The 41,530-nt window shown below is 60.6% G+C and carries 38 protein-coding genes and 1 other RNA gene; 15 read left to right on the top strand and 24 right to left on the bottom strand.

Translation table 11 applies throughout. From position 1 onward, the window contains the following. Positions 1 to 422 precede the first annotated feature (422 nt). The 11 genes from HHJ19_RS14270 to HHJ19_RS14220 all read left to right on the top strand — a co-directional run bounded on the left by HHJ19_RS14270 (position 423) and on the right by HHJ19_RS14220 (position 12,175). Positions 423 to 1,829, top strand: coding sequence for a TolC family protein (locus tag HHJ19_RS14270; protein ID WP_296908480.1), 1,407 nt, complete (start codon positions 423 to 425; stop codon positions 1,827 to 1,829). After that, complete coding sequence (locus HHJ19_RS14265) at positions 1,826 to 2,797, top strand: HlyD family secretion protein (RefSeq protein WP_296908478.1); 972 nt, start codon at positions 1,826 to 1,828, stop codon at positions 2,795 to 2,797. Before HHJ19_RS14270 ends, HHJ19_RS14265 begins: the two co-directional genes overlap by 4 nt. A gap of 22 nt (positions 2,798 to 2,819) precedes the next feature. Further along, entirely contained in the window at positions 2,820 to 4,004 is a 1,185-nt protein-coding gene (locus tag HHJ19_RS14260) for an ABC transporter permease (protein ID WP_296908477.1), read from the top strand. After that, positions 4,004 to 5,134, top strand: coding sequence for an ABC transporter permease (locus HHJ19_RS14255; RefSeq protein ID WP_296908476.1), 1,131 nt, complete (start codon positions 4,004 to 4,006; stop codon positions 5,132 to 5,134). The genes HHJ19_RS14260 and HHJ19_RS14255 overlap by 1 nt, the downstream gene beginning before the upstream one ends. A 113-nt stretch (positions 5,135 to 5,247) precedes the next feature. Next, positions 5,248 to 6,681, top strand: a complete 1,434-nt coding sequence (locus HHJ19_RS14250) for an aldehyde dehydrogenase family protein (RefSeq protein ID WP_296908490.1) — start codon at positions 5,248 to 5,250, stop codon at positions 6,679 to 6,681. 278 nt (positions 6,682 to 6,959) lie between these two features. Then, the gene (locus HHJ19_RS14245) at positions 6,960 to 7,259 is read left to right on the top strand and encodes a hypothetical protein (protein ID WP_296908474.1); all 300 of its coding nucleotides are present in this window, start codon (positions 6,960 to 6,962) and stop codon (positions 7,257 to 7,259) included. A 46-nt stretch (positions 7,260 to 7,305) separates the two neighbouring features. Further along, positions 7,306 to 8,067 carry an SDR family oxidoreductase gene (locus HHJ19_RS14240; protein ID WP_296908472.1) on the top strand — a complete coding sequence of 254 codons (762 nt, stop codon included), beginning with the start codon at positions 7,306 to 7,308 and terminating at the stop codon, positions 8,065 to 8,067. 256 nt (positions 8,068 to 8,323) lie between these two features. After that, the gene (gene moaA / locus HHJ19_RS14235) at positions 8,324 to 9,454 is read left to right on the top strand and encodes a GTP 3',8-cyclase MoaA (protein ID WP_296908488.1); all 1,131 of its coding nucleotides are present in this window, start codon (positions 8,324 to 8,326) and stop codon (positions 9,452 to 9,454) included. A gap of 143 nt (positions 9,455 to 9,597) precedes the next feature. Then, entirely contained in the window at positions 9,598 to 10,242 is a 645-nt protein-coding gene (mobA, locus tag HHJ19_RS14230; protein WP_296908470.1) for a molybdenum cofactor guanylyltransferase MobA, read from the top strand. Between the two features lie 8 nt (positions 10,243 to 10,250). Then, on the top strand, positions 10,251 to 11,606 hold the full coding sequence (gene glp, locus HHJ19_RS14225; RefSeq protein ID WP_296908467.1) for a gephyrin-like molybdotransferase Glp: 1,356 nt from the start codon (positions 10,251 to 10,253) through the stop codon (positions 11,604 to 11,606). Positions 11,607 to 11,617: 11 nt separating this feature from the next. Continuing rightward, positions 11,618 to 12,175 carry a GNAT family N-acetyltransferase gene (locus tag HHJ19_RS14220; protein ID WP_296908465.1) on the top strand — a complete coding sequence of 186 codons (558 nt, stop codon included), beginning with the start codon at positions 11,618 to 11,620 and terminating at the stop codon, positions 12,173 to 12,175. Positions 12,176 to 12,200: 25 nt separating this feature from the next. On the opposite strand, the gene HHJ19_RS14215 is transcribed toward HHJ19_RS14220, so the two are convergent. The 4 genes from HHJ19_RS14215 to HHJ19_RS14200 form a co-directional block, all read right to left on the bottom strand. Beyond that, the gene (locus HHJ19_RS14215; RefSeq protein WP_296908463.1) at positions 12,201 to 15,371 is read right to left on the bottom strand and encodes an efflux RND transporter permease subunit; all 3,171 of its coding nucleotides are present in this window, start codon (positions 15,369 to 15,371) and stop codon (positions 12,201 to 12,203) included. A 59-nt stretch (positions 15,372 to 15,430) separates the two neighbouring features. Further along, positions 15,431 to 16,774, bottom strand: coding sequence for an efflux RND transporter periplasmic adaptor subunit (locus HHJ19_RS14210; protein WP_296908461.1), 1,344 nt, complete (start codon positions 16,772 to 16,774; stop codon positions 15,431 to 15,433). A 192-nt stretch (positions 16,775 to 16,966) separates the two neighbouring features. After that, a complete protein-coding gene (rnhA, locus tag HHJ19_RS14205) occupies positions 16,967 to 17,443 on the bottom strand; it encodes a ribonuclease HI (RefSeq protein ID WP_296908459.1) in 477 nt (158 codons plus the stop codon). Between the two features lie 61 nt (positions 17,444 to 17,504). After that, on the bottom strand, positions 17,505 to 18,341 hold the full coding sequence (locus HHJ19_RS14200; RefSeq protein ID WP_296908457.1) for a methyltransferase domain-containing protein: 837 nt from the start codon (positions 18,339 to 18,341) through the stop codon (positions 17,505 to 17,507). Between HHJ19_RS14200 and gloB the strand changes: the two genes are divergently transcribed. Continuing rightward, on the top strand, positions 18,261 to 19,085 hold the full coding sequence (gene gloB / locus HHJ19_RS14195) for a hydroxyacylglutathione hydrolase (protein WP_366929412.1): 825 nt from the start codon (positions 18,261 to 18,263) through the stop codon (positions 19,083 to 19,085). The genes HHJ19_RS14200 and gloB overlap by 81 nt on opposite strands. Positions 19,086 to 19,100: 15 nt before the next feature. Beyond that, positions 19,101 to 20,678: a transglycosylase SLT domain-containing protein gene (locus tag HHJ19_RS14190; RefSeq protein WP_296908453.1), complete on the top strand. Its 1,578-nt coding sequence runs from the start codon at positions 19,101 to 19,103 to the stop codon at positions 20,676 to 20,678. Positions 20,679 to 20,723: 45 nt separating this feature from the next. Here HHJ19_RS14190 and HHJ19_RS14185 read toward each other — a convergent pair whose 3' ends face one another. The 13 genes from HHJ19_RS14185 to HHJ19_RS14125 form a co-directional block, all read right to left on the bottom strand. Further along, positions 20,724 to 20,876 carry a DUF3096 domain-containing protein gene (locus HHJ19_RS14185; RefSeq protein ID WP_296908451.1) on the bottom strand — a complete coding sequence of 51 codons (153 nt, stop codon included), beginning with the start codon at positions 20,874 to 20,876 and terminating at the stop codon, positions 20,724 to 20,726. 163 nt (positions 20,877 to 21,039) lie between these two features. Beyond that, positions 21,040 to 21,879, bottom strand: coding sequence for an ABC transporter permease (locus HHJ19_RS14180; protein WP_296908486.1), 840 nt, complete (start codon positions 21,877 to 21,879; stop codon positions 21,040 to 21,042). A 115-nt stretch (positions 21,880 to 21,994) separates the two neighbouring features. Then, positions 21,995 to 22,834 carry an ABC transporter ATP-binding protein gene (locus tag HHJ19_RS14175; RefSeq protein WP_296908449.1) on the bottom strand — a complete coding sequence of 280 codons (840 nt, stop codon included), beginning with the start codon at positions 22,832 to 22,834 and terminating at the stop codon, positions 21,995 to 21,997. A gap of 67 nt (positions 22,835 to 22,901) precedes the next feature. Then, positions 22,902 to 23,951 carry an ABC transporter substrate-binding protein gene (locus HHJ19_RS14170; RefSeq protein WP_296908447.1) on the bottom strand — a complete coding sequence of 350 codons (1,050 nt, stop codon included), beginning with the start codon at positions 23,949 to 23,951 and terminating at the stop codon, positions 22,902 to 22,904. 145 nt (positions 23,952 to 24,096) lie between these two features. Next, a complete protein-coding gene (locus tag HHJ19_RS14165; protein WP_296908446.1) occupies positions 24,097 to 24,510 on the bottom strand; it encodes an MAPEG family protein in 414 nt (137 codons plus the stop codon). A 100-nt stretch (positions 24,511 to 24,610) separates the two neighbouring features. Next, on the bottom strand, positions 24,611 to 25,237 hold the full coding sequence (recR, locus tag HHJ19_RS14160) for a recombination mediator RecR (protein WP_296908444.1): 627 nt from the start codon (positions 25,235 to 25,237) through the stop codon (positions 24,611 to 24,613). Positions 25,238 to 25,262: 25 nt separating this feature from the next. Further along, positions 25,263 to 25,595, bottom strand: a complete 333-nt coding sequence (locus HHJ19_RS14155; protein WP_296908442.1) for a YbaB/EbfC family nucleoid-associated protein — start codon at positions 25,593 to 25,595, stop codon at positions 25,263 to 25,265. Between the two features lie 76 nt (positions 25,596 to 25,671). Continuing rightward, positions 25,672 to 27,552 (bottom strand): DNA polymerase III subunit gamma/tau, encoded by a 1,881-nt coding sequence (gene dnaX / locus HHJ19_RS14150; RefSeq protein ID WP_296908440.1) that lies wholly within the window; start codon positions 27,550 to 27,552, stop codon positions 25,672 to 25,674. Between the two features lie 76 nt (positions 27,553 to 27,628). After that, positions 27,629 to 29,362: a thiosulfohydrolase SoxB gene (soxB, locus tag HHJ19_RS14145; protein WP_296908438.1), complete on the bottom strand. Its 1,734-nt coding sequence runs from the start codon at positions 29,360 to 29,362 to the stop codon at positions 27,629 to 27,631. A 385-nt stretch (positions 29,363 to 29,747) separates the two neighbouring features. Next, on the bottom strand, positions 29,748 to 30,059 hold the full coding sequence (gene soxZ / locus HHJ19_RS14140) for a thiosulfate oxidation carrier complex protein SoxZ (RefSeq protein ID WP_296908436.1): 312 nt from the start codon (positions 30,057 to 30,059) through the stop codon (positions 29,748 to 29,750). Positions 30,060 to 30,112: 53 nt separating this feature from the next. Then, positions 30,113 to 30,568 (bottom strand): thiosulfate oxidation carrier protein SoxY, encoded by a 456-nt coding sequence (soxY, locus tag HHJ19_RS14135; RefSeq protein ID WP_296908484.1) that lies wholly within the window; start codon positions 30,566 to 30,568, stop codon positions 30,113 to 30,115. Positions 30,569 to 30,729: 161 nt separating this feature from the next. Continuing rightward, positions 30,730 to 30,885, bottom strand: a complete 156-nt coding sequence (locus HHJ19_RS14130; protein ID WP_366929411.1) for a c-type cytochrome — start codon at positions 30,883 to 30,885, stop codon at positions 30,730 to 30,732. A 205-nt stretch (positions 30,886 to 31,090) separates the two neighbouring features. Beyond that, entirely contained in the window at positions 31,091 to 31,858 is a 768-nt protein-coding gene (locus tag HHJ19_RS14125) for a ParA family protein (protein WP_296908434.1), read from the bottom strand. Positions 31,859 to 32,116: 258 nt separating this feature from the next. Here HHJ19_RS14125 and ffs point away from each other — a divergent pair. Beyond that, positions 32,117 to 32,213, top strand: an RNA gene (ffs, locus tag HHJ19_RS14120) — signal recognition particle sRNA small type. A gap of 227 nt (positions 32,214 to 32,440) precedes the next feature. Here ffs and HHJ19_RS14115 read toward each other — a convergent pair. The 6 genes from HHJ19_RS14115 to HHJ19_RS14090 all read right to left on the bottom strand — a co-directional run bounded on the left by HHJ19_RS14115 (position 32,441) and on the right by HHJ19_RS14090 (position 39,367). Next, entirely contained in the window at positions 32,441 to 33,403 is a 963-nt protein-coding gene (locus HHJ19_RS14115; RefSeq protein ID WP_296908482.1) for a tripartite tricarboxylate transporter substrate binding protein BugD, read from the bottom strand. A 118-nt stretch (positions 33,404 to 33,521) separates the two neighbouring features. Continuing rightward, positions 33,522 to 34,379, bottom strand: coding sequence for a CoA ester lyase (locus HHJ19_RS14110; protein WP_296908432.1), 858 nt, complete (start codon positions 34,377 to 34,379; stop codon positions 33,522 to 33,524). Positions 34,380 to 34,400: 21 nt separating this feature from the next. Next, on the bottom strand, positions 34,401 to 35,762 hold the full coding sequence (locus tag HHJ19_RS14105) for an MmgE/PrpD family protein (protein WP_296908430.1): 1,362 nt from the start codon (positions 35,760 to 35,762) through the stop codon (positions 34,401 to 34,403). 98 nt (positions 35,763 to 35,860) lie between these two features. Beyond that, positions 35,861 to 37,042 (bottom strand): CaiB/BaiF CoA-transferase family protein, encoded by a 1,182-nt coding sequence (locus tag HHJ19_RS14100; protein WP_296908428.1) that lies wholly within the window; start codon positions 37,040 to 37,042, stop codon positions 35,861 to 35,863. Between the two features lie 15 nt (positions 37,043 to 37,057). Then, the gene (locus HHJ19_RS14095) at positions 37,058 to 38,221 is read right to left on the bottom strand and encodes an acyl-CoA dehydrogenase family protein (protein ID WP_296908426.1); all 1,164 of its coding nucleotides are present in this window, start codon (positions 38,219 to 38,221) and stop codon (positions 37,058 to 37,060) included. Positions 38,222 to 38,362: 141 nt separating this feature from the next. Next, positions 38,363 to 39,367 (bottom strand): tripartite tricarboxylate transporter substrate binding protein, encoded by a 1,005-nt coding sequence (locus HHJ19_RS14090; RefSeq protein WP_296908424.1) that lies wholly within the window; start codon positions 39,365 to 39,367, stop codon positions 38,363 to 38,365. Positions 39,368 to 39,486: 119 nt separating this feature from the next. Between HHJ19_RS14090 and HHJ19_RS14085 the strand changes: the two genes are divergently transcribed. Next, positions 39,487 to 40,431, top strand: coding sequence for a LysR substrate-binding domain-containing protein (locus HHJ19_RS14085; RefSeq protein WP_296908421.1), 945 nt, complete (start codon positions 39,487 to 39,489; stop codon positions 40,429 to 40,431). Positions 40,432 to 41,023: 592 nt separating this feature from the next. Here HHJ19_RS14085 and HHJ19_RS14080 read toward each other — a convergent pair. Next, on the bottom strand, positions 41,024 to 41,530 hold a 507-nt coding region (locus tag HHJ19_RS14080), incomplete at its 5' end, for an MFS transporter (protein WP_296908419.1).

The raw sequence follows: 41,530 nt of genomic DNA, 5'->3' as shown, positions 1-41,530 counted from the left end.
GCGGGTTTTTTCATAATGCTACCTGCCACAAATAAATTTCGTTTCGCTTTCAGATGTCATTTTTTAAATCGCCAGATAACTGCAGCTATAGCCCCTTTTTTTGATGAACTCGGTACTTAAAGAGCGGGGAGCAAAAGAAAAAAAGCAGATGAAGGAATTGATTGTTCGCCAGGCTTAAACGCTAAATTTTTAGACCTTACGAATACGCAACTGCATCGCTTGAGCGACCGTCTTTTTGCATGCTTGCGCCCATTTGCACACGATATTTCAAATGCAGATCAAGCCAAATTCACTTTTTTCCTGCCATCGCCACGGACGAAGTTTTTTTAAAATTCTCCATAGCTTAAGGACGGGCAAAAAAAGGTGAATGGCATACTGCCTTTTGACAACAAAACCCAGTAACTCAACGCAATCCTGGCACCATGAATTCACCCTGCTTCCTGCTGACAGCCACGCTGTGCCTGGTGACCTGCGCGCCGGTCAAGGCCCAGCCGCAGGCCATGACTTTTGAAACCGCCTGGGAGCGCGTCAAGAGCAGCTCTGACCAGCTGGCTGCGGCGCAGGCTGCCGTGGACGGCAAGCGTCTGCAGGCTCAGGCGCTCCAGGGTCTGGGTGGCCCCGTCGTGAGCTTGTCAGCGGCGGCCTATGCCTACAACGCCAATCTTGATGTCAACCTCGATCCGGTCAACCAGCGGCTGACGCAAATCAGCCAGCAGTTGCCGATTCCCCTGCAAAACCTGCCGATTCCGCTGCCCGTGCCGCAGTTCCCTGCCAGCTACACCTTCAACCGGCATGACACTGGCACCACTAAATCCATCTCGGCCGTGTGGCCGATTTACGCGGGCGGTGCCAGTGATGCGGTGAGGGGCTTTGTCGCCGCCCAGGGCAGCGAAGCGCGCGCCGACGCCGACAAGACAGGACATGAACTGGCAACCCTTTTGGTTCAGCGCTATTTCGGCGCGCAACTCGCTGGCAAAGTGGCGGCGCTCCGGCAGGCGGCGCTGGACGACATCCGCGAGCATGATGCCGCCACCGCCAAAATGCTGTCGGCTGGCGTGATCTCCCGGGTGGAGCGGCTGCAGGCGCAGGCGGCGTACGAGGAAGCCAGACGCAACGCCCTCAAGGCGCAGGATGAAGCCGAACTGGCCTCGATTGCGCTGGCCCGCACCGTCAAGTCTGAAACTATCGTCAAGCCCGAAACACCGCTTTTTGTGCTCACCGAGGCGATCGAACCGCTGCCTCATTTTCTGGAGCAGGCCCTGCTGAGGCACCCAGGCCTGGCCCGGGTCAATGCAAAAAAATCACAGGCGGAGCAACTGCACCAGGGTCAGGAAGCGCTTCGAAAACCACAGTTGTTTGCCTTTGGGCAGCGCGAACTGAAAACCGGCCATGCCAACTGGATCGGCGGCCTGGGCGTGCGCTGGACGCTGTTTGATGCGGTGGACCGCAACGCGCTGGCCGCCGCATCAAACAAGCAGATCGAGCAGGCTGAACGCAGCGAAGCGCAGGCGCGCAGCGACATTGGCCTGCTGGTCGAAAAAAACTGGCGCAGCGTGGAACAGACGCGCCAGCAGTTTTTGGCCACCGCCGCCGGCGTGGCGCTTTCGCGTGAAATGTTGCGGCTGCGCACGGCGGCACTGCGTGAAGGCACCGGAACGGCACTGGAACTGATTGACGCCGAGGTCAACCAGGCCAAGGTTGAAACAGAACGCGCGCAGGTCGCCTACGACTACGTGGTGGCGCTGGCCCGCCTGCTAGAGAGCTGCGGGCTATCTGAAGAGTTCGGCCGGTACATAGCGCGCGCCGACATGAAAGTGATGTCACCATGAACAAGAAAAATATCGGCATCGCCGTTGCAGCGGCCGCAGTGGCTGCCTTGCTGGCTGATGGAGTCTGGCGCGCGTCCCTGCCGCCGCCAGCGGTATTCCAGGGCCAGATGGAAGCCCGGGAAACCGATATTGCGCCCAAAGTCACGGCCCGAATTGCCGAAGTGCTGGTGCAAGAAGGCGATCAGATTGCGGCCGGCGCAACGCTGATGCGCACCGACAGCCCCGAAGTTGCCGCCAGGCTGGCGCAAGCCACCGCCGCGCAGCAAGCGGCTCAGGCTGTTGCCGACAAGGCACAAAACGGCGCTCGGCCGCAAGAGCTGGAGATGGCCAGACTGCAATGGCAGCGCGCGCAGGCCGCCGCCGCCCTCGCCCAGACCTCCTTCAGACGCGTTGACGGCCTGGCCAGGGAAGGGCTGGTGGCTGCGCAAAAACGTGACGAAGCCGAAGCCAACTTCACAACTTCGCGCGACCAGGCGGCCACCGCCAGGGCGCAGTACGACATGGCGCGCATCGGCGCCCGCCCCGAGGACAAGGCGGCAGCCAATGCGCAGGCTCGTCAGGTCGCGGGAGTGGTGGCCGAAGCAGAGGCCGCCAAAGCCGAGACCGAACTCAGGAGTCCGGTAGCGGGCGAAGTCGCAAAGGTGCTGGCCAGGGTCGGCGAACTTTCGCCGCAGGGCGTGGCGGTGGTGACCGTGGTCGATCTGAAAGACCAGTGGGTGGTACTCAACGTGCGCGAAGACCACTTGCAGCGCTTCGCCAAAAATACCGAGTTTGATGCCGTGTTGCCCGCACTGGGCAACAAAGCCGTCCGTTTCAAGGTCTTCTACAGCGCCGCACTGCCCGACTTCGCCACCTGGCGCGCCACCCGCGACGGCCAGGGCTTTGACGCGCGCACCTTTGAAGTCCGCGCCAGACCCGCCGCCCCGATTGAGGGCGCGCGTCCAGGCATGAGTGTGCTGGTTCAATGAGCCGCCCGCCGCGCGACTGAAAATGGGATTTGCTCAGGCATTCGCCACCAGCGCGCGCCGGGAAGCCGACTGGCTGAAGCGCAGCCGCTGGGATCTGGCGATGATTTCATGGGTGCCGTTGCTGGCCGTGGCGTTCCTCTGGTGGACCTTCTCGGCCGGCCTGCCCAACCGCTTGCCGATTGGCGTGATGGACCAGGATCACTCTGCCCTTTCGCGCCAGCTGATCCGCTTTCTGCAGGCCACGCCCGGTCTGCAGGTGGTGCGGCCTTATGGCAACACCGCCGAAGTCACACAGGCCATGCGCCGCGCGGAAGTCTATGCGGTCGTCAGCATTCCGCCCGACTTTGCGCGCAGTCTCAAGCAGGGCCGGGCCGCGCAGGTCACGCTGCTGCACAACGCCCAGCTGGGCACGCATTCGAGCCTGATCCAGCGCGATGTACGCAGCGCCGTCGGCACGCTGTCGGCCGGCGTAGAGCTGGCGGCGCGCAACAAGCGAGGCGAGCCGGCGCTGGCCACGCAAGTCTCGATGGAGCCCATCAAGACCAGCCTGGTGACACTGTTCAATCCTTCCCTCAACTACGAGCAGTTCCTGGCCGCCGCGTTGATTCCTGCAATGCTGCACATCCTGGCGATGACCGCTGGGGCCTGGGCCGTGGGCAGGGAACTGCGTGACCGGACCGTGGCCGACTGGCTGGGCCCGCAAACCGGATGGGGCAACACGGCGGCGGCGTTGCTGGGTAAATTACTCTGCCCTTGGCTGGGTTTGGGCACGGTCGGCACGCTGTCCATGCTCTGGTTGACGCTTGGTCGTGGCTGGCATCCGCCGGGCTCGCTTGCCTGGGTCCAACTGGCGTTGTGGACCTTTCTCGCACTGTCGCTGGCGATGGGCGCGTTGGCGTCAAGCGCCACACGTTCGCTGCGCACGGCCTTGTCGACCACAGGCTTTATCACCGCGCCGGCGTTTGCCTTTGGTGGCGTGGCTTTTCCCCTGCAGTCCATGCCGGCGCTGGCGAGAGGCTGGGCCGAACTGCTGCCTTACACCCATTACATCCGCCTGCAGATGGAACAGTTGCAAATGGCCGCACCCCTGGCTTATTCGGCGCCAGTCCTCATAGCGCTTGCATTAACAACGATTGTTTTAGGCGCATTTTGTGTCCCGTTTCTGACCCGCTGTGCCGGCCAGCCTGAAACCTGGGGAGGCCGTTGATGCAGGCGCAAAGCAGCGTCTGGCGGGCCTGGGTGGATACGCTCAAAACCATTGCCGCTGACAAAGGCGTGTTGCTGCTCATCGCGATTGCGCCGGTGATTTACGGGTTTTTCTACCCCTGGCCGTATTCCAAACAAGCCGTCACGCGCGTGCCGGTGGCCGTGGTGGACTACGACCACAGCAACCTGTCGCGCCAGATCACCCGTTTTGCCCAGGCCAGCCCGCGCCTCGAAGTGCGCATGGTCATCGGCGACGAACGCCAGGCCCGGCAAGCCTTGTGGCACGGCGAGATTGAGGGCTACGCCATATTGCCCAGAAACCTCAAGCGTGATGTGCTGCGCGGCAATGCCGCAGTGGTCACCGTGGAAGCCAACGGCAGTTACGCCCTGCTCAACAAGGCGGTGCTGTCCGGCTTTGCCGAAGCGGTCGGCACCGTCTCGGCCGACGTGGAAATCAGAAAACTCCAGGCCAGCGGCCAAAGTGCGCAGCAAGCCCAGGCCAGCCGCAACCCCGTCAACACCCAGATGGTGGCCCTGTTCAACCCAACCGAAGGCTACGGCAGCTACGTGGTGCCTGCGGTAGCCCTGTTAATCATCCAGCAGACGCTGTTGATGGGCGTGGGCATGCTGGTCGGACTATGGGTTGAAACCGGCAAGCACCGCGCCGACGCGGCGACCTGGCTGGGTCGCATCCTCGGGTTTTCGACCGCCGGCTACCTCAGCGGCCTGCTCTACTTTGGCTGGATTTTCTGGGCTCAGGATTTCCCGCGCGGCGCCAACACGGGCGGCGCACTGCTCTTGCTGGCCTTCTACATTCCGGCTATCTGCACGCTGGGCGCCTTGCTGGGCGTATGGTTTGGCAACCGCGAAAGAGCCTTGCAGGTGCTGCTGTTCACGGCTTTGCCCATGGCCTTTGTGTCCGGTTTTTCATGGCCTGCAGAAGCCCTGCCGGCGCTGCTGCAAGCCCTGCGCTGGCTATTTCCGAGCACGGCGGGCATTCAGGCCTCGCTCAGGCTCAACCAGATGGGCGCGCCGGTGACCGATGTCGCAGGCTGCCTGCTGATTTTGGCGGCACTGGCTGCCTCGGCCGGCTGGCTTTTGCTTCGTGTTGCACGCCCGGAAAAATCCTGAATGCTATTTTATTTATGGCGTTTTTCACCCGCTCATAAAACGCCACCGTCATTTTCTTCACTGAAATACCTGTGACTTCATGGATGACGCCGGTTTGACGCAAAATCATGGGCATGCAGTTCAACTACATCGCCAACGCCTCCGTTCCTTCTTCTTCGGGCAAAACCATTCCTGTAGTGGACCCGTCCGACGGCCAGGTCTTCGACGAAATTCAGCGCAGCAACGCCCATGACATCGACGTTGCGGTGCGCAGTGCCCGCGATTGCCTCGAACTGCTCTGGAGCCGGCTGACTGCGGTGGAACGTGGCCGGCTGCTGATGCGCTTGGCCGTCAAGGTCGCCGAACATGCCGAAGAGCTGGCGCTGATCGAGCAGCGCGACTGCGGCAAACCGGGCAAACAGGCCAGGGCCGATGCGGCCGCACTGGCACGTTATTTCGAGTTTTACGCGGGGGCCTGCGACAAGCTGCACGGCGAGACGATTCCCTACCTGGAAGGCTACAGCGTGATGACCTGGCGCGAGCCGCATGGCATCACCGGCCACGTTATTCCCTGGAACTACCCGATGCAGATTTTTGGCCGTAGCGTGGGCGGCGCGCTGGCCGCGGGCAATGTCTGCGTCGTTAAACCGGCGGAAGACGCCTGCCTGTCGCTGCTTCGCGTGGCCGAGCTGGCCACCGAAGTGGGTTTTCCGGCCGGGGCCATCAACATTGTCACCGGCTACGGCCATGAAGTCGGCGACGCGCTGGCGCGCCATCCCGGTATCGACCACATCAGTTTTACCGGCAGTCCCACGGTGGGCACGCTGATCCAGCAGGTCGCCGCCGAGCGCCATTGCCCGGTAACGCTGGAGCTGGGTGGAAAAAGTCCACAAATTGTGTTTGGCGATGCCGATCCGGAGCTGGCACTGCCCGCCATCGTCAACGCCATTGTGCAAAACGCCGGGCAGACCTGCTCGGCCGGCTCGCGCCTGTTGGTGGAGCAATCAATTTACGAGCCGCTACTGGAGCAGCTGGGCCAGGCATTTGAAGCCCTGCGTGTCGGGCCGGCCGCCATGGATCTGGACGTTGGCCCCCTGATCCGGCAAAGCCAGCAGCAGCGCGTCTGGGATTTCCTGAGCGATGCGCAGGTCGCGGGCATTCCCATGGTGGCGCAAGGCCAGATTGTTGACGAAGCGCCGGAAACAGGCTTTTACCAGGCGCCCACGCTGCTGCGCGACGTGCCGGTGACACACCGGCTGGCGCAGGAAGAAGTGTTCGGGCCGGTGCTGTGCGCCATGAGTTTTCGGGACGAAGACCATGCGGTCGAACTGGCCAACGCCACGCAGTTCGGCCTGGTCGCCGGAATCTGGACGCGCGACGGTGCGCGCCAGTTCCGCATGGCCAGGCGCGTAAAAAGCGGCCAGGTCTTCATCAATAACTATGGCGCGGGCGGTGGCGTGGAACTGCCTTTTGGCGGCGTGAAGTCATCGGGTTATGGGCGCGAGAAAGGCTTTGAAGCGCTGTATGGCTTTACCACGCTGAAGACGGTGGCGATCCGGCATGGTTAGGGATTTGCCGGGACCTACGAAAAAGCGTACTATTTATTGGTGAATATCGTTATCGCCGCTCAAGTCCGCGCCAATTTGCATTGGCTGATTGACGACAGCGCTGTCCCGCATCAGCCGGTCATCACCAAGCGCACCCGCCCTTCAGCGCTGCTGACTTCGGCCGCAGACCGGGCCTCGGTTCCGGAAACGCTTTTTCTCAAATCCGTTGCAGAAACGCGTAAGCGGACTGTTGTAGGCTCGAATACGCCGGTGAACAACTGTGAGACGGAGCTGGTCTGGTGAGTCAGTCGCCTTTGCAACTGGTTTACACCACGCAGGCCCGCAAAGACGCCAAAAACCTGACTCTTTCAGGGCTTCAACTTGACGCACTCGATCTGCTGCTGAACGTCCTGTTCCAATTCTTTTCAAACGTCGCTGCCTCTCAAAAAGCCGGGCGGTGCTTGGGGGGAAGGCTTTACAACCAGCGCCTGGATGCCCAGTCCCGTCCGGTCTACAAAATCATTGAGTCATCGCACCACCTCAAGTTTCTGCGCGTGCGGACACGTTACGAGCAAAACCGGGCTCCAGTCCAATATTAATGGTCATAAGCAGCTATCAAATACGTAGCAGGAAAGAAATTCAAAAATGCGACTGAAAAATAAATCAATTATCGTGACCGGTTCCGGCGGCGGCATCGGTGAAGGCATTGCCCGGCGGCTGGCGGCCGAAGGCGCAAACGTCATCGTGAACGACATTAATGCAGCGATGGGAGAAAAGGTAGTGGCCGCCATTGTCAAGGCCGGAGGCACCGCATCCTTCTTCGCCGCTGACGTCACAAAATCGGCTGAAGTCAAGGCGCTGGTTGAGGCTGCAGTGCAGCGCTACGGCAAGCTCGACGTGATGGTCAACAACGCTGGCTGGACACATCGCAATCAGCCCGCTCTGGACGTCAGCGAAGAGGATTTTGACAAGTGCTACGCCATCAACGTCAAGAGCATTTACCTCGCCACCATTCATGCAACGCCGGTGTTTCGCGCGCAGGGCGGCGGCAGTTTCATCAATATTGCGTCGACCGCCGGGGTGCGACCCAGGCCGGGACTGACCTGGTACAACGGCTCCAAGGGCGCGGTCATCACCACCTCCAAGTCGCTGGCGGCCGAACTCGGGCCCGACAACATTCGCGTCAACTGCATCAACCCGGTGTTCAACCCCGACACCGGTTTGTCGGCCGAATTTGCCGGCGGACCGCTGGACGAGGAGCGCAAAGCGCGGTTTCGGGCCAGCATTCCGCTGGGCCGCTTCTCTACGGCGCTGGACGTGGCGAATGCGGCGCTTTACCTGGCCAGCGACGAGGCTGACTTCATCAGCGGCGTGTGCATCGAGGTGGACGGAGCACGCTGTGTGTGAAGGGCCCCCACGCTCGCCCACCGCGTGTGGCTCGCTGCCCCCCGAGGGGGCGCTGCGCCTGCGGCCCGGCCAAGCCGGTTCCGCAGCCCCTGCTGGCTAAAACACAAAGGTCTGATTTTCTTTGGGCTGGCCCAGCGAAAAACCAATGCCCTTGCACAAATCCCGTGGCAATTACATGCGGCGCCTGGGGATAAGGCCGCATTTTTGCCGCCCCGGGCCGGCCAATGGAGTAGATTCCATGATCGAGCATTCATTCATGACAGACACACCCAAAAAAATCATTCCACTGGCGGATATTCGCTATGCCAGCCGCGTGCCGCCGATTCCCGCCGGGCTTTCGGCTCCGACCGGCCTGCTCAGCGACACGCTAGGCCGGCCGCTGCGTGACCTGCGCATCAGCGTAACGGACCGCTGCAACTTCCGCTGCAACTACTGCATGCCGCGCGAGGTATTTGACAAGGACTATGCCTTTTTGCCGCAAAGCTCGCTGCTGAGTTTTGAAGAAATCACCCGGCTGGCGAAGATTTTTGTCGCGCACGGCGTTGAAAAGATTCGGCTCACCGGCGGCGAACCGTTGCTGCGCAAGCACCTCGAAGTGCTCATCGGGATGCTCGCGAAACTGCAAACTCCCGCAGGCAAACCGCTTGACATCACGCTGACCACCAACGGCTCGCTGCTCGCCAAAAAAGCCCGTTCGTTGAAAGACGCCGGGCTGCAGCGCGTGACCGTGAGTCTGGATGCGCTGGACGACAGCATCTTTCGGCGCATGAACGACGCGGATTTTCCGGTGGCTGATGTGCTTCAAGGCCTTGAAGTGGCACGGGAGGTCGGTCTGGCCCCCGTCAAGGTCAACATGGTGGTCAAGCGCGGCACCAACGACGCCGAAATTCTGCCGATGGCCCGCCACTTCCGTAATTCCGGTGTGGTGCTGCGCTTTATCGAATATATGGACGTAGGCGCCACCAACGGCTGGCGCATGGACGAGGTATTGCCCTCGGCGCAGGTCATTGAACGCCTCAATGCCGAGTTTCCTTTGGTGGCGATAAATCCGAACTACAGCGGCGAGACGGCGGGGCGCTGGCGCTATGCCGATGGCGCGGGCGAGATCGGCGTGATCAGCAGCGTGACACAGGCTTTTTGCGGCGAGTGCAACCGGGCACGGCTGTCCACCGAAGGCAAACTGTTTTTGTGCCTGTTTGCCAGTCAGGGCCACGACTTGCGCGCCCTGCTTCGCAGCAATTATGCTGACGAGCAGATTACGGCAGCAATAGGCCCGATCTGGCAGGCGCGAAGCGACCGTTATTCGGAACTGCGCGCCGCCCTGCCGCCAGACGCCAGCCCGGCAGGTGGCACAAAGCGCGTTGAAATGAGTTATATCGGAGGCTGAATATGGCCGCCACGCTTGTCGCATCACGTACTGCGCGGTCCGCCAGAGGCGCTGCTGCGCCAGCGGCCCGGCGAAGCCGGTTCCGCGGCCCTGGCCGCTGAGCCATTGCTCCGCGGTTGATGCAAAATTTTCAGGGAATTTTGATGACTATGAATATGACGACTCCCTTGCATGCCGAAGCCATCACCGGCGTGATTCTGGCTGGCGGCAGAGGTTCGCGCATGGGCGGCGCGGACAAGGGTCTGCAAAACTTCAACGGCGTGCCGCTGGCCCTGCACACGCTGATGCGGCTGTCACCCCAAGTGGGCGAAATCATGGTCAATGCCAACCGCAACCTGGCCGCATACGAATCCTTCGGCGTGCCGGTCTGGCCTGACAGTACCGGGTTGGGCGAATACGCCGGTCCGCTGGCCGGCTTCATGACGGCGCTAGAGCGCTGTGAAACGCCCTACCTGCTCACCGTTCCCTGTGACACGCCGCTGTTTCCTGCCGATCTGGTGGCCCGGATGGCAGCGGCTTTTGCCCGGGAAGACGCCGATTTTGCGGTCGCCGCCGCGCCTGAGGAAGACGGCCAATTGCGGCCGCAGCCGGTGTTTTGCCTGATGCGCATCGGCATGCTGGAAAGCCTGATGCAATTTACGCAAGCGGGCGGCCGCAAAATCGACGCCTGGACGGGACAGCATAAAACCGTCAGTGTGCCCTTCAATGCACCTGGCGACGACGAGCGCGCGTTTTTTAATGCCAACACGCTGGCCGAGCTGCATCAGCTCGAATCCCGGCTCGACTAGTGCTTGCCGTGAAAACACTCCATCAGATTGCTTCCGAACTGCAGGGCTACGACCCGCAAGCCATGTCTGCTGCGGATGTCCAGGCCTTCCTGTCCAAACTGGTGACGCCGGTTCAGGATGCTGTCGAACTGCCCTTGCTCGAGTCACTCGGGCGGATACTGGCGGAGGATGTGATTTCGCCGTTTGATGTGCCGCCGCACGACAACTCGGCGATGGACGGCTATGCGTTTGACGGCGCGCAACTGACACAAAACACCGCGCTTGAGCTTGCTGTGATGGGCACGGCGTTTGCGGGCAAGGCGTGGCAAGGCAGCGGCGGCCCGGTCATCCCCGGCCAGTGCGTCAAGATCATGACGGGCGCCATCATGCCGCAGGGTCTGGACACGGTGGTTCCGCAGGAGTTCGTGACGCTGAAGCTGTCCGGAGAGTCTGGCAGCATCAGCATTCCGGCCGGCCTGCTGCGCGCCGGTGACAACCGCCGCCTGCGTGGCGAAGACCTCGCGCAGGGTAAGGCGGCGCTTCATAAGGGTGAGTTGATAACACCCGCTCGGCTGGGACTGGCGGCTTCTTTAGGCCTTAAAACAGTGAAAACCTGGCGGCCGCTGCGCATCGCCTATTTTTCCACCGGCGACGAGATTTTGTCGCTCGGTGAAGCGCCGCGCGAAGGTGCCGTCTACGACAGCAACCGCTACACCGTCTTTGGAATGCTGAGCCGCCTTGGTTGCCAGATTGTCGACCTGGGCGTCGTCCCCGACGAACCCGCGAAGCTGGAGGCGACATTTACCCATGCGGCGAAGCTTTGCGACGCCATCATCACCTCCGGCGGCGTCAGTGTGGGCGAAGCCGACCACACTAAAGCCCTCATGAAAAAGCTCGGTGATGTGGCTTTCTGGCGTATCGCGATGCGGCCAGGTCGCCCCATGGCCGTGGGTCGAATCTTATCAGTCAAATCAGCCTCAGCTCCATTTAATACGGCCTCAGTTAGCTATAATAAATATAGCAAACACGCTTCCACCATTCTCTTTGGCTTGCCGGGCAATCCGGTGGCCGTCATGGTCACCTTCCTGGCTTTTGTGCGCCCCGCCCTGCTGCAGATGATGGGAGCCAACCCGGAGCCCGTGCTGCTGCTCAAGGCACGCAGCCTTGAGCCCATCCGCAAGAAGCCCGGCCGGACCGAATACCAGCGCGCACGGGTATCGGCCGCGCCTGATGGTTCGCTGCAGGTCAAGACCACCGGCAGCCAGGGCTCGGGCGTGCTGCGTTCGATGGCCGAGGCCAACGGCCTGATGGTGCTGCACCATGCCCAGGGCAATGTAGCCGCAGGCGATGAGGTCAGCGTGATGATGTTCGACGGCGTGGGCTGACCGCGCAAGACATGCAGCCAAAAAACATCATTCACTCCCATTACATTCATCGTCTGGAGACCGCAACCGACACTCTGGTGCAGGCGCTTGCCAGGTTGCTCATCGATTGTGTGGAAGGTGGGGCATCGGTAAGTTTCATGCACCCTCTGCCGGCATCCAGGGCGCTGGCGTTCTGGCGCTTTGTGCTGGATGGTGTCGCCCGCGGCGAGCGCGCGCTGCTGGTGGCGGAGGACGCCACGGGCATCGTGGGAACGGTGCAATTGGTGTTGAGTCAGCCCGAAAACCAGGCGCACTGCGCCGGCCTGTCAAAGATGCTGGTGCATCGCCGGGCGCGACGCCGCGGGCTGGGCGCAGCGCTGGTACAGGCAGCCGAGCACCTCGCGTGTGAATGTGGCAAATCATTGCTGGTGCTCGACACTGCCAGCGGCGAAGCGGAACGGCTCTATGTACGGCTCGGTTGGCAGCGCTGCGGTGTGATTCCCGGCTATGCATTGCTGCCCCAGGGCGGGCTGTGCGACACCACTTTTTTTTATCGGACGCTTCACGCCCCTGAGCCGCCCACTCGATAGCGCCTTAAACCTGCGCGGAACCCTTTTACTTGATAACCGGGAAGCCGTCCGGGTGCGGCACTGCTTGCTCTTTTGCAACCGCCCTGTTAGCCCCCGGCACGCTCTTCCGGGCAAACAGCGTGTACATGGTAGGCACGACAAACACGGTCAGCAAGGTCCCGAGAGACATGCCGCCGACGATGACCCAGCCAATCTGGGTGCGGCTTTCAGCTCCCGCGCCATGCGCCAGCGCCAGCGGCAAGGCACCCAGTACCATGGCGCCGGTCGTCATCAGGATAGGACGCAGCCGCTGGGAAGACGCCTTCACCAGCGCGTCAGTCATCTCCATGCCCTGCACGCGCAACTGGTTGGTGAACTCGACGATCAAAATACCGTGTTTGGTGATCAGCCCGACTAGCGTGATCAGCCCGATCTGTGAATAGACGTTGAGCGAGCCGCCGCTCCACTTCAGCGCCAGCAATGCGCCAATCATCGACAGCGGCACCGACAGCATGATCACCAGCGGGTCGATTAAACTCTCGCACTGCGCGGACAGCACCCGTAAAATAACCCCCAGCGCCACCACAAACACTCTGGCCCGCGCGCCCGGCGAGTCCCGGACCCCGCGCGACGTACCGTTCAGGTCGGTGCTGTAGCCAGTCTTCATTACCTTTGTCGCCGTCTGGTCCATGAACTTCAATGCCTCCCCGAGAGAGTAGTCAGGCGCCAGGCTGGCGGTGATGGACACCGAGCGACGCTGTCCGAAATGGTTCAGTTCGCGCGGCGAGACGCTTTCCTGAACCTTGACCAGACTTGACAGCGGGATCATCGCGTCGACGCCGCCTTTCTGGCCCCTGACATAGATTCGATCAATGTCCTCCGGGGTGGTTCTACCGCTGGCCTCGGTCTGCACGATCACGTCATACTGTTCGGCATCGCGCTTGTAACGCGTCACGTTGCGCCCACCCAGCAGCATTTCAATGGCTTTGGCGACCACCTGGACGCTTACCCCGAGATCGGCCGCCCTATCGCGTTCCACCTCAATGCGCAGTTCGGGTTTGTTCAGCCGCAAATCCACGTCGGGCGACATGATGCCCGGGTTTTTGGCAATCTCGTCGAGCATCTGGCGCACCACTCCATTAAGGTTCTGGTAGCTGTCAGAGGTCTGAATTACGAAATTGAGCGGACGCTCGCGAAAGCCCTGACCGAGGGACGGGGGCGTGATGGGAAAGGCCGTCACGCCGGGCAAGGCATTGAACTTCGGCTGCAGCTCACGCGCCATCTCCATGGTCGAGCGACTGCGCTCATCCCAGTCCACAGTGCGGTAGACCACGCTGGCCTGCGCGACCGTCGGGTTGCCGACGTTGGCGAAGATACGGTCAAACTCCTTGAACGGCTGGCCCATTTTTTCGAGCGCCTGAGCGTAGCGGTTGGTGTACTCCAGTGTCGAGCCGTCAGGCGCGTTGACGCTTGCCAGGATCACTCCGCGGTCTTCCATTGGCGAGAGTTCCTGCTTCATGGTGGGAAACACCAGCACGATGCCGACGGCGCTGAGCGCCATGATGGCAAGCACAATCCAGCGCGCCTGAAACACGAGGGCCTTCAAACGCTGATTGCCGCTTCGGCCCCCGGCGCGCGGCTGGTGGCGCGCGGTCACTATCCAGCGCAGGAAAACGCCGTAGCGCTCGGAAATACCTGTCAGCATGCGCTCCATGGTGCGGTCAAAACGGTTGGGCCTGGGGTTGTGCTTGAGCAACTGGGTGCACAGCATCGGCGTGAGAGTCAGCGCCACAAGCCCCGACACCACCACGGCGCCCGCCAGCGCCAGCGCAAACTCCACGAACAACCGGCCGGTTCGCCCCGGCGTGAAAGCCAGCGGCGCATATACCGCGACCAGCGTGGCCGTCATGGTGACGATGGCAAAACCGATTTCACGCGCACCCTTGATACCGGCTGAAAACGGGTCCATGCCTTCTTCGATATGGCGAAAAATGTTCTCCAGCATGACGATGGCATCGTCCACCACCAGCCCGATGGCCAGCACCAGTGCCAGCAGCGTGAGCGTGTTGATGGTGAAGCCCGCCAGCGCCATCAGGGCAAAAGTGCCGATCAGACTCACCGGGATGGTGATGATGGGAATGATGGACGCGCGCAGCGTGCGCAGGAACACAAAAATGACCAGTGCGACCAGCAAAATAGCTTCAAATATGGTGCGGTAGACGTTCTTCACCGAGCGGTCGATGAAAACCGAGTTGTCATTGGCGATGTCAATCAAAAGATCGGACGGCAGGTCCGCTCTCAGTTTGGGAATGGCTTCCTGCACCCCTTTTGACAAATCAAGAGGGTTGGCGGTGGCCTGGCGGATGACGCCCACCGCGACTGCAGAACGCCCGTTCAGCCGAACTACGGTGCGCTCGTCAGCCGCGCCTTCCTGGACTCTTGCCACGTCGCGCACCTTGACCGAAAACCCGTTGATGTTCTTGATCACAATCTCGCCAAACTGCGCCGGCTTGATCAGATCGGTCTGGGACGTCACGCTGAATTCGCGCTGCTGCGACTCAATCCGGCCGGCTGGCAGCTCGAGATTGCTGCGGCTGATGGCATCTTCGACATCCTGCGTGGTCAGCTTGTAAGACGCTAGCTTGTCGGTGTCCAGCCAGACGCGCATGGCATATTTGCGCTCGCCGAAAATGCGCACATCCGCCACACCCGTCACAGTCTGCAGGCGCGGTTTGATGATACGGTTCACCAAATCGTTGATCTGCAGCGGTGTCATCGACTCACTGGAAAACGCCAGCTGAATCACAGGAAATGCGTCGGCCTCCACCTTGGCAATGACGGGCTCTTCAATCGATTGTGGCAGGCGGTTACGCACGCGCGAAGTGCGGTCGCGTACTTCGGCGGCGGCAGAGTCGGCATCTTTTTCAAGCCTGAAACGCACGCTGATCTGCGCTTGGTCAGCGCGGCTGATCGAGGTGATGACATCCACGCCATCAATGCCGGCAATGGAGTCTTCCAGCGGCTTGGTTACCTGCGACTCGATCACTTCTGCGGAAGCGCCTGCATAACGCACGCTTACTGTGACAACCGGCTCGTCAATCTTGGGATATTCGCGGACGGTAAGGCGGTTAAAGCTGACCGCCCCCACCAGCACGATGAGCAGCGACAGCACTGTGGCAAACACTGGACGGCGTATGGAAACTTCAGCGAGTTGCATCGGGGCTCATCTCGATATGTCAAATACTGATGTCATGGCTGGTCACGCTCGGAAACAGCTCAGGCAGGGTTGCGCTCTGTTGTCGACGCCGGCGCAATGCGATCAGTCCTGGAGGTGCTGCGCACGGGCACCAGACCGGTCGCAGCCTGGGAAATCACTGCGCCGCAGGGGTGGGCGCCCACCAGCGCGGGGGTAGCCGCAGTCTGTAAGGCCGGTGTAGCAACCGGCGCTACGACACCCGCTGACGGGCCGTTGGCGGCCGCGCGCGCTGGTCGGCCGGCGGCGAGGTCAACGACAGTCACTGCGGTGCCGTCTCGCTGCACGCGCTGGTGGCCCGCCGTGACCACGATGTCACCAGGCTTTAGCCCTTCGAGGATTTCCACCTTGCCCGGGCTGCGCAAACCCACCCTGACCTCAACCCGCTGCGTTGTCGGCGCAGCCGACGCGGCGGCGTTCAGCAGCTTGATGACAAACTGTTTTCCACCCTGCGGAATAATCGCTTCCTCCGGAATCACGCGTGCGTCGCCCTTCACGCCAAACACCGTATTGACCCGGGCAAACATGCCTGGGCGCAGCTGCGACTGACGGTTGTCGATACAGCCGCGGATACCGACGGAGCGGCCGTTGACGTCAATCAGCGGGTCAATCGCCTGAATCTGCGCCATGTACTGGCGGCCGGGTAACGCATCGATGTCAAGCATTGCCGTCTGGCCGCGCCTGAGCTTGCCTTGAAAGCGTTCAGGCAGCCGGTAGTCGACAAAAATGGCTTCTATGTCTTCAATATTGACGATGTCGGCGCCGTCCTTCAGGTAGTCACCCACATTGACCTGGCGAATGCCGGCAATGCCGTCAAACGGCGCGACGATTTTCAACCGTGCCGCCGTTGCTCTGGCCAGTGCGAGCTTGGCCTGCGCCACTTCGAGGTTGGCAGCGCTCTCATCCAGAGAACGCTGGCTGATGAAGTTTTGCGCCACCAGCTCCTGATTGCGCTTTTGGTTGGCCAGGGCTATCGAGAGTTCAGCCCGGCTTTGCTGCACTTGCGCCTGCTGCAACTGGTCGTCAAACTGCACCAGGACCTGCCCTTTGCGTACCCGCTGGCCGTCAGTGAAATTCAGTTGGGTAATGCGCCCGCCCACTTCGGGGCGCAACACCACACCCCTTCGCGAACGCAGGCTTCCGACTGCGCGCGTGTCGTCCGTGAGTTGGGCAAGCTCCACCCGCGCCACCTCTACCGAGGGCGGTTTTGCCGGCGTCGCAGCACCCAATGCCGCAGGTGCCGGAGCGCCCGATGAGGCCGTCACAAGACCGTCAGCGGGCTTGGGCTTTTGATACCACCATGCAGCGCCCGACGCCGCCGCAATACCTGCAACCGCGATCAGGGTGTAAATCACTTTTGGGGCCATGAAGGAGGTAGAAAAGTAACTTGTCAGAAAAGGAAATAAACACTCAATGTAGCAGGACAACGCCTTGACCGCTTGGCTTCGCCTGCACTGCCCGGACGCCTGTCCGCAGCTTTACAAAGGATTTATCAGGTGAAGGATGGCATCCTGCGCGGGAAGCCAAGCGCCGGGGGCACGCTTCCGTTCAACGATTGTTCAAAGGCGACCCAAGGCGCGCTCAACACCCTTGTTGGCCAGCGCATCGGCTCGTTCATTGCCCGGGTCGCCGTTGTGCCCCCTGACCCAACGCCAATCGATGGTGTGACCGCTGCTGACCAGCAGCGCATCCAGCCGTTGCCACAAATCAACATTTTTGACCGGCGCCTTGGCGGCCGTGCGCCAGCCCCTGGCCTTCCACCCGTGTATCCACTCGGTGATACCTTTGAGTACGTACTGGCTGTCGAGGTAAAGAGTGATGTTGCAGGGCCTTCTAAGCGCGGCCAGTGCCTCAATCACTGCGGTCATTTCCATGCGGTTGTTGGTGGTACCCAGCTCGCCGCCAAATAGTTCCTTTTCGGTGTCGCCCGTTGCCAGCAGCGCGCCCCAGCCACCGGGGCCAGGGTTTCCTTTGCATGCGCCATCCGTATGAATCACGACGTGTTGGGAAATAGCAGCTGGGTTCGAGTCGGTCATGGATATTTGCAATTCCAGGCATGGCCTGGCGATTAAAGTAGAAAGAAAAAAGACAAAGAAATCAGGCTGGCGGCGGCGCACGGTTCACCGGTTTTCTGCTGGCCACCACGACCGGTGCCGCCACAGGCGCCTTATGTGCTTTCCACGCTGGTTCGAGCAGACGCATACCCCGAACACGCTTGACTGCCACCAGAAAATATACCGCTCCAAATATGGGCCACCAGCGCTCACCGGCTGAGTCCATCCATTCAAATCGGTCCAGCCACTTCTGGTTTTTCAACGCCGGGCGATAACAGCCAAAGCGGGCTGACTCTACCTCAAAATTAAGCAGCCTCAGCCAGTCGCGCAGACGCCAGTAACCAATGAAATCACCGGTTCCGGGCAAAAAAAGCTTGTCGTATCCAAAATGCTGATAAAAGTGGCCGCGGCGCTGGCGCAATCCCCACAAGCTGACGGGATTCAGGCCGCTGATGACCACGCGTCCTTCCGGAACCAGTACGCGCTCAACCTCGCGCAGCGCAGAGTGGGGGTCATGGCCAAGTTCAAGCGTGTGGGGCAGCACGACCAGATCCAGACTGCTTTCGGGAAAGGGCAAAGCAGCTGAATCGGTCAGCAAGGCAGGACGCGGGGAACTTTTGTCCTCTGGGTTCGTCCCATTAGCGGGCATCAGCGGCAGGTTTGCGAAATCTGACTTTCCTTCCGTGCCAGTCAATGCCAGCCACTTGTGCGGCATTCGATTAGCTTGCAGGGCATCGAGTTCGGGAAGACCGAGTTGCAGGGCGTGGTAGCCAAAAATATCACTCACCGCCTCGTCAAAATGCCTGCGTTCCCAGTTCAGCAAATAACGGCCTGGCGGCGTCCTCAGCCAGTCTGTCAAACCTATAATTTCCGAGTTCATCGAATCCACCGCATGTATTTACTTCCCATTCCCGCTTTTGCCGACAATTACCCTTGGCTGTTGCATGACGGCAAGCGCGCGGTGGTGGTGGACCCCGGTGATGCCGGGCCGGTATTGCATATGCTTAAGGAGCACACACTGCTATTAGAGTCGATTCTAGTCACGCACCATCATGCTGACAGCGTCGCTGACGCCGATATCTTGCGCGAAGCGACCAAAGCCACGCCGATCCTGCAGCCTTGTCCATCGCGGCAAGAAGGTGACAGTGTGAATTCGCTGGACCTGCTGTTTCAGAGGCTGAATGGCCCAGGTCATCCGGCTGGACATATTGCGTTCGACACGCCGAACGCAGAGGGGAAACCCCTCCTCTTTCGCGGTGACACACTTTTTTCAGCCGGCTGTGGCCGACTGTTTAAAGATACGTTCGCGCAAATGCTGGCCTCTCCGGACAAGGTGACAGCCCTGCCCGGTACCACGCTGCTTTGCTGTCCTCGCAAATACGCCTTTAGCAACATTCCTTTCGCGCTGGCCCTGGAGGCGAACAGCACTGACCTTGACGCTTATCAGGCGCGTTGTGTGCGCTTGCGGGGCGAAGATCTTCCTACCGTGCCCAGCTTGATCGCCCAGGAACTATTAATCAACCCTTTTTTACCAACGCGGCAAGCCACCCTCAAGCCGGCCGCCCACCGCTTTGATGCGTCGGCCCACGACGACAGCACCCTATCCGCCGCCATCAGGCAGTGAAAAAAATTAATTCAAATGACGCCTCACCACCGAACCCAAACGCTTTTTTCTTTTCCCACCATCAGCGTGCGCTTTCTTTCGCTGGCCCTGCTCCTTGTGATGTCGGTGTTGGCAGGCTGTGCGACGCAGCCGGGTATGCCGGGGGATCCCGTGCTCACGACAGGCGCCAGCCCTGGCTTCAAACCGCAAATCCCGAATAGTCCGCTGCAGGCGATTACACCTGGCAAGGTGGGCTCCCACCAGATAGCGTCAACCGAGCCGCCCAAGGAGTTGTGGGATCGAATCCGGCGGGGGTTTGCCATGCCCGATCTGCAAAACGAACTGGTGGGCGACCGGGAGCAGTGGTATGCCAGCCGGCCGGATTACATCCAGCGAATGACCGAGCGCTCCAGCAAATACCTCTTTCACATTGTTGAAGAGCTTGAGCGCCGCCAGATGCCCACCGAGCTGGCGCTGTTGCCGTTCATTGAAAGCGCGTTCAACCCGCAGGCAGTTTCCAGCGCCAAAGCGGCGGGCATGTGGCAATTCATGCCGGCAACCGGAAAATACTTCGCCTTGAAGCAAAACGTATTTCGCGATGACCGCCGTGACGTGCTGGCCTCGACCCGCGCCGCGCTGGACTACCTGCAAAAACTCTATGGCATGTTTGGTGACTGGCACCTCGCCCTGGCCGCTTACAACTGGGGCGAAGGCAGCGTCGCCCGCGCCATCGCAAAAAATCAGAAGGCGGGTTTGGGCACAAGTTACAACGAGCTCAACATGCCAGCTGAAACACGGCTTTACGTGCCCAAACTGCAGGCGGTGAAAAACATCGTCGCCAACCCGCGGGCTTTCAGCACCGAACTACCGCTGATTGAAAATCACCCCTATTTCCAGCAGGTACAAATCACGCGGGACATCGACGTAGCCCTGGCGGCGCGGCTTGCTGACGTAAAAATCGAAGACTTCAAGGCGCTCAATCCCTCAGCCCACCGACCAGTCATCCTCGCTGCAGGCACACCGCTTATCTTGCTGCCGTGGGACAGCGCGCTGGTATTCCAGCGCAATTTTGATGCCTACAGCCAGGGACAATATGCCAGCTGGACCGCCTGGACCGCCCCCAGCACCATGAACGCGACTGAAGCGGCCCGTCATACGGGAATGAATGAAGCCGATTTGCGCACGGTGAACAATATCCCTCCCCGCATGCTCATCAAAGCCGGATCCACGCTGGTCGTGCCGCGTTCCGCTCTGGTGGAAAACGATGTCACCAGCCATGTGGCCGACACCGCTCAGGTTTCTCTGGCCCCGGAAATCGTCACGCGCCGCACCATGGTCAGGGCACGAAAGGGAGAATCCGTGCTCACCATCGCCCAACGTTATGGCCTGACTGCGGCGAGCGTCGCGGGCTGGAACAACGTCAGCACGGGAGCGGGCTTTACAAAGGGACATCAGGTGGTGGTATTCCTGCCGATCACGGCGCGTGTGCCGTCATCGGCTCGCAGCCCGGTGGTGAAAACGCTGAAGCACTCGCTTTCCACTCCCCAGCGCAACAAAGCAAGCGTGGTCAAACGCGGCACCAGCAAGGCGATTGTCAAATCAAAGCGGCGCTGACAATTCAGTCAAGCGGGGGCGGACGGCGATGGGTGCTTGAAGTACTTACAGCCGCAGCGATCCCGTACCGAACAAGCCAATCAGGCCGATGATAATCAGGTAGATGGCGACGATGTAATTGAGCAGCCGCGGGATGAGCAGTATAAGAATGCCTGCGATCAGCGAGACAACAGGCGCGATGCTGTGAGATAAATTCATAGTTTTTTTGTACCTTGGAAGCCGGCCGCCGCAGCCTCCATCCAGCATGGAAGCCATCGGCAACAGCTAAACTCTAAATGTACCGAATTGTTCGGGCCGAGTTTGTAGGACGGAAGGAAAACTTGCTGAAACTCGCGGCAATCCGAGATTGCCAGGCGGGCTTCTACAGCTTTTCCGTTTCGCCGGTGCGCGGCTGCCACTTCATGAGCCGTCTTTCAAGCTTGCCAACGAGGCCGTCGAGCAACAGGGCGAATGCGGTGAGAACCACAATACCAGCAAACACCGTATTGACGTCAAAAGTGCCTTCAGCCTGCAAGATGAGGTAGCCCACGCCGCGAGCCGAGCCGAGATACTCGCCCACCACCGCACCGACAAACGCCAGGCCTACCGAAGTGTGCAGGCTGGAGAACACCCAACTGGTGGCGCTGGGCAGGTAAACGGTCCGCAGCAACTGTCGCTGGGTGGCACCCAGCATTCGGGCATTGGCCAGAACGACAGGGCTGACTTCTTTCACGCCTTGGTACACATTAAAAAACACGATGAAAAACACCAGCGTGACGGCGAGCGCCACCTTGCTCCAGATGCCCAAACCAAACCAGAGCGCAAAAATCGGCGCAAGAATCACGCGAGGCATGGAGTTTGCGGCGGTAATGTAGGGCTCAAGGAGTGCGCTGGCCGTGGGCGCCAGCGCAAGCCACAAACCGCAGCCCAGTCCCAGCGCGGTGCCAATGCCGAAAGCCAGCACTGTTTCAAGCAGGGTCGTACCGAGGTGAAGGTAAATGTCGGCATTGCCCGGCAGGCCATCGGGGAAAAACAGGCTCGCGCCAAATCCGAATGGCATGAACCAGCTCCAGACCCGGCCTGCGACCTGAATGGGCTCGCCCAGAAAAAAAGCGATTTGCTGATCACGCGATGCGAGGTGCCAGCCCAGCAGCATGAGCAACAGCAAACCCAGCTGCCAAATGCGCAAGTTGCCCCCGGAAGGCTTGATGGAGCGCCACATCTCAGGCTTTGCCTGCGCTGCAAAAGCAGGCATTTTTTCGCCGCGATTGATCAGAGAAAACCATACTTGGTGCTTTTGGAGAGCAGCATAAAAAGATCGCGTGAATGCACATGTTTCAGGCGGCTTTCTTCAGTTGCTGCGCGTAACCCTTGAGCACCTCGTCACGCAATACATTCCATATCTGCGAATGCAGTTCCACAAAACGCGGCAGATGCCGGACTTCGGCGACATCACGGGGTCGCGGCAGATCGATGGCAAATTCGCCGATCGGGTGCGTCCCCGGGCCGGCTGACAGCACCACCACACGATCACTCATGGCAATTGCTTCGTCCAGATCGTGCGTGATGAAAAGGACTGCCTTCTTTTTGGCTGCCCACAAATCCAGCACTTCGTTTTCCATGAGCTGGCGCGTCTGTATATCCAGAGCGCTGAAAGGCTCGTCCATCAGGATGATGTCGGGGTCGAGCACCAGCACCTGCGCCAGCGCCGCCCGCTTGCGCATGCCGCCTGAGAGCTGGTGTGGATAACGATCGCCAAATTCAGCCAGCCCCACCCGCTCCAGCCAGGCCTGCGCCTGTGCCCTGGCATCGGCATCGGAAACGCCCCGGTACTGCAGTCCCATCATGACGTTGTCCAGCGCACTGCGCCAGGGCATCAGCGCTTCACTCTGGAACATGTAGCCGGCGCGGGTATTGATGCCGCTTAACGGCTGGCCGCACACCCTCACCTGGCCCGACGATGGCTCCAGCAAACCGGCACCAATATTGAGCAGGGTGGACTTGCCGCACCCGGTAGGACCCACCACCGAAACAAACTCACCCGCGTGAATGCGAAGCGTGGTGTTGCTGACGGCCGTGTAACGCTGCGCCGCATCGTCCTGCGCCCGGAAGGTGCAGGTGATATCGAGCAACTCGAGTGCGTAATGGTGTGAATCCGGATCGGCGGGATCTGACATCTAAAAACCTAAATAAAACCTTCAGGCTGTGCACAACCCGGAACCTGCCGGCACTTGACGCGGTGGATCACGCCTTGAATCGCTCTTTGGCGCGGCGCGCAAATTCATTGGTGTAGGTTTTGGCGAGGTCGATTTTTTCAGACTTGATGCTTGGATCAAAGCTGGCCAGCGCCCTCAGGGCCGTGCGCGGGCCGTCTTCGGGAATGAGGCCGTCAAGCGAGATCGATTCCCGGACCTTGTTGAATGACGCGAGGTAAAGCGCCCGGTCACCGAGCAGGTAGCTTTCGGGCACCGTCTTGATGATGTCCCCCGGTCCGGCGGTTTGCAGCCACTTCAGGCCATGCACGATGGCATTGGCCAACGCCTGGCAGGTATTGGGGTTCTTTCGAATGAAGTCGGCAGGCGCATACAGACAGGCCGCCGGCATCGGGCCACCAAACACTTCCTCCGTCCCCTTGAGCGTGCGGGTGTCGCTGATGATTTTGACCTCGCCTTTTTGCTCCAGCATCGTCATGATCGGATCAGTGTTGCTCATCGCGTCGATCTGACCCGAACGCAGCGCGGTGAGCGCACTGGCAGCTGTTCCGACACCAATAAAACTGACATCGCCGGGCTTCAGGCCCCCGCGCGACAAAACCAGGTTCGCCATCATGTTGGTCGATGAACCCGGCGCAGAGACGCCGATTTTTTTCCCTTTGAGATCTGCAATCGATTTGTAGTCGGGCATGTTTTTGGAAGAAATGCCGAACGCAATTTGCGGCGCTCTTCCCTGAAGCACGAAAGCCTGGAACATCTGGTTCTTGGCCTGCAGGTTGATGGTGTGCTCAAAAGCGCCTGAGCAGACATCGGCGGAGCCACCAACCACCGCCTGCAGAGCACGCGCACCCCCCGCGAAATCGCTGATTTCAACCTCCAGGCCTTCAGCTTTGAAGTAGCCCAGCTGCTCCGAGATGGTGAGCGGTAGATAGTAAAACGCCGCTTTTCCGCCGACGGAGAGTGCGATTTTCGTTTTCTCAAGCTTGCTCTGCGCGCGCAGGGCGGGAAATGCAAGCGTTGCTGCAACCGCGGCAGTGCCGCCTGCAAAGCTTCGGCGCGAAATGGGGAATTGGCGGTTCATTGGGGCTTCCTGCAATTTCTTTAATAGGAGAAGCTTATCGGCGCAAAAAAAAACACGCATCCGGGTCATCCCCGTTCGGGTTTTTACCGTGCAACCTTGAACGTTACGGCCGGTTACTGATACCCATAGGCAACCAGGAAAAATGTCAGCGGTAACCCGAAAAAAAGATGGCTACATTGACGAGCACGGCCAGCGCCCAGATCATTGAGCGCGCGCTGGCCCAATCCGCAACATACATCATGACGTAGGCGATGCGCAGCACCACAAACATCAGGGCAAGAATATCGAGCCAGGTCTGACCGGCCTGCAGCTGGTGGGCAATGATGACCGCCGCGAAGAAAAATGGCAGCGCCTCGAAGGTATTGGCCTGGGCCGCGTTGGCGCGGGCTCGCCAATCAGTCTGCTTTGCCAGCCACGCGCGGGGGTTGTTGTTGTCAAAGCCGCCTTCACGCCGTGACATCCGCATCGTCCCGTACTTGGCAATCCCCGCACACACCATCGGCAACAGGGCTGCCACCAGGACGCACCAGTAAGCGATGGTGAAACGAGCAAAAGCCATGACAGATCCTTTTCTTTTAATGTCAACTATTTTTGTGCAGCCTGCGACGTGACTTCAATCACCCCTCGCCCAGAAGCTCATTTTTCACCGCCCACCTTGCCTAGCGCCGATCCACCAGTGCATGGGCAATCGTGCCCAGATCGACATATTCAAGTTCGCTGCCCACAGGTACTCCCCGGGCCAGACGCGTGACTTGCACGCCCCGGCTTTTCAGCGCTTGCCCGATGACATGTGCAGTCGCCTCGCCTTCTGCAGTGAAGTTGGTCGCCAGAATGACCTCCTGTACCTCACGCCTTTCCACCGGAATCGACTGACCATCCACAGACTTGGGCACCACGCGGTCAAACAGCTTTTGCAGGCCAATGTCGTTGGGGCCCACGCCGTCAAGCGGGCTTAGCTTCCCCATCAACACAAAATACAGGCCACGGTAGGCCAGGGTACGCTCCAGCGCCGCCTGGTCGGCCGGCGTCTCAACAACGCACAATTTGCTGCGGTCGCGCTGCGGACTGATGCAGGTTGCGCATACCTCCAGCTCGGTCAGGGTATTGCACAGCGCGCAGTGCCCAATGCTGCCGACCGCATGTTCCAGCGCCCGGGCGATCTGCAGCGCGCCTGGCCGGTCGTGCTGCAGCAAGTGAAAGGCCATGCGGGCCGCCGACTTCGCCCCCACCCCCGGGAGCTTGCGTAGCGCCTGGGTCAGGCCTTCCAGAGCGTTGGAATTCGCCACCGTCTTGAATGCGGAAGGATTCGGGTCAGAAAGGGAATTTCATGCCACCTGGAAGCGCCGGCATTCCGGCCGTCAGTTTACCCATCTTCTCCTGGCTGACTTCCTCAGCCTTGCGCACGGCGGCATTGAAAGCAGCGGCGACCAGGTCTTCAAGCATGTCTTTGTCTTCGGTGAGCAGGCTGGGGTCAATCTCGATACGCTTGACGTCATGCTTGCAGGTCATGGTGACCTTCACGAGGCCGGCACCAGCTTCCGCAGTGACTTCGACAAAAGCCAGGTCATCCTGCGCTTTTTTCAGGTTTTCCTGCATCGCTTGCGCCTGTTTCATGAGGCCTGCGAGTTGTCCTTTGTTAAACATGTTCTTTCCTTTGAATTTTGAATTCTGAAATTGCTGAGGAGCATTATCAACTTGGGAGAGCGGCTTATGCCCCGGGTCAGGACAAAACGCTCTTGATGCTGCCGGGAACAATTTTGGCGCCCCAGTCCCGCATCATGTCCTGCACAAACGGGTCGTTCTGGATCAACGCCTCGGCTTCCCGCTGGCGCTCGGCCAATGCAGCGGCGCTGCGGCGCGCCGGGGTGTCAGTCACTGGACCGATCTCCACGGCGAGCTTCAGCGCAGGCTCTGACAAGGAAGTTTGCAGCGCTGCCTGCAATTTTTCACGCGCGGCCGGCTGGCTGAGAGACTCCCGCTCAACACGCAAAGTCCACAAACTGGCGTCCTGGCTGCAAAGCTCGGACTGCAGCGCCAGCTCGCGCGTCAGTGCAGCCACCACTTCCGCATTGACCAGCTGGTTGACGATGGCGCTCCAGACATCGCCGAGAGAGGTTTGCGGCATGGACGCATCCGTCACGCGCACAGGCACTGGAGCGCGCAACGGTTCTTGCGGCAGCGCAATCAGCGCTACTGAATCAATAGCAACCTCAAGCCGAATTACCTGGACGTGAGCCGTATTTGACTCCTTTTCGAGGTTGGGAGGCAGCTCAGTGGCATATTCTGGCGTCGCTATCGCCGCTGGTGTCTTCAAAAACGCTTTTCCGGGAGTTGGAATCGGGGCCGACGCGGGCGCACTGACCTGCAGGGCTTCCGCGGTGGGACCTACCGGTCGTTTAGCCAGCGGCTTTTTTGCAGGCTCGGCGGCGCTCCCCGTCACTGCTTGTCCCTCAGGTGGGTGTGACGGCAAGGGTGCGGTAGACGTGCGGGCCTGCGAAGGCTTGAACGCCAGCAAACGCAGCAAAACCATGGTCAGCGCCGCGTATTCGTCGGGCGCAAGGCCCAGCTCGCCGCGCCCATGCAGGCACATGCTGTAGAGCAGTTGCGTTTCGTCGGCAGGCATCGCCCGCGCAAGCCGCGCCGTTTCGGCAATTTCGGGATCGGCATCATCGTCATCCCGGCCCATGTCGGGCACCGTCTGCAACACTGCCATGCGCTGCAACACGGTTGCCATCTCTTCCAGAGTGGCGGCAGCACTCAGGCCGTTGAGGCGCAGCACTTCGGAAGTTTCAACCACCGTGCGGCCATCGCCCCGTGCCAGCGCGTCGAGCAGGCGAAACACATAACTGCGGTCGACGCTGCCCAGCATGACGCGCACACTGGCTTCATCGAGCCTGCCCGAGCCAAATGCGATGGCCTGGTCGGTCAGTGACAATGCGTCGCGCATGGAGCCGCGCGCCGCGCGCGACAGCAGGCGCAGGGCCTGCGGCTCGGCGGGAACGTTTTCAGCGCCCAGCACCTGCACCAGATGCTCAAGCACTGTCTCAGGTGCCATCGGCCGAAGGTTGAACTGCAAACAGCGGGAGAGCACAGTCGCCGGCACTTTTTGCGGGTCAGTCGTGGCCAGCACAAATTTGAGGTACTCGGGGGGCTCTTCCAGCGTCTTGAGCATGGCGTTGAACGCCGTGTTCGTGAGCATGTGAACCTCGTCAATCATGAAGACCTTGAAACGGCCGACCACCGGTTTGTAAACCGCCTGCTCCAGCAGCTGCGCGATTTCATCGACCCCGCGGTTCGACGCAGCGTCCAGCTCGGTGTAATCCACGAAGCGGCCACTGTCAATGTCTCTGCAAGCGTCGCATACCCCACACGGTTCAGCAGTAATGCCGCCCTGCCCGTCAACGCCGGTGCAATTAAGTGACTTGGCAAGAATGCGGGAAACAGTCGTTTTTCCCACGCCCCGGGTACCGGTAAAAAGGTAGGCATGGTGCAATCGTCCAGTGTTGAGCGCATTGCCAAGCGCCTGCACCACATGTGACTGACCGACCATTTCAGAGAAATTTCGGGGACGGTATTTGCGGGCAAGAACTAGATAGGACATCGGGCCATTCTAAATTGACCGATGCCGAAAGCCCCGGCAAGTGCCCAAAGCCACTGCAGGCAAGGATGAGGGTCGGTCAGGCTGCGTAGCCCGGGTTGGCCTTGACGCCTTCGAGCTTCGGGGTGTTGAGCTCGCGCCGCGCCACCTTGCCGCCGCGGGCCTTGAGCCAGGTTTCCACCACATCCCAGACCATCGGGTTGCCGGCCGTCCGCGCTTCTTCTGCCACCGGTGCCCAGCCCGCCACCTTGTATTGCTTATCCGCCTCGATCGGCTTTCCGTTCAGGCGCATGTCGTCGATACGTTTGCCCATGCCGGCCGCTGGCGTGCAGCTGTACTGGAGCCCGCCAACGCGCACCATGTCACCGCCTTGCTGGTAGTAAGGGTCGGGGTTGAACAGGTTGTCGGCCACGTCCTCAAGCACGGTCTTGATGGTTTCGCCGCTGATCTCGGTGACAGTGGCGTAGGAATAGGTGGTGGCCGTCATGTCCATCAACCATTCGCGCGTGATGGCTTGGCCTGGCAGCAGCGTTGTGCCCCAGCGAAAACCGGGAGAAAAGGCAATTTCGGCACCCTGCACCTCCATCAGCGCATCGACCAGCAACTGGTCGCCGGTGCCGTTGAAGTTGCCACGGCGGTAAAGCGCGCCCTCAGTGACCGCCAGCTTTTCGGCCAGTTTGGCTTCATACGGCCCGCGCACCCGGGTGATGAGCGCGTCCATTTCAGCGTCTGCTGGCAGCATGTTGGCAAATACCGGCAGCAGCTTGTAGCGAAAGTCCGCCACCCGCTTGTCCTTGACATCGAAGTCAAGCACGCCCAGAAACTTGCTGTTGGAGCCCGCGTTGGTGACGATGGTCTTGCCGCCCTTGTTCGACACCAGCACGGCCACCGGCATGCCATCGTGCGTATGGCCGCCCATGATGGCGTCGATGCCGCTGACTCGCCCCGCCATCTTCAGGTCCACATCCATGCCGTTGTGACTCAGAACGACGATGACCTGCGCGCCCTTCCCACGCGCCTCGTCGACCATCTTCTGCAGGTTTTCTTCCTGGATGCCAAACGCCCAGTCCGCCATCATGTAGCGCGGGTTGGCAATCGGGGTATAGGGGAAAGCCTGGCCGATGATTGCGCAGGGTACCCCATTGATTTCTCGAATCACATAAGGCTTGAACACCGGGTCGCCAAAATCCTGTGTCTTGATGTTCTGGGCGACAAAATCGACCTTGCCGGCAAAGTCTTTCTCAACAATTTCTTTCACCCGCTCCATGCCCAGGGTGAATTCCCAATGGCCGGTCATCACGTCCACACCCAGCAGTTTGCTGGCGTCCACCATGTCCTGACCATGTGTCCAAAGCGCCGTTCCGGACCCCTGCCAGGTGTCGCCACCGTCGAGCAGCAGCGCATCGGGTCGGCTGGCCTTCATTCGCTTGACCAGCGTCGCCAGGTGCGCAAAACCACCGACTTTTCCATAACGCCGGGCTGCCTTTTCATAGTCCAGATAGCTCAAGGAATAAGCCTCAGCCGTGCCGGGGCGCACGTTGGCCACCTTCAGCAAATGCTCGCCCACCAGATGAGGCAGGTTCCCTTTCATGGCACCGAGACCGATGTTGATGCTGGGTTCGCGAAAATAAATCGGTTTGAGCTGCGCGTGACAATCGGTCATGTGCAGAAAGGACACATTGCCGAACTTCGGGATGTCATACAGCCCGTTGCTTGCAGAGGCAGCGTCCGCGTCCGCGTAAGTCCCCAGACTCATGCCGGCCATGGTGCCTGCGCCCAGCACCTGAAAAAATTCGCGTTTGGTCAAATTCATACAGTCGCCAGAAATGACAGGAAATAAAAAGCCGGCGTCTGCCGGATGGGGCCGTATCAGCGGTTGACGGGCGATTTGGGATTGAGCAGCAAGGCCACAATATCCTTGATCTGGAACCCGGTCAAATACTCATATGTCAGGCACGCGGTATGTTGAAGCAGGCCTCATAAGACCTCGAAATCCAGATCATCCCGCGACCGCTTTGTACAAGCGCTTTGCCAGCTTCCCAGTCGCCTGCAAATTTTTTTTCGGACGGCCTCTGGCAGACAGATTAGCGCAATCCGCGACCGTGCCCTTTTCGTCCTCGCGGCCCCCTCTTTTACCTGTTTTCGATTGAAGTAAAAAAGGGTAAGCCTTCCACTTTTCCTTTCGCGCCCGGAGGCAGTCAGGACACCGTGGCTTCGTCGCTGCGGGTGTCGCCCCGGTTGTCTTTCCAGCTCACGCCAATTTTGTCACCCGCCTTGGCACCCCTGACAACAAACTGCAAAAAGGGGTTTTTCGACACTCCAGGACCCCATTCAGCGGTGAGCACGGGCTTGCCATTGTGGGAGGCAGTAACTTCCTGGATATACCAGGCCGGAACGATCTTGCCGCCAGCGTCCTTGCGTTGACCGCTTTCCATTTCATGCGCCATGAGAACGCGAACAGTAGCTTTATCGCCTGCTACCTGGGCGCGAATGCGCATCGGATCTGCCATTTTTTTGCTCCTAACCTGTCATGACTTGGTGTGTGAATGTGCCTGCGGAACAATCAACCGCCGCAGCCGCCTAGCGTTATCTTGACTTCCTTCTTTGCATACATCGCCTTGCCGTCGGCCATAAGAGCGACGGCGTATACGTCGGAAGACTGGGCCATCTTGGCGCGGGTGGAAAAAGCGGGCTCGATGCTTTCGGAAACATTGAACAGGGCAATCAACGAGGCTGGGTTTTTCTCCACCAAAATCAGCAGCCTTTTGACCCCCGGCAGCGTGGTGCTGACGGCGAACGGAACCACCGCACCGTTTTCGGCGATGTCAGGGGCGGTAAGGATGACGTCCTTGCTTTCGGTCAGGCCGCCAGCGCCAAGAGCCTGGAGTGCGTCCCGAGTATTTTTGGCTTCAAACGCATCTTTGCTAAAGGCGAAGGCGAATTGGGGAAATAGACTTGTGGACGCCAGCAGGCCGGCCACAACGGCGGCTTTCTGGACTGCTTGTCTGCGCGTTTGCATAAAATTCTTCCTCATAGTTAGGCAAATACCAATCAACTTATTCATACACGCCAATGGAGTGATCCACAGGCTGCATTTGACAGCGCCACGCCCGGCGACTGGCGCAGCATGGGGATCGGCCCCCAAATCCCTGAACCACCGGTGAGGATCTTAGCGGTCAGCTAATCGACCTTGGCTGCCTGTTTTTTTGCAATATCTGCAAAACTAGGACCTCTCGGCTTTTTGTCAACGGCATGGCACACCGTGCAATGGTTCTTCCGGATCAGCGCCTGGGCTGCCTTGGCCTCGATAGCGTCTGCAGCTGCTGGCGCTACCATGCCAGGGGTTTGCAATACAAGGCCACCGCGATCCTGCATATGCAGGGCACCGCACTCTGCCACCTATAGACGCGAAAGACCCGGGCTCAGTTCAGTGTCGTATAGCTCACCCATTGCGTTCAGCAGGTCCGGCGTGTGGACAGGCGCCGGCTGGCCTGAACTGCCATATCAGGCGTCCGCAGTCCGAGACCGCGAAGTACCGGGATCAGCGCTTCAGTGTTTCGTGTAACGCCACCAGCGCCTGCGTCAGTTTGTGACCCGGATCGAGGTAAATCATCGGCAGCGACTGCTCATGGGATTCACGGATTCTGACGGAGGCAGGCAAGTAAGGCTGCAGCACGGGCAGCCCTTCTGCAATCAATTCATTGACGATGCGCTGGGGCAAATTGGCGCGGGGCTGGAATTGGTTCACCACAATTCCCTCAACCACCAGCTCGGGATTGTGATCGGCCTGGATTTCCTTCACATTTTCCAGTAGGGTGTACAGCGCCTTGCGTGAAAAGTCGTCGCAGTCGAACGGGATCAGACAACCGCGTGCCGCAATCAGCGCCGAACGGGTATAAAAATTCAAGGCTGGCGGCGTGTCGATGTAAATACGGTCGTAGTCAGCTGCCAGCTGTTGGAGTGCCTCCCGCAATTTGAGAATCTTGTGCCGTGACTCCAGCTTGGCCTGCAACTCGTCCAGCAAAGGGCTGGACGGCATCAGGTCAAGACCCTCATGCGGCGTGGCCACGATGAATTCGGCGGGCGACACCTTGCGCAAGTTGAAGCTCAGAGTGTTTTCAAAAAATCCGGCGACATTGGGTTGATCCCGGGTCGCGTGCCCGCCAAGCAGATAAGCACTGGAATTGCCCTGCGGGTCCAGATCAATGACCAGAGTGCGCAACCCCTGACTTGCGCTGATGGCGGCCAGATTGCAGGTGATGGTGGACTTGCCAACCCCACCCTTTTGATTAAAAACGACGCATGGCATCGGGGCACTCCTTGAACTGCAGTGTTGAATACCCGATTGTGCCTGTTGGCGAACAGCCGGCATGGCCTCTAGCTGCTTGCCCGGCTTGCGCTTTTTCCGCGCACATGGCGGACGGTCGCTGCAGCGGGCTCGCGGCCTTGTCCAGACACCGGCCTCGCGCCAGACGGCAGACCAGGGCCGCAACATCACCCTGCCCTGCAGCCCCCAAATATTAGCCGGGCTGGAAAGGTCATCGCCAAGCCCCTTATAATCCAATGCGACGGGCCTTCCCGCATGGTAAAGCGGCCAACCGGGTCAGATGGGGAACCAAGCAGCCCTAACTGCGGAGCCAGTGCCGGGGTCAAGGTCCGTCACCTTACAATAAAAATGCTCAAGCTTTAGCTGCTTGGGCGATCAAAGGCCTGCTGGTGTCATTACTGGCGCAGCGTATCGCAGGGCAAGCCGATCAGCAACCCCAAAACATCCGTAAAAGAAGCGCCATGGGGCCCAAGGTGTAGCCGCCGAGGACCGTGAAACGCCGAAAAATTCTAATTTGATAGCGCGTGGTGCCCGATTTACCTGGACAGCAGGCTTAAATCGCCATTAATCCGCGTAAACGCCTGCTTTTTTGATCACCGGTCCCCACTTGGCGATTTCGGCCTCGAGGTGACTCTTCAGGCCATTGGCGCTGATCTTGTCCATCGGAACAATTTCAGAACTCAAATCGGTCATGCGCTGCCTGACCATCGGGTCCTGCATCGCCACTTGCAACGCGGCTGTGAGCTTGTCCAGGATTGGCTTTGGCGTGCCCTTGGGTGCATACATGCCGTGCCAGACCTTCACTTCAAAGCCCTTCATCCCTTGCTCGTCGAGCGTGGGGACGTTCGGCAAAGCGGTCAGGCGCTTGAGCGTGGTCACCCCAAACACCTTGACGCGGCCGTCCTTGATCATCGGCACAGTCTGCGTGGTCTGGTCGCAAAGCAGATCCACCTGGCCGCCCAGCAGATCGTTCATGGCCGGGCCGGTTCCCTTGTAAGGAATGGTGTTGAGCTCGACCCCAAGCTGGCTCATGAAAAGCAGGCCGCACAGGTGCGACACTGCACCCAGACCGGCGTTGGCCAGCGAGATCTTGTCCTTGTTGACCTTCACGTAGGCCTGCAGTTCTTTCAGGTTGTTGGCCGGAAAGTCCTTGCGCGCCAGCAGGGTCATGGGAACATCGACCACCTGGCCGATGTATTCATAGTCCTTCAGCGGATCGAAGGCCAGCTTCTTGTAAAGGGCCGGCGCCGTGGACATGCCCATGTGATGAATCAGAATGGTGTAGCCATTGGGCGCGGCGCGCGCCACTTTGGTCGAGGCAATCGTGCCGCCCGCGCCGACTGCGTTTTCCACCAGCACGGTCTGCCCCAGCGACTTGCCCATGGGAATGGCGATCATGCGGGCCACAACGTCCGTCGGGCCGCCCGCCGCGAAGGGCACGACCAGCGAAACCGGGTGATCCGGGAATGACGCTTGTGCCAGCGCGGGCAAGGCGAAGCCTGCGGCGAGCGATACCGTCGAGGCCATCAGCACGGCCTTTAGTTTGAGTTTCATAGTGTCTCTTTCCTTAATCAACATTTAAGTTGCAAAAACATACACGCGTGAGACTTTGAGCTTGAGGCATCAGGGCCGCTCGCGCATCCGGTCAAACCCCTTTGTGCGCGGCGGCCTGCGCCAGGGTACGCTGCGCCAGCAGCAGCACAGGCGCGTCCACCATGCGGCCATCGAGGCTGAACACGCCGCCACCGGCCGCGTCAAATGCAAGCTGCACACGATCGGCCCACGCAAGCTCGGCCGCGCCGGGCACAAATGCCGCATTGACCACGGCCACCTGTGCCGGATGGATGCAGAGCTTACCGCCAAAACCGCCGCGCCGGCTACGCGCAGCATCCAGCGACAGCTGGGCGGTGTTCTGGGTCCCTGGCGAAATGCCGTCAACCGGCGCGGCCAGACCAGCGCGGCGCGAAGCCAGCACTAGCACCAGCCGCACGGGAACCAGTTCGGATTCATCAAGGCCGCAGGCCAGGCCCGCATCGGCCTGAAAATCAAGGTGCCCAAAAGCCAGCCGCAGCACTTGTGGGCAAACCGACAGCGCGTTGGCCGCATCAAGTCCCGCGACCGACTCGATCAGCGGCAGCAGCGCACAGGCCGGACCGACAGCGGCAGCGACTTGTGCCAGCGTCTGAACCAATTCAGCCTTGGAAACCATGACGGCAGCCAAGCCTTGTGCGGCCATAGTCTGCATGGCGGTCAGATCGTCGGAATGCCAGGGCGTGCCTGCCGCGTTGATGCGCACCAGCAGGCGCGCGCGCTGGGCCATGTCCAGGCCGGCAAACGCCTGCACCAGGGTTTGCCGGGCTGACAGCTTGTCAGCCGGCGCGATGGCGTCTTCGAGGTCGATGATTACCGCATCCGCACCAGATGCCAGCGCCTTGGCATGGCGTTCGGGGCGATTGGCCGGGACAAACAGAAAGGAGCGCGCCCAGGCCAGTGACGATGGCATGAGGATTTCCGGTTTCATCGCTCAGCAGGCACGCGGCAGCAAGGGGGTCACGATTGAAGCGCTGGCAATCTGCCACAGTGCATCGACCGCAGTCTGCATTTCGGCGGCTGTCGCACCGCCGCTGAAAGCCGCCAGTCGCAGCGCCTTGGCGCTGATCTCTTCACGCCCCAGCGTATTGCCGGGGTCGCCCTTGGGCTCGTCCACACGGCCATGCAGCACCCGGCCGTCGCTGGTGTGCACCGTCACCTTGCCGATCCAGCGCCGCGGATAGGCCGCATCAACCTCGGCGTCCAGCACCATGCTGACGCGGCCTGCCAGGCTTTGCGTGCTGTCGTCCAGGAAATGCTGGTCGAACTCGACCAGCCCGGCGTGGCCGAAACGCGCCACCAGCGCCAGCACCGTTCCCATGGAGAACTTGGCCTGATGCACGGTCTCGGGCCGGAGCACCGGGCCGAGCACGTCAATTGCGCCCTGGTGAACTTGGGTGATGACACGCGTCAGGTCTTCGGGCTTCAGGCCATGGACCTGCATGACTTGCAGCAGCGCGTCGGCGGCCGGGTGCGTGTGGCGACATGAGGCGTGGAATTTGAACGAGGTCTCGGCCGTGGCCCAGCGCGTGCCCAGACCATCGGTGAGCCTGGCCGGATCGGCATCGCTTGACATGCCGGCAGCCATTCCTTGCGGACCTTCAAAAATGTCCGCCGCTCCAGTGAAGCCGTCCTGCGCCAGGTAGGCTGACATCAGCCCGGCAGCCGATGCGTGCGCGGTATGCAGCTGCTTGCTGTCGGCCGCTGTGCGCAAAAACTCCCACAGCCCCGCCGACTGCGTGCCGGCCGAGCCGAACGCGTGCTGCATCTGCCGTGCATCGAGCCCCAGCAGATGACCGACAGCTGCCGCTGCGGCCAGGGTGCCTGCCGTGCCCGTGGTGTGAAACACCTTGTAGTGAGAACGGCCCAGGAATTCACCGACCCGGATACCAACCTCGTAGCCCACAACCGAGGCGGTGAGCAGTTGCTGCCCGCTGGAACCGATAGCCTGAGCCACCGCCATCGCTGCCGGAAAAACGACCGTGGCCGGATGAAACACGGAGCCGTTGTGCACGTCGTCCTGTTCTGCCACATGCGACGCTGCGGCGTTGGCCATGGCAGCCAAGTAGGGACTGGTGCGCTGCCGGCTGACAATCACCTCGGCCGGGCCGGACGCCGGGCCCATGGCCTGCGCAAAGCGCATTATACTTTTTACCGGGCGCGCACCATGGCCGGCGACGGCCGAGCCGAACCAGTCAACCAGCAGATCCTCGGCCCGGCGCACCACGGGTCCGGGAATCGCGTCAAAACGCAGGCCAGCCGCAAAGGCGGCAAGCTGGGCAGCGGGAGATCTCATGAAAGTCATCCTTTTATATAAAATACCAGTCATGTCGAATAGATATCGGCATAAGTAGCTATGCTTTTAATAGCAAACAGCCGGCTTGCGGAGACCCTTCAGATCGCCCCGTCCGCGCGCATCCGGGCAATCGATTCATCGCCCTGCCCCAGTTCGCGCAGGATGGCATCGGTATGCTGGCCCACAGCGGGAATGGCGTCCATGCGGTAGTCAAAGCTGTTGTTCCGGCCCGGCGGCAACAGCGCGGGAATGTCGCCAGCAGGCGAGCCAACCATCTGCCAGCGCTCACGCGCCTTGAGCTGGGGATGCGCCCAGACATCGGCCATGCTGTTCATGCGGGCGTTGGCAATCTGCGCCAGGTCCAGCCTGGCCACCACCTGGGCGGTGTCCAGCCCGGCGAAGGTGGCCAGAATGAGGGACTTGAGCGGGGCTCGGTTCTCATTGCGCCGCGCATTGCTGTCAAAACGGGGGTCTGCGGCCAGCGCAGCGTCGTGCAGCACGACCTCGCAAAACAGCTTCCATTCGCGTTCGTTTTGCAGGCCCAGCATCACCGTTCCGCCATCGCCCGCCTGAAACGGGCCGTAAGGGTAGATGCTGGCGTGCGAGGCCGCAGTGCGCGGCGGCGGCGGCGCGCCCTCGAAGGCGTAATACAGCGGGTAACCCATCCACTCGCCCAGCGACTCCAGCATGGACACGTCAATGTGGCTGCCCTTACCGGTTTTGTGACGCTGCAACAGCGCGGCCATGATGCCCGTGTAGGCATACATGGCCGCCGCAATGTCGGCCATCGAATTGCCCGCTTTTGAAGGCTCCTCGGGCGTACCGGTGATCGACAGCATGCCGGCTTCGCTCTGGATCAAAAGGTCATAGGCCTTTTTGTCGCGGTAGGGGCCGTCGTCGCCGTAGCCCGAAATATCGCAGACGATTAGTTGCGGATGCTCTTTACTGAGCGCTTCAAAGGAAATCCCCATGCGAGCCGCTGCGCCGGGCGCCAGGTTTTGCACCAGCACATCGGCTTGACCCAGCAACGCTTTCAGCGTCGCCAGCGCCGCGGGCTGTTTGAGGTCGAGTGTCAGGCTTTCCTTGGAGCGGTTGGTCCACACGAAATGCGAGGCCTGGCCCCTGACGCGGCTGTCGTAAGCGCGCGCAAAGTCGCCGACGCCGGGGCGTTCGACCTTGATGACACGCGCGCCGAGGTCGGCCAGCTGGCGGGTGCAAAAAGGCGCGGCAATCGCGTGTTCGAGCGAAACAACGGTGATGCCTTCAAGCGGTCGTGTCATGTCTGTTCCCGTCTGTCAGAAGGAGCGCGGCAGGCCCAGCTCGTGCTCGGCCACATAGCTGAGGATCAGGTTGGTCGAGATCGGTGCCACCTGGTAGAGCCGGGTCTCGCGGAACTTGCGCTCAATGTCGTATTCGTTGGCAAAGCCGAAGCCGCCATGAAACTGGATGCAGGCGTTCGCCGCCTCCCAGCTCGCCTTGGCCGCCAGGTATTTGGCCATGTTGGCCTGGGCACCGCAGGGCAGGTGGGCATCGAACAGTTGGCACGCCTGGTAGCGCATCAGGTTGGCGGCCTCGATCTCGATATAGGCCTCCGCAATCGGAAACTGCACGCCCTGGTTTTGCCCTATCGGGCGTCCGAACACCACGCGCTCGTTGACATATTTCGTCACCCGGTCGATGAACCAGTAGCCGTCGCCGATGCACTCGGCCGCAATCAGCGTGCGTTCGGCGTTCAGCCCGTCCAGGATGTATTTGAAACCGTGGCCTTCCTGGCCAATCAGGTTTTCTTCAGGGATTTCGAGGTTCTCGAAAAACAGTTCGTTGGTTTCGTGATTGACCATGTTGGGAATCGGCCGCACCGTCATGCCGGTCTTTTCGGCCTGGCGCAAATCGACCATGAAGATCGACATGCCTTCGGTCTTTTTCTTGACCTCGGCAAGCGGCGTGGTGCGCGCCAGCAAAATCATCCAGTCGGAATGCTGCACACGCGAAATCCAGACTTTCTGGCCGTTGACCACATAGCGGTCACCTTTTTTCACGGCGGTGGTCTTGATCTTGGTGGTGTCGGTGCCGGTGCTCGGCTCGGTCACGCCCATCGACTGCAAGCGCCACTCGCCGGTGGCTATTTTTGGCAGGTACAGCTCTTTTTGCGCCTGGGAGCCATGGCGTAGCAGCGTGCCCATGTTGTACATCTGGCCGTGACAGGCACCCGAATTGCCGCCGCTGCGGTTGATTTCTTCCATGACTACCGAAGCCTCCGTCAGGCCCAGACCGGACCCGCCGTACTCGTGAGGGATCATGGCGGCCAGCCAGCCGGCTTTGGTTAATGCATCGACAAAAGACGCGGGGTAGCCGCGCTCAGCGTCGATCTTGCGGTGGTATTCGTCTGGAAATCCGGCGCATAGCGCGCGCACCGCATCGCGGATATCCTGGTATTGGTCGGTTGTGGTTTTGATCATTAACGGTAGCTCCAGGATAAAAATTCAATCAGTCCGGTTCGCCGCTGCGGCCTGCCTTGCGCATGACCGCCTCGATGTGGCCGCGCCCCGACTGCGGGATTGAGCGCGCATGGCGGGATGCCAATCACCCCTAGTGACACGTCAGTCGACCGCCGCGCCTGACGACTTGACGATGCGCGCCCACTTGGCGATGTCTTCGGCCAGCAGCGCCGCAAACTGCTCCGGGCTTACAGGCTGCTCGGGACTGCCCGCCAGTTCCACACCCTGCTTTTCCAGCGTGGCGCGCAGCTCTGTGGATGCCAGTGTCCTGGTCATGCCGTCCTGCAGGCGGGCGAGCACTTCCGGCGGCACGCCAGCCGGCGCGAAAAGACCGACCCACAGTGTGCCGTTGTAGCCGGGAAGGGTTTCCGCCACGGTCGGCACATCGGGCAAAACAGGTGAACGGGTGGCACCGCTGACGGCTAACACGCGCAGCTTGCCAGCCTTGATGTGCGCCAGCGACGACGGCAAGCTGGCAAACAGCATGGGCAGCTGACCCCCCAGCACGTCATTGAGCGCCGGGGCCACGCCCTTGTAGGGAACATGCTGGAGCGACACTCCGGCCATGGTGTTCAGCATTTCCCCCAGCAGATGGTTCAGCGTGCCATTGCCGGCAGAAGCATATTGATAATGGCCCGGCCTCGCTTTGGCCAGTGCCAGCAACTCGGCAACATTCTTCGCCGGGAAGGACGGATGCACCAGCAGCACATTGGGAACCGAGCCGATCAGGCTCACGGGCCGGAAATCCTTCACGGGATCAAAACCCGGGTTTTTGTAGAGCGCCGGATTGATCGCCTGACTGCTGCTGATGGTCATGAGCAGGGTGTAACCATCTTTGGCACCCCTGGCCACCGCCTGGGTGCCAATATTGCCGCCGGCGCCAGGCCGGTTTTCGACCACCACGGAGGTGCCAAGCACTTCACCAAGCTTCTGACTCACCACCCGGCCGACGATGTCATTCGTGCCACCCGCCGCCTGGGGTACGACCATCACGATGGGGCGGCTCGGGTAGGCCGTCTGTGCCAGGGCGCCCATGCAAGCCAGCCATGCCAGCGCAGTCACGATCAAGGCGCGGCGCGGCAGACGAGCAGAAAGGGAATTGAACATGCGCTTGACTCCTGTTTTACAGATATGTTCACCGTTTCCAGCGAGGAAGGCAATCACTGATTTCAAGACTTGGCCTTCTGAATTTACGAAGGCTGACCCGCAACGCGCTACCATTCCCCATGCATTTTGACCTCACCGACCTGCGTCTTTTCGTCCTCACCGCCGAAGAAGGCAATCTGACGCGCGCCGCCGCCCGGCAGCATCTCTCGCTGGCCGCCGCTAGTGCGCGCATCAAGGCGCTGGAAGCGCAGGCCGGCCTGCCACTGCTCTACCGCGAAGCCCGCGGCATGCGCCTGAGTCCGCCCGGCGAAGCCTTTTTGCACCACGCGCGTGGTGTGTTGCGGCAGGCCGAGCGACTGCGCACCGATCTGCAGGAATATGGCGGCGGCCTGCGCGGTCATGTCAGGGTGTTTGCCAACACCACGGCGGTGACGGATTTTCTGCCCGAAATCCTGCCGGGTTTTCTTGCCGGAAACCCGCGTGTAAATATCGACCTTCAGGAAAAACCGAATGCTGAAATTGCCCGCGGCGTGCTTGACGGGCGCGCCGACATCGGCATCGTGGCGGGTCAGGTCGACACGCTGGGCTTGCAGGCCCTGCATTTCAGCACCGACCGGCTGGTGCTGGTAACCGCCCGGGCGCATCCGTTTTCCACCTACACATCCATCGCCTTTGCCGAAACGCTGGAGGAAGACGCCGTGGGCATGCAGCAGGGAAGCACCTTGCAGACCTTTTTGGCGCAGGTGACGGACAAGCTGGGCAAGCCGCTGAAGCTGCGTATCCAGCTCAGCAGCTTCGACGCGATGTGCCGCATGATCGGTGCTGGCGTCGGCGTCGGCATCGTTCCCGAAAGCGCGGCGCGGCGCAACCAGGACAGCATGAATCTTGCGCTGGTCGAGTTGCTGGAGCCCTGGAGCGTGCGCGAGCGCTACATCCTCGTGCGCGAACGCGAGACGCTGCCGGCTTACGCCAAGTCACTCATCGAGGCGATCTTCGCGCATTACCAGAAGGCATCACAGCAGTACACCAACCCAGAAATATCGGACATGAAAACGCATCTTTGAATCCAGTCTGTCGTTTCGAATCCTCACCATAGCTACGGTTATGTCTGCGGTTTGCGGTTTGCGGTTTGCGGTTTGCGGTTTGCGGTTTGCGGTTGGCGTCCAGGACTGGTTCCGAATCCGTCACTTTCATTTTGATCCGTTACATCGGTGACAGGCGTCAGCCCGGCAAACTGGTCGTCCGGTTGCAGCACCCCATTGACGCCGCACGCGAATGCCGTCTTCCTCAAGCTTCCTGAGCCAGGTGCCCGCCAGCCGTTCCTTCATATCCTTGCTGGCTGAGTCAGCCGGTGTGTTGCCGCAGCCTGCCAGCGGCGCGCACAGGCAGAAAAAACCGGACCGGCAGCCCGGCCAGCTTGCGTTTGCGGCGATAGCGTGGCATGCAGACGCCGCCAACAGTGTGAATGGAACGAGTCGCCTGTAGCCCGTGTTTCCGCTTGCGCGGCGCTGGACTGAGGGTGCCGGTTTTAAAGCATCCATCGCCTTTTGAATCGGCGGCTGGTGAAATCAGGCCAACCAATCGCGCGGGGACTGAAGCACGCCCATGCCGCAAAAAGTGCAAACCATCCGAAGCTGCACCAGCGCCGCCGCGCGCTCAGGCGGCACGCAACCGCGCATCGCGCCGCCGCAGCGCCCAGGCAAAGTAAACGCCCTCCAGCGCCATCGCCCCGCCGCCCAGCGCAATCACGGCGCCGGTGCCGATGCGGTCGATGAAACTGGCGGCCAGCACTACCCCAATTCCCGGGCCCACAAAAACAAACGACGCAAACAGCGACACCGCAGTGCCGCGCGCTTCGGGAGCCATCTGCGTGGCGTTGGCCTGCATGGTGTTGTGGAACATGAAAAAACCAAAGCCACCCAGTAGACTGGCCGGTATGGCCGGTAGCCAGTGCGGCGTGTAGGCGAGCACCAGCGCGCTCACGCCGACCAGCGCGCCGCCGGAAAGGACCAGCGCCTGCTGGCCATGACGGCGAATCAGGTGACGGCCCATGGCCATGTAGAGCATGCCTCCGAGGCCGAACAGCGCCACGATGGCACCGGCAACCGACAGCGACAGTCCCAGCGACTGGTGCAGATGCGAGGCCCACATGGCCAGCACGCC

This window comes from Polaromonas sp. (genome assembly GCF_012927415.1).
Classification (GTDB): domain Bacteria; phylum Pseudomonadota; class Gammaproteobacteria; order Burkholderiales; family Burkholderiaceae_C; genus Polaromonas.
The sequence above is the reverse complement of the archived record's forward strand: the minus strand, read 5'-3'. Positions and strand labels throughout refer to the sequence as shown.

Bases quoted from the DNA above. Each gene is read 5' to 3' on its own strand.
- HHJ19_RS14270 (WP_296908480.1), top strand. From the start codon at position 423: ATGAATTCACCCTGCTTCCTGCTGACAGCCACGCTGTGCCTGGTGACC.
- HHJ19_RS14265 (WP_296908478.1), top strand. From the start codon at position 1,826: ATGAACAAGAAAAATATCGGCATCGCCGTTGCAGCGGCCGCAGTGGCT.
- HHJ19_RS14260 (WP_296908477.1), top strand. From the start codon at position 2,820: ATGGGATTTGCTCAGGCATTCGCCACCAGCGCGCGCCGGGAAGCCGAC.
- HHJ19_RS14255 (WP_296908476.1), top strand. From the start codon at position 4,004: ATGCAGGCGCAAAGCAGCGTCTGGCGGGCCTGGGTGGATACGCTCAAA.
- HHJ19_RS14250 (WP_296908490.1), top strand. From the start codon at position 5,248: ATGCAGTTCAACTACATCGCCAACGCCTCCGTTCCTTCTTCTTCGGGC.
- HHJ19_RS14240 (WP_296908472.1), top strand. From the start codon at position 7,306: ATGCGACTGAAAAATAAATCAATTATCGTGACCGGTTCCGGCGGCGGC.
- moaA (WP_296908488.1), top strand. From the start codon at position 8,324: ATGACAGACACACCCAAAAAAATCATTCCACTGGCGGATATTCGCTAT.
- mobA (WP_296908470.1), top strand. From the start codon at position 9,598: ATGACTATGAATATGACGACTCCCTTGCATGCCGAAGCCATCACCGGC.
- HHJ19_RS14220 (WP_296908465.1), top strand. From the start codon at position 11,618: ATGCAGCCAAAAAACATCATTCACTCCCATTACATTCATCGTCTGGAG.
- HHJ19_RS14215 (WP_296908463.1), bottom strand. From the start codon at position 15,371: ATGCAACTCGCTGAAGTTTCCATACGCCGTCCAGTGTTTGCCACAGTG.
- HHJ19_RS14210 (WP_296908461.1), bottom strand. From the start codon at position 16,774: ATGGCCCCAAAAGTGATTTACACCCTGATCGCGGTTGCAGGTATTGCG.
- rnhA (WP_296908459.1), bottom strand. From the start codon at position 17,443: ATGACCGACTCGAACCCAGCTGCTATTTCCCAACACGTCGTGATTCAT.
- gloB (WP_366929412.1), top strand. From the start codon at position 18,261: ATGCCTGCGTTCCCAGTTCAGCAAATAACGGCCTGGCGGCGTCCTCAG.
- HHJ19_RS14200 (WP_296908457.1), bottom strand. From the start codon at position 18,341: ATGAACTCGGAAATTATAGGTTTGACAGACTGGCTGAGGACGCCGCCA.
- HHJ19_RS14190 (WP_296908453.1), top strand. From the start codon at position 19,101: ATGACGCCTCACCACCGAACCCAAACGCTTTTTTCTTTTCCCACCATC.
- HHJ19_RS14185 (WP_296908451.1), bottom strand. From the start codon at position 20,876: ATGAATTTATCTCACAGCATCGCGCCTGTTGTCTCGCTGATCGCAGGC.
- HHJ19_RS14180 (WP_296908486.1), bottom strand. From the start codon at position 21,879: ATGTGGCGCTCCATCAAGCCTTCCGGGGGCAACTTGCGCATTTGGCAG.
- HHJ19_RS14175 (WP_296908449.1), bottom strand. From the start codon at position 22,834: ATGTCAGATCCCGCCGATCCGGATTCACACCATTACGCACTCGAGTTG.
- HHJ19_RS14170 (WP_296908447.1), bottom strand. From the start codon at position 23,951: ATGAACCGCCAATTCCCCATTTCGCGCCGAAGCTTTGCAGGCGGCACT.
- HHJ19_RS14165 (WP_296908446.1), bottom strand. From the start codon at position 24,510: ATGGCTTTTGCTCGTTTCACCATCGCTTACTGGTGCGTCCTGGTGGCA.
- HHJ19_RS14155 (WP_296908442.1), bottom strand. From the start codon at position 25,595: ATGTTTAACAAAGGACAACTCGCAGGCCTCATGAAACAGGCGCAAGCG.
- dnaX (WP_296908440.1), bottom strand. From the start codon at position 27,552: ATGTCCTATCTAGTTCTTGCCCGCAAATACCGTCCCCGAAATTTCTCT.
- soxB (WP_296908438.1), bottom strand. From the start codon at position 29,362: ATGAATTTGACCAAACGCGAATTTTTTCAGGTGCTGGGCGCAGGCACC.
- soxZ (WP_296908436.1), bottom strand. From the start codon at position 30,059: ATGGCAGATCCGATGCGCATTCGCGCCCAGGTAGCAGGCGATAAAGCT.
- soxY (WP_296908484.1), bottom strand. From the start codon at position 30,568: ATGCAAACGCGCAGACAAGCAGTCCAGAAAGCCGCCGTTGTGGCCGGC.
- HHJ19_RS14130 (WP_366929411.1), bottom strand. From the start codon at position 30,885: ATGGTAGCGCCAGCAGCTGCAGACGCTATCGAGGCCAAGGCAGCCCAG.
- HHJ19_RS14125 (WP_296908434.1), bottom strand. From the start codon at position 31,858: ATGCCATGCGTCGTTTTTAATCAAAAGGGTGGGGTTGGCAAGTCCACC.
- HHJ19_RS14115 (WP_296908482.1), bottom strand. From the start codon at position 33,403: ATGGCCTCGACGGTATCGCTCGCCGCAGGCTTCGCCTTGCCCGCGCTG.
- HHJ19_RS14110 (WP_296908432.1), bottom strand. From the start codon at position 34,379: ATGCCATCGTCACTGGCCTGGGCGCGCTCCTTTCTGTTTGTCCCGGCC.
- HHJ19_RS14105 (WP_296908430.1), bottom strand. From the start codon at position 35,762: ATGAGATCTCCCGCTGCCCAGCTTGCCGCCTTTGCGGCTGGCCTGCGT.
- HHJ19_RS14100 (WP_296908428.1), bottom strand. From the start codon at position 37,042: ATGACACGACCGCTTGAAGGCATCACCGTTGTTTCGCTCGAACACGCG.
- HHJ19_RS14095 (WP_296908426.1), bottom strand. From the start codon at position 38,221: ATGATCAAAACCACAACCGACCAATACCAGGATATCCGCGATGCGGTG.
- HHJ19_RS14090 (WP_296908424.1), bottom strand. From the start codon at position 39,367: ATGTTCAATTCCCTTTCTGCTCGTCTGCCGCGCCGCGCCTTGATCGTG.
- HHJ19_RS14085 (WP_296908421.1), top strand. From the start codon at position 39,487: ATGCATTTTGACCTCACCGACCTGCGTCTTTTCGTCCTCACCGCCGAA.